Raw genomic sequence first — 54972 nt, 5'->3', positions numbered from 1 at the left:
TTGTGTAAGGCCTGGTAGTCGTTCGTCTGCGGGCCCGTGGGGGCCGGTCGCGCCCACGCGGCGGCAGCCGCAGATCCAACACAACCCCGCGCCCCATAGCTCTGCCGCACACACCCGGAGGTCACACGTCATGAGCGTCAGCGTTCGCATCCCCACCATCCTTCGCACCTACACCGGCGGTCAGGCCGAGGTGCAGGCCGAAGGTGCCACCCTCGCCGAGGTCATCGCGGACCTGGAGAAGAACCACACCGGGATCGCCGCGCGCGTCCTCGACGACCAGGGGAAGCTGCGGCGGTTCGTGAACGTGTACGTGAACGACGACGACGTGCGGTTCGAGCAGGGCCTCGAGACCGCAACGCCGGACGGGGCGGGCGTGTCGATCATCCCGGCCGTCGCCGGCGGCTGAACCCGTTCCGTACCCGTCGGTAGTAACCGTCGGTAACAGTGATTACGGACTGTTCATCGAATTGCCCCCACCGCGAGAGAAGCGGAGGGGGCAATTCTCTATGGTTGAGCACGGTACAGTTGGGGAACCCGGTCCGATCGTCATTGTGATTTCATGCCGGGTGCATATCCAATCGCGCCGCACGCCCTATATGAAGTAGCCAAAGTCTGTAGGGCATTTGCGTGTTTCGCTCCTTTTATGGGGCCCGACTTGCCCTGAATTCAGGGGAATTGTTCGTACATTCCCGACCGGGCCTGTCCAGATTTTCTCGTCCGATTGACCTGTTGCAGACGGCAGTTGGGCAGATACATTCAGCCGCGGTCGACGCGTTCCGGCGCACACCCCCAACCGTTGGGGGGTGAGGTCTGACCCGGGTCCGCGAAGTGCGGATCTGTGCAAGGGCCAGTAATAGGGGAGTTAGGCATGGCTCAGGGCACCGTCAAGTGGTTCAACGCGGAGAAGGGGTACGGCTTCATCGCGGTCGACGGTGGTGCGGATGTATTCGTCCACTACAGCGCGATCCAGATGGACGGTTACCGCACCCTGGAAGAGGGCCAGCGGGTCGAGTTCGAGATCTCGCAGGGTCAGAAGGGTCCGCAGGCGGACATGGTCCGTCTCGCAGGCTGAAGCAACGCGCCGGTTAGCAGCGACGTTCTTCGTTCTTCTCGGAGGGTCCGCGCCCCGTACTCGGGGTGCGGACCCTTCCGCGTGTCCGCACCCCGCCGAAGCGTCCGCCGACGGCCGCGCGGGCGGGGCGCGGACCGGGCGCGCAGGGGCGCGTTCACCTGCGGATCACCCGGAGGCGCTTGCACTCGACCATGCCGAGTGCTAATCATTGGCGTTAGCACTCTGAAGGTGAGAGTGACAACGAAGGACCGGGTCGGTGAGGCCCGCAGGCCAGGTGGGGCAAGGAACCACGAGGCAGGCGAGCCGTCCGTCGCGGGCGCGGGCGCGGTCCGAAGGAATCACCCCCAGTCCTGGAGGGACCACTTCACATGGCCAAGATCATCGCGTTCGACGAGGAGGCGCGGCGCGGCCTCGAGCGCGGCATGAACCAGCTCGCGGACGCCGTCAAGGTGACGCTCGGCCCCAAGGGCCGGAACGTCGTCCTCGAGAAGAAGTGGGGCGCCCCCACGATCACCAACGATGGTGTGTCCATCGCCAAGGAGATCGAGCTCGAGGACCCGTACGAGAAGATCGGCGCCGAGCTGGTCAAGGAAGTCGCCAAGAAGACGGACGACGTCGCCGGTGACGGTACGACCACCGCGACCGTCCTCGCCCAGGCGCTCGTACGCGAGGGCCTGCGCAACGTCGCCGCCGGCGCCAACCCGATGGCCCTGAAGCGCGGTATCGAGAAGGCCGTCGAGGCCGTCTCCGGTGCGCTGCTCGACCAGGCCAAGGAGGTCGAGACCAAGGAGCAGATCGCCTCCACGGCCTCCATCTCCGCCGCCGACACCCAGATCGGCGAGCTGATCGCCGAGGCCATGGACAAGGTCGGCAAGGAAGGCGTCATCACCGTCGAGGAGTCGCAGACCTTCGGTCTGGAGCTCGAGCTCACCGAGGGCATGCGCTTCGACAAGGGCTACATCTCGGCGTACTTCGCCACCGACATGGAGCGCATGGAGGCGGTGCTCGAGGACCCCTACATCCTCATCGCCAACTCCAAGGTCTCCAACGTCAAGGACCTGCTCCCGCTCCTGGAGAAGGTCATGCAGTCGGGCAAGCCGCTGCTGATCATCGCCGAGGACGTCGAGGGCGAGGCCCTGTCGACCCTGGTCGTCAACAAGATCCGCGGCACCTTCAAGTCCGTCGCCGTCAAGGCCCCGGGCTTCGGTGACCGCCGCAAGGCCATGCTCGGCGACATCGCCATCCTCACGGGCGGCGAGGTCATCTCCGAGGAGGTCGGCCTCAAGCTGGAGAACGCGACCCTGGACCTCCTGGGCCGCGCCCGCAAGGTCGTCATCACCAAGGACGAGACCACGATCGTCGACGGTGCCGGCTCCGCCGACCAGGTCGCCGGCCGCGTGAACCAGATCCGCGCCGAGATCGAGAACAGCGACTCCGACTACGACCGCGAGAAGCTCCAGGAGCGCCTGGCGAAGCTCGCGGGCGGCGTGGCCGTCATCAAGGCCGGTGCCGCGACCGAGGTCGAGCTCAAGGAGCGCAAGCACCGCATCGAGGACGCCGTTCGCAACGCGAAGGCTGCCGTCGAGGAGGGCATCGTCGCCGGTGGTGGCGTGGCCCTGCTCCAGGCCTCCCAGGTCTTCGAGAAGCTGGAGCTGGAGGGTGACGAGGCGACCGGCGCCAACGCCGTGAAGCTCGCGCTGGAGGCCCCGCTCAAGCAGATCGCCGTCAACGGTGGTCTCGAGGGTGGCGTCGTCGTGGAGAAGGTCCGCAACCTCCAGGTCGGCCACGGCCTGAACGCCGCGACCGGTGAGTACGTCGACATGATCGCCTCCGGCATCATCGACCCGGCGAAGGTGACCCGTTCCGCCCTGCAGAACGCCGCCTCCATCGCCGCGCTCTTCCTCACCACCGAGGCCGTCATCGCCGACAAGCCGGAGAAGGCCGCCGCGCCCGCCGGCGGCGGCATGCCGGGCGGTGACATGGACTTCTGAGCCTCCTCGTAGCGAGAAGGTTCGGACCCGGTCCGTCAGTACCGAGGGCGGCACTCCCTGTTCCGGCAGGGGGTGCCGCCCTCGGGCGTGTCCGGGGTCACACGGATCGCCGCCCGTCGGCGGAATGCCGTGGCGGGCGGGGCGGTTGACGAGTACAGCGATCCATGCATGTGCATATAGTGCGTGCGGGGCGCCGAAGTGACCGACCGAACCACTCGATGTCTCACCGACCTCTCCGAGGAGTCCCACGTGACCACCGCGTCCACCTCCCGTGCCGCTGATGTACTGTCCCGGCCCGCTGTCATCAATGGGCTGACCGTGCCGAACCGGATCGTGATGGCCCCGATGACCAGGAACTTCTCACCGAACGGGGTACCCGGGGCGGATGTGGCCTCGTACTACGGGAGGCGGGCGGCAGCGGGCGTCGGGCTGATCGTGACCGAGGGAACGTATGTGGGGCACGAGTCGGCGGGGGAGAGCGACGGGGTGCCCCGGTTCCACGGGGAGGAGCAGCTCGCGGGGTGGGCGAAGGTCGTCGAGGCGGTGCATGCCGGGGGCGGGACGATCGTGCCGCAGCTCTGGCACATCGGGACCGTCCGGGAGCAGGGGAAGCCCCCGTTCCCCGAGGCGCCGGTGCTCGGTCCGTCCGGCTTGCGCGGTGACGGCAGTGTCGCGGAGGGCGGCCGGGCCATGACGCAGACCGACATCGACGAGGTCGTGGCGGCGTTCGCCAAGGCCGCCGCCGACGCCGAGCGCATCGGCATGGACGGCGTCGAACTCCACGGCGCCCACGGCTACCTGATCGACCAGTTCCTGTGGGAGCACACCAACCGCCGCACCGACGCCTACGGCGGTGACCTCGTCGCCCGTACGAAGTTCGCGGCGGAGGTCGTGGCCGCCGTGCGCGCGGCGGTTTCGCCGACGTTCCCGGTCATCTTCCGGTTCTCGCAGTGGAAGCTCGGCGCCTACGACGCGCGGCTCGTCGACAGCCCCGAGGAGCTTCAGACGCTGCTGGCCCCGCTCGCGGAAGCCGGCGTCGACGCTTTCCACGCCTCCACCCGCCGCTACTGGCAGCCCGAGTTCGAGGGTTCCGACCTCAACCTCGCCGCCTGGACCAGGAAGCTCACCGGCAAGCCCGTGATCACCGTCGGCTCCGTCGGCCTCCACGGTGATGTCACCACGGCCTACCAGGGTGAGAGTTCCGAGGTCCGGGGCATCGATGACCTGCTCGACGGCCTGGAGGACGAGCAGTTCGACCTTGTCGCCGTCGGTCGTGCGCTGCTCCAGGACCCCGAGTGGGCGGCGAAGGTGCTGGGCGACCGCTTCGACGAGCTGAAGGCGTTCGAGCCCGCCTCCATGGCGTCGCTGAGCTGAGCATGCCACTGGTCCCGGACTTTTCGCCAAGTCTCCCCAGTACCCGGCGGTAGTGATCCAATTCCGCCGAATGTGCCGCTGTAGTGTCGTGAGCGCAGCGTCGCCCGGCACCTCAACTGCCAGCTTATGAGCGGCAGTTGAGGTGCCTTCTTGTTGTGCGACGGCTCCCCTTCACCCCCCACGAACGGGACTGGACAAGCTCATGGCACGACACAAGCTCACCCTGAAGCGCAAGCGGCTCATCGCGGCCGTCGCCGCCGTCGGCGCGGTCGCCGGCGGCCTCGGCATCGCGGCCGGCGCGAACGCCAGCGAGACCACCTCCGCGACCAACCCCGCGCCTTCGCCCGAGGCGGCGGCCGACACGCCGTCGAAGACGCCCGTGGTCAAGGTCGTCGTGAAGTCGGTCCTCGCTCCGGCGGCCACCGCGGACGTGGCACCGGCGGTCACCTACGACACCGGGCTCGCGCCGCTCGGCGCCCGCGTCCAGGTCAAGGAGGAACTGCGGCGCGACGGCGGTACGCGCATCGAACTGCGGCTGCGGGACCTGGTCGCGAACCGCGCGTACGGCGCCCACGTCCACACCAAGCCGTGCGGCAAGCTGCCCGCCGATGCCGGGCCGCACTACCAGGACCAGGCCGACCCGGTGCAGCCGTCCGTCGACCCGAAGTTCGCCAACCCCGACAACGAGGTGTGGCTGGACGTGAACACGAACAAGAACGGCTCGGCGCGTTCGATCGCCACGGTTGACTGGCGGTTCCGGGCGGGCGGGGCGCGTTCGGTGGTGCTGCACGAGAAGAGCACGGCCACGCACGAGGGGCACGCGGGGACGGCGGGTGCCCGGCTGGCCTGCGTGAACGTGCCGTTCAAGTAGGCGGCTGAGCGGCCGGGCCGGTCAGTCCGCGTAGTCCTTGAGCTTCTCGGTGTCCAGTGTGATGCCCACGGGAGCGGGGATCTCCACGGTCGCGCCCCACGGGTGGGAGTCGGTCTGCTGGTACCGGCCGTCCTTCGGTTCGCTGAACACGATGACCGTGTGGTGGTCGCGGTCGATGAGGAGGTAGACGGGGATCTCGGCCGCCGCGTAGCCGACGGGCTTGTCGACGCGGTCGCGGCGGTCGGTGTCACGGTCGTGGGAGGTGATCTCCACGGCCATGAGGGCGCCGTCGGGGTCGGACCAGTTTCCATGGCCCCTGAAGTGGCCCTCCGGCGCCAGGAAGCCGTCCGTGAGGGCGCGGCCCTTGCGGTACGCCTCGGCCTTGACGCCCCGCTTGGGCATGAGGTTCAGCTCGGGGCGCTGCTGCATGCACTGGCGCAGCAGCCACATGAAGATCTCGCCGTGGTTGCCGTCCGGCATGGCCTTGACTACTACCTTTCCGCTGAAGTACTCGAGCCGTACGGTTTCCGGGGCCGCGGCGGCCAGTTCCTCGAACTCGTCGACGTCGAGCGGGCCGTGCCGGACGCACAGCCTCCCGCCGAGGAACTCCAGCCGGTTCCGCAGCTCCCTGGGGGCCCTGCGGACGAGTTCCTCGAAGTCCTCGACGGACATCTGCGGGTGCTCAGCGGTGTCAGGGGTCATGGTGTCGCCTCCTTCCTCCCATCGTGCCCCGGCAGGGTGGCGGCGGAGCGTAGGAGCGGTCATACGGGTGTCCTCTCTCGTGGCGGTAGGGACATCGCCGCACGGATCTCCGCCGCGCGGGCGTGGACCGAGGCCGCCGGGAGGGGCGCCTTGTGGTGGGTGGGGGCGCGTTCGCCCCGGCAGGCGCCGCAGGTGCCGCCCGGCAGAGCCTCGGGGCGGCCCGGGGTGCGGCAGGTGGCGCACTCCAGCATGCGGAGCGGTGGCCGTACGGGTTCCGGCTCCCGTTCCCGCTCCCGTTCCGGTTCCGGTTCCGGTTCCGGCGGGAGCTTGCTGGTGAGGCGGGTGCGGAGGAGGGCCGCCGGGCTGTGGACCGGGGTGGGGAGCCCCGTGGTGAGCGCCTGGCGGATCGCCTCGTCCGTGGCGCCGCGCTCGAACCAGGGCAGGAGGAGCGGTGCCAGGGCCGCGCAGTCCGCCTGGGAGAGGGACAGGGACGGGGTCGTACGGCCGAGGGCCGCGAGCAGGATGTGAGCCCGGGACCGGGTCGGGCGGCCACGCTCGGGGTTCTCCCCCTGTGCCTCCCGCCGCGCCTCCGGCACGTCGCCGCGCGTGAAGCTCGCCCACCAGTCGTCGTCCCGCGCGGTCCGGGAGAACCACGATCGGGTGATCCACCGGGCACTGCCCGACTCGGCGGTCAGATGTTCGCGCCCCCGGCGCAAGTGACCTGCCTGCTGGAGCCTGTTGAGGGCCGTACGCAGTGCGCACTGGCCGTACGGGAGCGTCTTGGCCAGCGTCTTCACGGAGATGTCGGCGCCGTCGGGGAGGCGGTCGATGTACGCGGCGATCGCTGCTTCGCGGGGTGGGAGGTGCGCGAAGTCGTGTGCGGAGTAGGGGCGTTGGCCGGGGGCGGCGCGTTTGCCGTAGCCCGGGTTGGCCATGGGGTGGGGCGACCCGGGCGGGGACGCGTGCGCGGGCAGGGGAGCGCTACTAAGCTTGGCATCAGCCATGGGATCGAAATTCCTCTTCGATCTTGTAGGTCAAGCCCCCGCAGGTGTTGGTAGCACCTGGCGGGGGCTGTTTCGTCTGCGCGCACGCTATCAGCACGATCACCGTGCGTGGCAACTTGAACGCGGGACGTCAACATGCCGGGTGGGAGGGTGGGTTGGGGCCCACCTCCCATTCCATGAAAAGAGGGCTCGGAGCTCGGGGCTTGAGCCTCGGGGCGGCTCGGCGGCCTGTTAATTCGCTCGCCGGGTGGGGCGGCTCCCGCGTACGGTGGGGCGCACTCTGACGAACACGCTCTCCAGAAGTACGCCGCAGAACGGGAGCAACCGCGCGAGACGGCGCGGGCCATGGAGGGGCGGCAGTGACTCTGCCCTGCCCTTCTACCGCTCAGGAGTGTTCCGCCATGAGCCCCGTTCCCGTACCCGTGCCCGCCGCTGCGCCCGCGTCCGTCCCTGCGTCCGTGCCCGTAGGGCTCGGCCTGCCCGTCGACGACCCCGCCGGCCTGCTGACCTGGGCCCGGCTCGCCGACGAGTCGCCCTTCTCGACGCTCGGAATCCTTGACCGCCTCGTCTACGACAACCCCGACCCGCTGGTCGCCCTGTCTGCCCTCGCCGGGGCGACGAGCCGTGTCCGCGTCCAGACCGAGGTGCTCCTCGCCCCGCACTACAACACCGCGATCCTCGCCAAGCAGACGGCCACGCTCGACCGGATGTCCGGCGGGCGCTTCACGCTCGGCATCGGGATCGGCGGGCGCGAGGACGACTGCCGGGTCGCGGGCATCGACATCCGGCGGCGCGGACGCCGACTCGACGAGCAGATGGAGCAGTTGAGGTGGACGTGGGCCGGCCGACCGTACGCCGAGGGCGTCGGCGCGGTCGGGCCCCTGCCCGCCACCCCCGGCGGCCCCGAGGTCCTCTTCGGCGGCTTCGCCCCCGCCGCGCTCGAACGCGTGGCCCGCTGGGGCGACGGCTTCCTCGGGGCGGCGCTGCCCCCGGCGTACATGGACCGGATGTTCCGCGACGTCGAGAGGGCCTGGGAGAAGCACGGCAGGGAAGGGCGCCCGAAGCTCGTGGCTCAGGCGAGCGTCGCGCTGGGGGCGCCGTCCGTGGTGGCCGACGCCCGCGCGAACCTGCTGCGCTACTACGAGTTCACGGGTCGCGCCGAGTACATGGCGGAGGGGCTCCTCACCACACCGGACGCGATCCGCGCGGCGGTCGCCGGGTACGCCGGGATCGGGGCGGACGAGGTGATCCTCTACTGCTGGGCGGCCGACCCCGACCAGGTGACACGCCTGGCGGAGGCCGTCTTTGCCTAGTCCCGCCGCCGCTTGACGTCTTCGACGAACGAGGACCACGCCTCGGCCCGGAACACGAGCTTCGGGCCGAGGGGGGTCTTGCTGTCGCGGACGGGCACGAGGGTGGTGACGCCGTCGGCGACCTCCAGGCAGTTGCCGCCGCTGCCTTCGCTGTAGCTGGACTTGTGCCAGGTGGCTGCGTTCAGGTCGCGCTCAGGGATGTGCCTCATGCTCGTAATCCTGAGCCATGGCTTCGAGCATGGCCAGGGACTTCTCAGGCGAGAGCGCGGCGGCGGCGAGGAACTCGTGGGTGCGCCGCTGGTACCGAACGGTCGCGGGGTCGTCCTCCAGTCGTCCGGAGCCAACTCCCTCGAAGTAGAGCAGCGTGGGGGCGTCCACGAAGTCCATCAACTTGATGGAGCCCTCCATCGACGCGTGGGCTCCCGCTTCGAATGGCAGCACCTGCAGGATGATCCGGTTCTCCTGAACCAGGGCGATGATGTGCCGCAGGGCCTCCGCCATCACAGCGCGCCCGCCCGTCACTCGCCGCACCACCGCCTCATCCATCACGGTCCAAAACAACGGACCTGTTGCACCCTCCAGGATGTGGGCACGTTCCATCCGGTGTGCCACCTTCCTCTCGATCACCTCCTCTGGAGCGGTGGGCTGGTAGGCGCGGAACACGGCCCGTGCGTACGCGGGTGTCTGGATCAGCCCGGGGATCAGGAGGGGCTCGTACTGCCGGATCTCCGTGGCTGACGACTCCGCCTCCACCGCCTCCACGAAGTGCTCCGTGTAAGTGGACTTGGCGGCGGCCTTGCAGTTACGCAGGAAGAAGTCCCCCGTGTCCAGGGCAACATCGATGAGGCGGGCGATCTCTGGATTCATCCGCCGTGTGGCCGCTTCCTGCTGGCCCACGAACGAGCCGCTCACGAACAGTCGTTGGCCCAGGTCCTCCTGGCTGAGGCCCGCCTTCTCCCTGGCGTGGCGCAGCTCCGCGCCCAGGAGCGCGCGGGGTGATGACGACGGGTCGAGGTCCTTCGGTCCGGGCATGGTCGTGCTCCCCTGTCCAGCAGTCCCCCTGTTGGGGCGTCGTATCTGGCCAGGCTAGACACCCCTCGGACACGCTGTGTGGTGAATCTGCAACCCAGCGTGGAGGAAGTGGCCGTGAAGAACAGAACAGCCGCGGCGAACGGACGGCGGCGCCCCGAGCGGCTTCTCGCCCTGACGACCGAGGAGGCCGTCGAGCAGCTCGACCAGGCGTTGCGTGCCGTCGGGATCATCCTGCCGTCGCTGGGCATCGACCCGGTGACCGGGGCGAGCGACCAGCCGTTCCCCCTCGTGCGGCTGGGGTGCTGCAACATGACCGTCGCCGCCCGGCTCGCCGCCGTCCTGCGCAAGGCGGCGGAGACGTGACCGCGCGGCGGTCGTACGCCGTGGACGTACGGGACGGGCGGCTCGGCGAGGTGATGGGGGAGGAGGGCGGCTACGTCCAGCTGAGACCCGTCGGGGGCGGCCGGGAGCGGGACTGCCCTCCCGGCTCGCTGCGGGAGGCGGCGCCGGGAGACGTGCTGCGCGCTCGGGTGCGACAGGTCAACGCGCAGGGGCGGCTACCGTGTTGAGCGCTTGGTGACACTTGGCGTAAGGGTGCCCCGTTGCGGGTTCTTCGTGCCACGATGGGCGGTCATGAAGCGTCGGGGGATGGGGGGACGGGATGGCGTTGCGCAGGGTGCTCGGGGTGGCGTGTCTGGTCGCGCTGGTGTGCGGGTGCGGTGGGTCGGGTGACTCCGGTGACTCGGACCGGCCTCGGTCGGGGAAGCCGGGGAAGTCGGCGTCTGGGTCCGCGTCCGGGTCGGCCTCCGGGGAGGCCGGGGGCGACGGGGAGTCCGGCGGAGGGCGGGCCGACGTGACGTTCATGCCGCAGGAACCCGTGAGCCCGCAGACGTTGGAGCGGACCGCCGAGCTGATCCGGGACCGGGCGGCGAAGGCCGGGCTGGGTGGCGTGAAGGTGACCGTCGAGGACAAGAGCCAGATCACGGTGTCCGGTCCGGCCGCCCGGCAGGAGACGTTGGAGGCGCTCGGGCAGCCGGCGGAGCTGGCGTTCCGGCCGGTGCTGAGCACGGCCGCCGAGCCGGGTGTGGAGAAGTGCCCGGCCGCGGTGGAGGGGTCCCCGTCGGAGCCGCTCACCGCGTGCGGGGAGTACCAGGGCACCGTCTCCACGTACCAGCTCGGGCCGGTCGCCGTAGCCGGTACGGACGTGTCCGAGGCGGAGGCTGCGTACGACGCGGAGCGGGGCAGCGGCTGGTTCGTGAAGCTGGACTTCACCGCTGCGGGCGGGGCGAAGTTCGCCGACATCACGGGGCAGTTGTCGACGCAGCAGGCGCCCCAGAACCAGTTCGCCATCGTCCTCGACGGTGTCGTGGTGTCCGCACCTCAGGTGAACGGCCCGATCACCGGCGGCAAGGCCGAGATCTCCGGCGACTTCACCAAGCAGCGGGCCCAGCAACTGGCCGCCCAGGTGAACACGGGCGCCCTGCCGGTCCACCTGTCGGTGTCGAGCGTGACGAAGCTGCGCGTCGACTAGGACTTGTCCGGCCGATCGTGTTGCTGCGCCCCGCCCTCCCGAGCGCGCCCCGACCCCTGCTTGGGGATCCGGGGCGCGTCGGTCTGTGCGGGTCAGTGCCCTTGGCAGCAGGAACCGCCCGATGTCCGGCCGGCGCCCTGCGCGCCGATGCGCCGCGCCGCCTCGACGCGGGCCCGTCCCGTCTGGGACTCCGCGTCGTGGACCACCCGTCCGGAGATCAAGGTGTACTGGACCTTGGTGGCGCGGATCTCCTTCACGGGAACCTTGGTGATGTCCCGGTCGAGGACGATCAGATCCGCCCGCTTGCCCGGACAGACGGTTCCCGAGTTCCCGTCGTGCAACTGGTGCGCCGCGCCCCCGGTGTGCATGACCAGCGACTGGGTGCGGGTCAGCCCCTCGCGTGCGTTGAGCGGCGGCTGGTTCTCCTCGGGGTTGCTGCGGTCGATCGCGGTGGCGATCTGGGTGAAGGGAGCCAGCGGGTCGACCGGCCAGTCCGAGCCACCGGCCAGCACGGCGCCCGCCTTGGCCAGGCTGCGGGCCGGGTACAGGCGGGCGTACCGCTCGGGCCCGATGTAGGGCTTGAGCGCGTCGTTGGTGAACGAGGAGGGCAGTGCCCACTGCAACTGCATGCTGGCCACCACTCCGGCGCGGGCGAAGCGCCGGTAGTCGTCGGGGTGCACCAGCTGGAGGTGGGTGATGGTGTGCCGTCGGCTGTGGCGGCCGGGGCGGGCGACGGCCTCGTAGGCGTTCAGGGCCGTGCGGACGGCGCGGTCGCCGATGGCGTGGGCGTGCATCTGCCAGCCGTCCGCGTCCAGGGCCCGGACGAGGGCCCGGTAGTCGCGGTCGCTGACGTGGAGGGGGCCGCGGTTGTCGGTCGGCCTGCCCTGGGCGTCCAGGTACGGGTCCAGCAGGGCGGCGGTCTGCGCCGGGAACTCCATCACTCCGTCGAGGAACACCTTGGCCGTGGTCAGCCGCAGCCCGTCCGGTCCGGCGAACCGCTGCCGCACGCCGCGCAGGTACTCGGCCGCCTCCTTGGGCTTCTTGGCGAGTTCCGCGTCGATCACCAGGGCGGGGGTGATGCGCTGCGGCAGCACGCCCGTGGTCATGAGCTCGGCGTAGGTCGTGACGAACCCCTCACCGCTGGCGGCGTCGAGGAAGGACGTGATGCCCGCGGCCAGGAGCGCGCCGGCCATCTTCTTCTGGGCGGCGAGGACCAGGTCGGGACTGTGCGGAGGGATCACCCGGGTGACGAGCCCTTGGGCGTCGTCCGCCAGCAGCCCGGTCGGTTCGCCGTCGGCGCCGCGGACGATCTTTCCGCCGGCGGGATCGGGGGTGGTGCGGTCCACTCCCGCGAGAGCGAGCGCCCGGCTGTTGGCGAGGCTGTTGTGGAAGTCGGAGCCCTGCAGGAAGATCGGGCGTCTGGTGTTCAGCGAGTCGAGCAGCGACTTGTCGGCCACGGTGCCCGCGGGCAGCAGGCCGACGGGGTTCCAGTCGGTCACCTGGAGCCAGCCGTCCGGTTCCCGCGCCGCCGAGGCGTCCAGCATCTCCTGGATCCTCGCGCGGAACTGATCGACCGTCATGCTCGCATTGCCCAAGGACGGGTTCAGGGACTGCGCGGCCGCCCCGAGCGGGTGCATGTGCCCGTCCTGGATGCCCGGCATGACCGTACCGCCGTCTGCGTCGACGACAACGGTACGGGGGCCGATGCGCCGGCGTATGTCCGCGTTGCTACCGACCGCGAGCACCTTTCCGTCGGTGCCGACGGCCACCGCCTGCGCCCGCGCGCTACCGGTGATTCCGGTGAACACCCGCCCGTTCAGGACCACGGTGGCCACCCGCGCCGGGGGCCGGCCGGTCGCGGCCCGGGCCGCCGTACCGGTACCGGCCGCCGCGAGAGCGCCTGTCGCGAGAGCGCCCGCCCCGGCCGCGGCCAGGAACGTCCGCCGCCGCAGCGGGCCGCCCGCGGACCCCGCGGAGGGGCCGTCGAGAACGTCTGACATCTGATCACTCCTCACCCGGCGGCCGCACCGGCCGCCGACGCCCGGTACCGTGTGTGCTTAATGCCGTAACCACAAGGCGCCGCAGGGCTGTTGGGGTACAGATGACGAGCTCGCGTGTCTGGCGGCGGCCCACACTCGGCGCGGTCGCCGCACGGGCCGGGGTGTCCACGGCCACGGTCTCCAACGCGCTCAACGGCACGGGACGGCTGTCCGACGCGACCAGGCAGCGTGTGCTCACCGCCGCACGGGAACTCGGTTACGCCCAGGCCAGCACGGCCCGGGCCCTGGCCCGTGGCGGCACCGGAGTGCTCGGCCTGACCATGACGACGTACGGCGACCTTCCCATCCCGTACACCGAGATCCCGTACTACGCGCAGCTGACGCTGAGCGCCATGGCGGCGGCGCACGAGCGCGGCTACCTGCTCACGGTGATGCCGAGTTCCCTGTCACCGCTGATGTGGCTCAACACGCCGATGGACGGCGTCATCCACGTCGATCCGCGCGCCGACGACCCGGTGCGTTCCCTCCTGCGGGAGCGTGGCATCCCCATGGTCTGCGACGGCCGGCCGCCCCAGCCGCACTGGTACGACGCGTGGATCGACACCGACTACGAAGCGGGCCTGCACCTCCTGCTCGACCACCTGGCGGAGGCCGGCGCCCGGCGGATCGCGCTCTCCCAGCCGCTTCACGACGACGCGTACCCGCACCTGATCGCACGCGCATACCAGTCGTGGTGCGACGGACGCCACCTGCCGGCCCTCGTCGAAGAGTACGACGCGCTGCCCGACTACTTCACGGCCGAACAGGACGCGGTCGGCCGGCTCCTCAAAGGCGATCCACGACCGGACGCCGTCATCGGTGTCTACTCCGACTCCGGCCACAACATCCTCGCCGCCGCACGCCACCACGGTCTTCGGGTGCCACAGGATCTGTTGGTGGCGTGCATCAGTGAAGACCCGGAGTACGCGATGACGACCCCGCCCGTCACCACGCTCAGCCTCCGCGCGGACCTGGTGGGCGCCGAAGCGGTCGACCTGCTGATCGCTCTCATCAACGCCCGCAGCAGCGTGGACCGGCGACGACTCGTGCAGCCGGCGCTGGCCCCTCGCCGGTCCACACGGCGCCCGGTGCGGCGGAGGAACGGCACACCGTGACCGCAGGGTCCCGGCCCAGGCCGAAGAACTACCGGCAGCGGGCCGAATAGGCCGGTCACGCTCGGGCCGTCCGTAGGCACCCGTCCCAGCGGCTACGCCCACGCGGAGTCGTCTGGATTCCAGGTTCCCTGGGCAGTCTGGTTGAGCAGGGGGTTGATGAAGGCGGCTGCGGCTTGTGCGGCTTCGGCGTAGGTGCCGCAACCGCGGAGGCCGACGACCAGCGCTGCTTGCTTGGGGTATCCGTCGTGCCAGTCAGGTCCCGGCGCTTCGAAGGCCGTGGGGAGTTCGAGGGTGGTGCCGTTCTGCCGCCGGCGTTCGGCTTCCCGGTGCAGCGCCTGGGTGACAGGCCGGCCGGGAACGACCTCCTGCTGGCTGATCAGGAGGAGGTCGGCCAGGTCGCGGTATCGGCTGGAGCCGAACTGGGCGTTGTCGCCGTGGCGCTCGTACATGGCGCAGATCTTGTCGGCGACGTGGTCGATGACGGGGTAGAGACGCACGTCGGGCCAGTCGACGGGCCACTCGATGTCAACGGCGGACCGCAAGGTGCGGGTTTCCGGGGTGCCGGAGAGGGTTCGGCCCACGACGAGGTCGACCTTGATGTCGGCCACCGGGGCTGTGCCGCAGAAGACCTTGAAGTGCTGCGCGCCACCGCGGCCTTCGTCGCTGTGGTTTTCGAACTTGCTCGGGGTGTAGCGCAGGAAGTCGCCCAGGTCCAGCGAGGCGGCCTCGATGATCAGCTGCCGTGCTTCGTCGGCAGTGCGATCGGGGTGTGCGCTTTGCAGGTCGATATCCTGACTGAGGCGTGCGTTGCCGCGGTAGCGGATCAACAGGGCCTGCCCACCCTTGATGAGCCAGCCGTCGGGCTCCTTGGTGAAGGCGCGGGCGGCGAGCCGGTTGAAGTAGAAGATCTTCATGAGGTCGGAGACGCTCATGCCGGTCTTCTTGGACATGTTCAGTGCGGCCTGCTTCAGGGCCGCCCGGAACGCCGCCGGGCTCGCGTAGGTCTTGCCCATGGTTCTTTCGCCCCCCGGCGTTCTGGTTCAAGTCAGACAACTCTATGCCCGGATTGATCACCCTTCCCCTTTCTTCGTGGGGTCAGTCGGTGTCCTCTCTGTCTGGGCGGTGGTCGCCGGGATCGTCGTCCTGCGTGCTCATCGAGGCTGCGGGCGGGGGCGGTTGCCGACTGCTGCTCGGGGTCGCCGCGCGCTTCAGGGCCTTGCGGGTGGCAGGCGACAGGGCACCGGCCTGCTGGAGGGAACGAAGCGTGGCAGGGTCGAGTTGCTTCAGCGTGCGCAGCGCTTCGGCCAGGGCCGGGTTGGGCTGCCGCAGCGTTCGCAGCGCCTCGGCCAGGGCCAGGCTGGGTTTGTTCAGTCGTTGCTCGATGTCCTGGAGGGCTTTGAGTACCGCGGCCTTTCCCGTGGTCCTGGGGTTGAGGCGTGGGAGACGGTCCAGGTCAGCCAGCCGCATGCCGAGGAGTGCGGCGGTTTCGTCGCGCACTTCATTGATGTCGCGGGGTCGGCTGTGGGCAAGGGCGGTGGCAAGGTCGGGGTGTTCGGCCAGGAGATGGACGGCGGCGTTGAACCCTTCCTGGCTGGCCCGGTCGACCTCCTGGCGGCGCAGGCTCTCGCCGGCCTGGGTGACGAGATGGTCGATGAGGTCGCTTCCGGTGGCGGTGGCCTTGAGACCGTACCTGCGGGCGTAGGGCTGCACATGTTCGGCGAGATCGTCCACAGTGATCACGCCTCGGCGTTCGGCTTCGGCGATGACACCGCCGATGTGGCCGCCGTCTGCTTTGGCTTTCAGCAGGTCGGTGATGGTACGGGTGGCGGTGGTGACGGGCAGCCCGTCGACGACTGTGATCTCCCCGGGATCCAGCGGTGCGGTGCGTAGGCGGACGAACGGCTCGTTCGTCGCGCGCCGACGAGGCACGGTGATCTCCACATCAGGGGCGGGGATGTCGCCCAGTTCATGGAGCTGGCACGCGGAGGCGTGAGAGACGACGCCGGACTTGGGATGCCCGGGAGGACGGTTCCAGGCGAACTCGCCCGGCTGCAGGCGCAGCCAGGCTGCCTTGATGTCCAGGTGCTGGGGCATGCCACTGGCGGACAGGAGGTACACGCCCCGGCTGACGTTCTCCAGTAGGCCGGCCTCCGTCAGGCGCAGCAGCTGGACCGCGTTAAGGCCGAGCTCCTTGGCCTGCGCGGTGGTGACCATGCCCCACTGATCGGCCGCGGCCGACGAGAGCACGGCAAGCTGTTCAGCGCGGTTCATGCAGAAATGATTACATAGCTTGGCAGAGATAGTTACATCTGGGTGTAACTATCTCTGCATGGATCAAGGAAGGGTGTGTAATTAACTTTGCATCCTTATCGCTGAGGACGCGCTTGCTGGATCGGTCACGGACCGCACTGGAGTGCTGGAGGCGATCCGGGTGGCATGGCGTCACAGGTTTCCCATCGGCTCGATGTCCCGGCGGACCGGCTCGCCCCAGATGCGCAGGACGTCGTAGTCGGTGAACTCGTGGACCAGGCGGTACGCGATGGCGGGGCGCGGGCCCCGGCGTTGGGCGGTGAGATACAGCTCGGCCTCGCGGCGGTCGCGGCGCGGTGTGCCGCACAGCTGCCAGACCTGGCCGTTCCACGCCTCCGGGAGCCAACGCTGCTGGGGTTCGGGGCGGTCGTCCCGGACGCCGTAGCGGGAGGGGGACGGGGTGGTGGGGGCCGTGGGGCGGGGCCCGCCGTAGCTGTCGTTGAGCTCGGTGCGGCGGGCGGTGCGGCGGCGGGTCTCGCAGAGGAGGCAGCGGTCGGGGGCCTCCTCGTCCACCGGGCCGTTCGGGTGCTCGGGGCAGCGGGTGGTGGGGGCGGCCGTCGTGACCGTCTCGTCCAACAGCTCCAGGGCGCGCTTGAGGTCCGCCTTCACCTCGTGCAGGCGGGCGTCGGGGGTGTCGGCGGTCAGGGTGTCGCCGTGTTCACCGAGGAGGCGTAGGGCTCGGCCGAGGGCGGTGAGCTGGGCGTGGTTCACGGGGGCTCGGGCCTTTCCTGCGGGGGCGGCTGCGGGCGGACCTCACCACGGTGCCACACCACACCGACAACGGGGTCGGCGTGCCCGGCGGCGGGCCGGGCACCAACCTCCCGGCACGCCGGGATCCCCGTGCCGGATCTGTCCGCCCTTCGCCCTCGTGAGACCTCGTGCGGGCGGTTCGCCGCGGCCTACTGTGGCGCCGTGAACGAGGAGATGGAGGGGTGTACCGGGCGGGTGCTGGTCCTGGTGCTCCCCGAGGTGAACCTGCTGGACCTCGGTGGTCCCGTACAGGTCTTCGACGCTGCCGCGTATCTCGGCGGGGGCTACCGGCTGGAGTACGTGGCCGAGACGGACGGATTGAGGTCCGCCCAGGGACTGCGCCTGGCCGGGCTCGCGGCGCTCGCGACAAGCCGGGCGGCAGCCGGTGATCTGGTGCTCGTGCCCGGCCCCCGGCTGACTGGATCCGACCGGCTGGTGGCACCCGCCGTGGTGCGCTGGGTGCGCGAGGCCCATGACGCGGGTGCCCGGGTGGCGTCCGTGTGCACCGGCGCGGTCGTGCTGGGTGAGGCGGGGCTGCTGGACGGCAGGGCGTGTACGACGCACTGGTCGCTCACCTCCGCGATGCGCGACCGGTACCCGCGGGCCCGGGTGCGCGAGGCCGCGCTCTACGTGCACGACGGCCGGATCAGCACCAGCGCGGGCATCTCCGCGGGCATCGATCTCGCGCTGTCCCTGGTCGAGCGGGAGCGCGGCCCGGAACTCGCTGCGGCGGTCGCGCGCGAACTGGTGCTGTATCTGCGGCGCGACGGGGACGCGGCCCAGATCAGCCCGTTCCTGCGGCACCGTGACCATGTCCAGCCTGCGGTGCACCGGGTGCAGGACCACCTGGCGCAGCATCTGGACGCCTCCTTCACCCTGCCTGAACTCGCCGGCGTCGCCGGGCTGTCCCCGCGCGGTCTCACGCGAGCCTTCACCACGGCCACCGGCATCACCCCGTTCGCCTACCAGAGGCAACTGCGGCTGGAGCGGGCACGCACCCTGCTGTCCGGGACCGACCTGACGGTGGAGGCGGTCGCGCTCCGCTGCGGGTTCCGTGACGCCCGGCAGCTGCGCCGAGTGGTCGCCGACGCCTTCGGTGTTCCGCCCTCGCTGCTGCGCGCACCGCTGCGGCCGACTGCCTGACGGAGCCGGCCTCCTCGGCGCAGGGCTCTAGCCGACGGCTTCCCGCGCTCCTTCCGCTTTTCCCGTCACCGCGAGGGCCGACGGCACCGCGCTGCCGACATGCGCCCGGATTGTTGAGGTATGTCTTGTCCGAGATGAGTTCAGGGGCGCGCAAGGGGCGCCGGGTGCTGCGTCGTGTCGGCTGGGTGCTGTTGGGCGTCGTGCTGGCGGCCGTGTCCTTCGCGGGGATCGCCCTCGCGGGGGTGAGCGTGTCGATGGCAGGCAGTTTCGCCGCCGTCCCCCGCGGCACCGACGCTCGGGCGTGGCCTGCCGCCCGGCCGGTGCCGGACGGCCGGATCACGGTGGCGGTCGCCGTCAGCAACGAGGGCTCCGTGGCCACTGACGTACTCGCGCCCTACCAGGTGTTCGCCGAGTCGCGGCACATGTTCGTCTACACGGTGGCTGCCGAACGCCGTGTCTCCCCGCTGTCCGGCGGTGCCCACGTGCTGCCCGACCACACGCTGGCCGAGGTGGCGGACGGTTCGCTGCCGGAACCCGATGTGGTGGTCGTGCCCGCCGTGACCGACCCCACCGGCGCGGGCGAGGAGCGCCTGCGCCGGTGGATCGTCGAACGGCACCGCGAGGGCGCCCGGATCCTCGGGGTGTGCGCGGGCTCCGAGCTGCTGGCCGCCTCCGGGCTGCTCGACCATCGCGACGCCACGTCGTTCTGGTCCAACATCGACTCCCTGGAGCGCGGTTATCCGGAGGTCGACTGGAAGCGCGGGCGGCGCTACGTCGAGGACGGGCGGGTGACCACCACCGCCGGCGTGACCTCCGGCACCGTCGGCGCGCTGCGGTTGGTCGAGGAACTGGCGGGCAGGGCCGAGGCGACCCGTATCGGCACCGGACTGTCCTACCCCGGATGGTCCCCGGACGGTCGGACCACGATCCCGGCCAACCATCTCGCTCTCGGAGATCTCCCCTACGCTCTCAACGCCGCGTTCCCGTGGCTGCGCCCCACCACGGCCATCGGTCTGGTCGACGGCGTCGAGGAGATCGACGCGGCTGCCGCGTTCGAGGGATACGGCGGAGTCTCCTTCGCCGCACGGACTGTGATGATCGGTGCGGGTGACACCGTCACCACGCGCCACGGCCTGGTCCTCGTCACCCGGCCGGCGGGGGGTGGTGCCCATGGTGCGGACCGTTTCGTGGTGCCCGGCGTCAGGAACGCCTCCGGTGTCGGGCGTGTGCTGGGCGCCTGGGCCCGCCGCAACGGGCTCGCCGTCGAACTGCCCGGCGGGGGAAGGCGGTCCGGGGAGTTCGGCTTCGATCCGGTGCTGCGGGACCTCGCCGAGCACGGCGACCGTCGCACGGCTCTGGCCACCGCGAAGTTCTCCGAGTACCCCTCCGCCCATCTGGAGCTGACCGGCGCGTCCTGGCCCTGGCGGTCGACCCTGCTGGCCGCGGCGGCGTTCCTGGTCAGCGTGGGGGTGGGACTGTCGCCGACGGCGGTCCGGCACATGGTGCGACGAGGCCGGGACGGCGGACGGCCGCCGGCTCGTGCGGGACGACGGCGCCCGGCGACGCCGTAGCTTCCCGTCCGCTCAGGTCGTCGCCGCTGCCAGGGCCGCTCGGAGGTGGCCCTGGTTTTGTTGGAGCAGGCGGGTCGCCGTGGGGGCGTCGGTGTTGCTCAGGAGGGTGAGGATGGCTGTTTTGACCTCGCCGTTCGAGGCGGTCAGGGCCTTGTCGATCTCCTCGTCCGTCGCGCCCGTCGCGAGCGCGACGATGCGGTGGGAGCGGGCCCGGAGTTTGTCGTTGGTGGCGCGGACGTCGACCATCAGGTTCCCGTAGGTCTTCCCCAGGCGGATCATCGTGATCGTCGAGAGCATGTTGAGGACCAGTTTCTGGGCCGTGCCCGCCTTCAGGCGGGTGGAGCCCGTCACCAGCTCAGGGCCCACGACGACCTCGATGCCGTGGTCGGCGGCCGCGGCGAGCGCGCTGGACGCGTTGCAGGCGAGGCCCACCGTCAGGGCGCCCCGGCCGCGGGCGTACTCGACCGCGCCGATCGCGTACGGCGTGCGGCCGGAGGCCGAGACGCCCACCACCGTGTCGTCGGGGGTCAGCGCCAGCGCGCCGAGGTCCGCGCGGGCCAGGTCCGCCGAGTCCTCCGCGCCCTCGATCGACGTGATCACCGCCTCCCGGCCGCCGGCGATCAGACCCAGCACCTGGGAGGGGGCCGTGTTGAAGGTCGGCGGGCACTCGGACGCGTCGAGGACGCCGAGCCGTCCGGCCGTGCCCGCCCCCGCGTAGATCAGACGGCCGCCCCGCGCCATCCGCTCCGCGATCGCGTCGATCGCCGCCGCGATCAGCGGCAACCGTGCGGCCACCGCCGTCGGCACGGTCGCGTCCTCGCCGTTCATCAGCTTCGCGATGTCCAGGGTCGGCAGCTGGTCGATGTCCGCCAGGTCGGGGCGGAACGCCTCGGTCGTCAGCGACTCCAGCTCCGCGCGTACGGCGAGGTCGTTCGGGGTGGAGCTGTAGGGGAGGGAAGGCAGGGAAGGCATGCGGTGACTCATTTCGTGCGTGCGATCGGCGTCCCCGGAGGGCGGGGCGGGAGGATGCGACGACTGCGGTGCGTCCTCGCCTACCGCGAAGGCCCTCCGCTCCTGTGGCGGTGCGCCAGCGCCTCGTACGACGCCGACAGCGCGGGCGCCGCGGACTCGTACGTCCGCTGGGCCACCCCGATGAACAGGCAGTCCACCACCAGCAGCTGACTCGTCCGGGACGACATCGCGGCCGGCCGCAGCTCGCTCTCCCGCGCCGTCGACGTCGTCAGGACGTGGTCGGCGTACTGGGAGACCGGTCCGTCCGGCCGCCCGGTGATCGCGATCGTCGTCGCGCCGTGGTCGAAGGCGACCCGCAGCGGCTCGATGACATCGCCCGTCGAACCGGAGTGGGTGATCGCTATCGCCACGTCCTTCGCGCGGAGCTGCACCGCGTTGGTGACGGCGAGGTGCGGGTCGCTGTGCGCCTGGGCTATCAGCCCGATGCGGAGCAGCTTCTGCGCGAGGTCCTGCGCGACCAGCCCCGACGCCCCGACCCCGTAGATGTCCGTCCGGCGGGCCCCGGCCAGCGCTCCGACCGCCGCGCCCAGCTGGACCATGTCGAGGCCGGCCGCCGTGTCCGCGAGGGTCTGCTGCTCGTCGTACGCGAGCTTGGCGACGACATCGGGGAGCGGGTCGTCCACCGCGATGTCGGCCGTGACCGAGGGCGCACGCCCCGACTGCTGGTGGGCGGCGAGACCGGCCAGGGCGAGACGCAGGTCGCGGTAGCCGGGGTAGCCGAGGAGGCGGGCCGTGCGGACGACCGTCGCCTCGCTGGTGCCGGTGAGTTCGGCGAGGCCGGTGACCGTGAGCGCGGCGCACGCGGCCGGGTCGTTCGCGACCGCCTCCGCGACCCGCTGCATGGACCGGGTCATGGACGGCGCGAGCATCCGTACTTTCGCGGCGAGCGCGGCGGGGGCCGGGGGAGCGGCCCCACCGCCACCGTCACGGCCTTCGGTGGTCGGCGTCCTGCCCTCCGGCTGGGTCCGTCCTTCCCTTCGCGCGAAAATTTCCTTCACCTCATCGCTCACACATTGAAAGATATTTTCCGCTCGGGGGTGCGGTCAAGGGTGCGCACAATGGAGGCATGAGTCCCGGCAGTGAATCCGTGAGCCCCCTTGAGCAGGCGTTGCACGCGGCCCGTGCGCTCGTGCTCGCCGATCTGGTCGCCCGAGAGGTCGCCGAGGCCGATGTCGTCTCGATGGTCGAGGACTCCGTCGTACAGCGCCGCTGGTGGGTGGAGCAGTGGCCGGACGGCGCGGAGTACGTCGCCGGGCTGATCGCGCAGGACGTCCAGGACGCCCTGCTGGAGCGGTACGGGCGCTGGCCGCTCTGCCCGGTCTGCGGCACCGGTGATCCGCACGCCCTCGACGTCGAGCCGGAGCTCGGCCCCGACCCGCATTGGGTGTGCCACAAGGCGGGGGTCCGGGTCGCGGCGGTCGGGGCGCTGGGGACCGCCACCGGGGGGTCGTCGCCTTCGTGACTCTCTACATCGATCCGCCCACCTGGCCGGGGCACGGACGTATGTGGTCCCACCTGGTCAGCGACGTCTCCTTCGACGAGCTGCACGACTTCGCCCGCCGGGTGGGCGTCCCCGAGCGTGCCTTCGAGCGCGACCACTACGACATTCCGTCCCACCGCTACGAGGAGGTCGTGGCCGCGGGCGCGGTGGAGGTCGGCTCCAAGGAACTCCTCCGCAGGCTCACGGGGGCGGGGCTGCGGCGGCCCAAGGGGCGGGGGACGCTCCCGGAGGCGCCGGGCGCCGGTCGCTGAGGAACCGGGCGCCGGTCGCCGGTCGCTGAGGAACCGGGCGCCGGTCGCCGGTCGCTGGGGAGCCGGGCGCCCGTCGTTGAGGAACCGGGTGCCGGTCGCCGAGCAGCGGGGCGAAGGTCAGTCCGTGAAGACCGGGTCCAGGCCGTGCCACCACAGGGTGAGCGCCGCGGAGTCGGGGCCCGTGACGGCGAACAGGGCGGGCCGGTCGTAGTACGTACAGGCGATCACGTACTGGAACGTGGTGTCCATGTAGCAGGCCGCGTCCCCGGCCGGGGTGTCGGAACCGTTCTCCGACCAGACGCTGCGGACGTTCTGCTGCTGGTCGCAGTTGCCCTCGGGGAGGCCGGCCGTGTAGTCCCGGAACACCCTCTGCGCCTCGCTCCTGGAGCCGTACACCGCGATGCTCGCCTTGGTGGTGAGGGCGCCGTAGGCGGGGTCCCGCGTGGTCACCGTGCAGCGCAGCGCCGCCTCGACGCCGGGTGCCGTGTCCGGTTCGCAGCTCTCGCGGCGCCACTGCTCCGGGTTCAGCGAGTCACGTAGCTCCCGCTGGGCGGCGGTGAGCCCGTCGTCCTCGTTCCCGGCGTTCTCGGTGTTCTCGGTGTTCTCGGGATCGTCGGGCGGGGGCGTGGTGGTTTCCGGGGGCGGGGACGGGCTCGATGTGCTGTTCCCGGGTTCGGGGGTCGTGTCGTCCGGGGCCGGGGTGGTGGGGTCGTCCTGCAGCGGGTGCGAGGTCGGCCGGTCGCCCCGGCCGACGTCGGACGAGTCGTCCCTGTCGGCCACCAGCACGCTCACCACGATGCCGATGATGGTGAGCACGCTGGTGACGACCAGACTGATGATCGCGATACGGGCGTTCCGGTGGTCGGGGCCCGGGTCCGGCCGGGGGGAGCCCGGCGGCTGCGGCTGCGGCTGCGGCGTGGGCGTAGGACCGTACTGACTCATCACGCGCTCCCCCGTTTCCCCCTACGTGCCCACGCAGCCGTACACGCCCTGCGCGCCCGCACGTCACCGAATTATCGGAACGGCGCGGGGGCCCGGGCAGGGGAAAGCGGAAGGAAACCGGAACGGTTGGGCCCGGCGTACGTCAGGCGCGCAGACGGAGTTCGTACGCGAACTGCTCGCCGTCCTCCCCGTCGCCCCAGTCGTCGCTCACCTGCTCGAAGCCGGCGCGGGTGACCACGCCCTGGGAGGGGGTGTTGACCTTGTCGACGACGGCGAAGAGGGACCGGACGTCGCCCTGTTCGGCCGCCCGCTCGCGCGCCCAGTCGGCCAGTGCGCGCAGCGCCTCCGTGGCGTAACCGCGCCCGCGCGCGCCCTCGACCAGGTCGTAGCCGATCTCGACGCGGCCCTCCTCGTCGGGGGCGCCGTGGTAGCCGAGCGCGCCGACGGCAAGCCCGTCCTCCTTGCGGACGAGGACGAACATGCCCCACTCGGGGCGGTGCACACCGGCCTCGTACGCCTGGAACACCATGCCGGCGCCGACGCGCGTGCCCTCGACGGGGCCGCCCACGATCCAGTCGAAGCCGCCGGTGCCGCCCTCGGCGAGGTCCGCGGCGGCGGCCGGGTGGACGCCCTTGAGGACGATGCGGTCGGCGTCGATGTGAAGCGGGTTGTTCCACTTCCACGAGGTGACCGGGGCGCGGCCCGGCAGGTCGGCGCGGCCGGTGGCCCACAGCAGGGTCGTCCAGGGGTCGTCCCCGGGCCTGACGTGCGGGAACAGTCGGGCGAGCACGGACTCGCACAGGTCCCTCGGCGCCTCGTACGGGGTGAGTCCGAGGCCCTCGACGATGTCGTGCGTGTGGAGGAGCACCTCGGTGACGCCCATCGCCGCGAAGCCCTCGCGGTCGGCGAAGCGGAAGGGGTAGGGGTGGAAGGCGCGCACGTCGGCGGGGGTGGTGGTCACGGTGGCGGCGAGGAGGGCGCCCGTCGTCTCGATGACGTACAGCAGGTCGGCGTTGTCCTCGCACTCCGTGGTGTCGATGAAGAACGGTACGTACGCGCTCTGGGCGCGTCCCGCGAGCTGGCCCGCGTAGGCGATCAGGTCCGAGGAGATGTGGTCGGCGGTCTTACGGCAGTTCCAGTCCAGCCGCCCCGCCTTGGTCCCCACCCAGTCCCGGTCGACGGCCTCCCGCAGCACGGCCACGCTGTGCCCGACGGCTTCCAGTACCTGTTCCCCACCCATAGGTCGCATGGGCGTGAGGATAGGCGGGGCGGCGCGGGAGGACGAACGGATTTACGTCCCAGGGGCCCGCGTTGGAGCCGGCGGCGGGGCTCACCGGTGGTGCAGCGGGGCGAGTGGCGCGGCACGTCGGGCACGGCCGCGGCCGTGCCCGCTCAGCCCTTCGCCGCGTCGTACTCCTCGCGGGCCTTCTCGATCGCGGTCATGCGCTCGGCGGTCCAGGTGGCGAGGGCGCGGACCTGTTCGGCGGCCTCGCGGCCGAGCGGGGTGAGGGAGTAGTCGACGTGGGGCGGGATGACGGGCTTGGCGTCGCGGTGGACGATGCCGTCGCGCTCCAGCGTCTGGAGGGTCTGCGTGAGCATCTTCTCGCTGACCCTGCCGATCTCCCGGCGCAGCTCCCCGAAGCGGTAGGAGCGGTCGAGCAGCGCGATCAGGACGAGGGTGCCCCAGCGGCTGGTGATGTGCTCCAGGGCGACGCGCTGCGGGCACATCGTGACGCCGTCGGCCGTCGTGCGGGCCCGTTCGACGAGGCTGACCTCACTCACTGCCATGTCCGCACCCTACTTCGAGGTCGGCACTTTCGCCGAGTTAGTGCCCATTTCCACGATCCGTGACGGCCCCGTACGCCGGTGCATCCGCAGCGACACCGCCGTGATGCCGATGGCGGTCGCCGTGAGCGCGCCGCCCGCCCAGGCCGTCGACGTGAACCCGAACCCCGCGTCGATGACCGCGCCGCCCAGCCAGGGCCCGCCGGTGTTGCCGAGGTTGAACGCGGCGGTCGTGGTGGCACCGGCGAGGGTGGGGGCTGCCCCGGCGACGTTGAACATCCGGGCGTTGAGCGCGGGCGCCGTGTAGAAGCAGGAGACGCCGAGGAGGAAGGAGAGCAGGACGGCGGCGACGGCGTACGAGGCGAGGAGCGCCAGCGCGACGAGGAGGACGGTGGAGGCGGCGATGCCGGTGAGCAGCACCCCGAAGAGGTGCGCGTCGGCGATGCGCCCGCCGACCGCCGTACCGATCAGCGCCCCGACCCCGAACAGCGCGAGGACCGTCGGCACCCATCCGTCGTCGAGTCCGGCGACATCGGTGAGCAGCGGCGCGAGATAGCTGAACGCGCAGAACACACCGCCGGCGGCGAGCGCCACGACGGCGATGGAGAGCCAGACCTGCGGCTCGCGGTAGATACGGGCCTCGGCGCCGAGCCGGGGCCGCTCGGCGGGCAGCGGGATGGCGGGGACGAGCGCGGCGACCCCGGCCAGGGCTATCGCCGACGCCACGGCGACCGCCCAGAACGCCGACCGCCACCCGAAGTTCTCCCCGAGGAACGCGCCTGCCGGAACGCCCAGCACGTTGGCGATCGACAACCCGCCGATCATGATCGCGAGGGCGCGGGCCCGCGCGGTGACGGGCACCATGGCGACGGCGACGGCCGCGCCCACCGCCCAGAACCCGGCGCACGCGAGCGCGCTCACGACGCGCGAGGCGAACAGCACGGCGTAGTTCGGGGCGAGCGCGCCCGCGACCTGCCCCACCCCGAAGACCGTGAGCAGCGTGATGAGCGTCGTCCGGCGCGGCAGCCGCAGCGTCGCCACGGCCAGCAGCGGCGCTCCCACGACCATGCCGATCGCGAACGCCGAGATCAGCAGCCCCGCCCGGGGGATCGACACGTCCATGTCCTCGGCGATCGGCGGCAGCAGCCCCGACAGCATGAACTCACTCGTGCCGAGCGCGAAGACGGCGAGCCCGAGGACGTAGACCGAGAGCGGGACGCGGTTACCGGGCTGAGGTGCGGGACGGTGGCGGGAACGGTCCGCGGCGGCGTCGGAAGACATATACAAGGGCAACCGAAGGCGTGGCCGTGGCATTCCCCCGGGGCGACCAGGATCGATTGTCAGAGGGGCCTGGCACAGTGCGCGGTCATGGACAACGACACGTTCTGGGGCCTCGTGGAAACCGCGCGGGGCGAGGCCGCCGAGGCGGGCGAGCCGCTCGACGAAGTGCTCGTCGAGCGGCTCGCGGGCAGACCGCGGCGGGAGATCCTTGAGTACGCGGAACGCTTCGACGAGCTGCACGACGCCCTGTACCGCTGGGACGCGTGGGCCGCGGCTTACCTCATCGGCGGTGGGTGCTCCGACGACGGTTTCATGGACTTCCGCGCGGGGGTGATCGCCCTGGGGCGCGCGTGGTACGAGCGCGTGGCCGCCTACCCCGACAGCCTCGCCGCACATCCTGTTGTGCGGGAGGCGGCGGCCGATCTCCAGGACCGTCCCGAGGTGCTGTTCTACGAGGACATGAACTACGTCGCCGCTGGGGCGTTCGAGCGGATCACGGGTGATGCGGATGCCTTCTACGAAGCCTGGAAGAGTTTCCGTGGCGCCGACGAGACGAACAGCGGTGACGAGGCCGACATGGGCGAGGACTTCGACTTCGACGACGACGAGGAGATGAGCCGACGGCTTCCGCGTCTGGCCGCCCTGTTCCTGGGTGCGGACGGCTGAGCCCTCGCGGGCGGCCGGGGCTCACTCCCCCTGTCCGGTCAGCCCGGTCAGCTCCTCCCGCAGGTTGTCGCGTGCCCGTTCCTCCCACTCCCGCTGCCCGTACGGCGTCCTGAAGAGCCGGGGCAGGGCGAGAAGCTGGCGCAGGACGGCCGCCCGGCCCTCGCGGAAGGCGTCGTCCGGGACGAAGCCGTACTCCTCGCGGACGGCGGCGGCGTACGCGGCGTACGCGTCGGGGGGCGAGGCGAGGATCGCGAGGTCGGCGTCGCAGAGGACCTGGCCGTTGGGGTCGTCGTCCGCCGGGTCATGGGTGACGGTGAGCCGGACCAGCCGGGCCACCTCCGCGACCTTCACCGCCGGCACCCCGGCCTCGGGCAGCGCCCGCTCGGCGAGCCGCGCGGACCGTTCCTCGTTCGTCGACCGCTCCGGCAGATACACCGCGTCATGGAACCACGCGGCCAGCCGCACGAGGGCCGGGTCCGCCGCATACTCCTCCAGCACGTCGACACGGTCCAGCACCGCCGTGAGGTGATCGAGGGTGTGGTACTTCCGCTGGGGCTCGGACCACCGCTTGATCAGGTTCGCCGCGTACGGGAGCGGGCTCGGATGGCACGCGCCGTCACGGGCCGAGACCAGGGCCCGGAGCCAGCGGGCTTCCAGCGGATCGAGGGACATGGGGGCATTGTGCCGTGGGAGTGGGACATCCGGCTGCCCTCCTCCTAGCGTGGGTGCCATGACTGTCGCTGATGTGCACGAGGTGCGGGATCCCGGGCTGCCGGGGCGGTTGCTGGTGGCCGAGCGGGATGTGCTGGTGCCGGTGTTGCGGGGGAGGGCCGAGGAGGACTTCGGGGCCGGGACGTGTTGTCCGGGGTGGACCGTGCGCGACGTGCTGGCGCACTGCTCCGCCGCGCTGTCGCGCGTCGTGGAGGGGCGCTTCGAGAAGGGCGTGTTCAGCCCCGAGTCGAACGACCGGGACATCGCCGAGCGCGGGGACTGGTCCGTCGCGCAGATCGTGGACGAGCTGGAGCGCGGCATGACCGACGTCGGCCCCGTCATCGCCGAGGCCGGCGGGGTCCTGGACGGCGTCGCCCTCGGGGAGTGGGTGCACGCCGGGGACGTACGGGACGCCTGGGGCCTGCCCGGCGCCTACGGCGGCTCACAACTGCCGCTCGCGGTGGAGTTGTTGGCCCACCTCACCCGAGTGCGCGGCACCCGCCCCCTCCACGCCGACCTCGACGACGCCGACGAGCCCCTCCTGCTCGGCGCCCCCAGCGGCGACGCCCCGCCCGCGCGCTACATCGGCGATGCCACCACCCTCGTACGGCTCTACTCCGGCCGCCCACTCACCGCCGCGACGTACGAGCTGGCCGGGGCGACGCCGGCCGAGCTGAACCTCTTCGACTGACCGGCCGCTCTCAGCGAAGCTCCCGGCCCGCCGCCGCGACGAAGGCCGACCAGGCGGCGGCGCCGAGGAGCAGCACAGCGCCGGTGGGGTTCTTGCTGTCGCGGACGGGGACGACGCCGGGGAGGTCGTCGGAGACTTCGACGCACTCCGCGCTGTTACCGCCGCTGTGGCTCGACTTGCGCCAGGAGAGGGCGGCGCCGGTGAAGTCGCCGGCGATCTCCACGCATTCGTCACCGGCTCCATCGCTGTAGCTGCTCTTACGCCAAGTCGCGGTCCTGAGGTCGGGCGCGGTCCGCATCCTCGTACTCCTCGGCCGCCTGCTCGATCAGATCGAGGGACGCGTCAGGCGACAAAGACGCTGCCCCAAGCAGATCGTAGGTGAGTGTGGAGCGGTCGACTACGGCCCGATCGTCCATCAAGCGCCCGTTTTCGGACGCTTGGGCGTAGACCACAGGCGGAGCATCGCTGAAGGTCATCAGCTTGATGATGCCCGCGCTGCCGGCGTGGACCCCCGCAGCGATGGGCAGCACCTGGACGATGATTCGGTGGCGGCGTACCAAGCCCGCGATGTGCCGGAGTTGCTGAGCCATCACCGCTGGCGTACCGGCTTGGCGCCGTACGACCACCTCGTCGATGACCGCCCAGTATCGAGGCGTCGCCGGATCGTCGAAGATGCGCGCGCGGGCCTTTCGGAAGGCGATGCGCTCCTCCACCACCGCCTCGGGTGCGACGGGGTCGTACGCTCGGATCACCGCGCGGTTGTAGTCCGCTGTCTGGAGCACGCCGGGCACGGAGGTGGGTGCCCAGTCCTTGATCGTGTCGGCCAGGCCTTCGAGCTCCACCACATCCGCGAAGTGAGCGCGGTACGGCGACTTGCGGGCTGCTTCCAGGTTCCGTGTGAAGAAGCCGTCGGCGCCGAGAATCTCGTCCGCCGCCTTCGCGAACTCCGGCTGCATCCGCCGTACCCCCACCTCCAGCATCCCCACGTACGCCCCGCTGATGAACATCGCCGCCCCCAGCTCCTCCTGGGTCATGCCCGCCCGCTCGCGGCGGTGGCGGAGTTCCGCGCCGTACAGGGCGCGGGTGGACTGCGACGGGTCGAGGGTCTTCGTGTTGCTCATGGGGCGACGTGCTCCTCTGACAGCCGGTTCTGTTGGGTCTGCGCCGCTCCCGAGCGTAGATGCGGAGCGTGGTCGGTCGTATGCGAATCGTGAGGGGCCGGTCCAACGGGCGGGTTTGTTGGTAAATTGGACTAGACCTGTTGTCGCCCGTTGTCGTCCGCTGTCGTCGTACGACGTGCCCGAACCGGAAGGGGCCCCATGGCCACGCCCGTCCTCCTCGAGGTCATCGCCCTGGACACCAGGGACGCCGTCGCCGCGCAGACCGGCGGAGCCGACCGGCTGGAACTGGTCGCCGACATGCGCGCCGACGGGCTGTCGCCGACCGTGCGGACGTTCGTCGAGGTGCGGGCCGCCGCGGACATCCCGGCACGGGTGATGTTGCGGCTCGCCGACGGGTTCGCGGCGGGGGACGCGGACGCGCTCGTCCGGGTCGCGTGCGACATGCGGGCGGCCGGGGCGGAGGAGTTCGTGCTCGGGTTCCTCGACCCGTTCGGTGAGCCCGACCTGCCCGTCCTCGAACGGCTGGTCGCCGAACTCGACGGCTGCCGCTGGACCTTCCACCGCGCCATCGACCGCGCCGCCGACCGTGACGCCCTGCGCAAGCGGCTCGCGGACCTGCCGGGGCTGGACACGTATCTCACGGCGGGCTCGGCGGACGGCGTCGACGACGGACTGCCGACCCTCCTCGCGGAGGCGGCCCGGCGCGGCGAGCCCGGCTACGCCCCGCGACTCATGGTGGGCGGCGGTCTCCGCCTCGACCACCTGCCCGGCCTGCGCGCCGCCGGCCTCGACGCCTTCCACATCGGCGGCGCCGCCCGCCCCGGCGGCTGGGACGCGCCGGTCGACGCCGACGCCGTACGGGAGTGGCGGACCGCGCTCGACGCGGGCGTCGGCAGCGCCGTGGCCCACTGAGAGCGAGACCGGGAGAGGGCGTGCGCTGATGACGCCCATCGTGGCGGCGCAGGCGGCAGGGCGGGCCTTGGGATCGCTCCGCTCGCGCGTACGCGGCACCTCCGACGCCCGCACCCGCGCGGTCCCCGGTGCCCGGTGGCCCGGCGGAAAGTTGTCCGCTTCCTGGTGGCTCCCTGGTCTTAGGCTAACCGGTCTTTAGCCCGCCTGTTCCTAGGGTCGTTGACGTTCACCAGGCCGGGGCCGCGCAACCTCACCGACTGCGGCCCGAGCCATGGAGTCCCCGATCCCCGGAGTTGTCGATGAACGTCAAGACCCGTGCCCTGACCGCCCTGTCCACCGGCCTTCTCCTGTTCGGCCTTGCCGCTTGCGGCGGTTCCGACTCCGGTGACTCCGCCGCCGGTGGGAGCGACAAGCAGGCGGCGCAGGACGCCGGCGCCGCTGCCGGGGGCGGGTCCGGGAGCGAGGGGGCAGAAGGCGGCGATCCGGTGGAGAAGCCGCTGACCGGCGAGGCGAAGCAGAAGGCCGAGTCGGCGGCGCTGGCGGCCTTCCCCGGAACGGTGATCAAGTCCGAGGAGGACGCGGAGAACCCCGGAACGTACGCGGTGGAGATCAAGAAGAAGGACGGCAGCGAGATCGAGGTCTACCTCGACCCCAAGACGTACAAGGTCCTCAAGACCAAGAACGAGGAAGGCGACGACGACGGCAGCTGATCACCGGGTCCCCGGGCGCCGCCGGTCCCCCGTCCCACGGGTGGCCGGGGGTGCCCGGTCGGCGCGGTGGGCGGCCGGTGACGGCGGGACGGGGCGGGACGGTTCGGATGACAGCGGCACGGGTGACGGTCGGGCTGTGTGAGTCTGACGGTATGCAGGTACTACTCGTCGAGGACGACGAACGGATCGCCGGACCGCTGGCCGAGGGCCTCGGCCGGTACGGGTTCAGCGTCGAGCGGGTCCGGACCGGGGCAGCCGCGCTGGCCGCGGACGAGCCGGACATGGTGCTCCTCGACCTGGGGCTGCCCGACATGGACGGCATCGACGTCTGCCGGGCCCTGCGGCAGCGTTCCGAGGTGCCCATCATCATGATCACCGCGAGGGGCGAGGAGATCGACCGCGTCCTCGGCCTGGAGCTGGGCGCCGACGACTACATGGCCAAGCCCTTCGGCGTGCGGGAACTGGTCGCCCGGATAAGGGCGGTGACCCGCCGCACCCGTCCTGTCGCGATCACCGCCACCAGCAGCCCCGAGGGTGCCGCACCGTCCGCGGCAGCACCCGTCGGCGCGGACACCGCGCAGCAGGTGGGGCCGCTCGTCATCGACCGCCGCACCCGCCAGGTCCACCTCGCCGGGCGGCCCGTCGCGCTGGCACCGAAGGAGTTCGACCTGCTCGCCCACCTCGCCCAGGATCCCGGAGCCGTCTGCTCGCGCCAGCAGATCGTGGACCAGGTCTGGGATCCCCACTTCTTCGGCCCCACCAAGACCCTGGACGTGCACGTGGCCGCGCTGCGCCGCAAACTCGGCGACCCGGCCTGGATCGAGACCATCCGCCGGGTCGGCTTCCGCCTGCGCGTCCCCGATACCGCCGAGGCCACCGAGACCGCCGACCCCGCCGAGGCCACCGAGACCGCCGACCCCACCGAGGCCACCGTGCGGTCCGGCTCCGAGCATGGGCGGAACGCCTGGTGACCCGGCGACTGCTGGTCAGCTACCTCGGGTTGGTGCTCGTGGTCCTGCTCGGTCTGGAGATCCCCTTCGGCCTCGTCTATGCCCACGACGAGCTGTCCCGTCTCTCCAACACCATCGAACGCGACGCCGGGATGCTCGCCGAACTCGCCGAGGAACGCATCGAAGAGGGCGAAGGCGCTCAACTGCCCCGGCTGGCCGCCGACTACGCGGCCGACACCGGTGCCCACGTCGTCATCGTCGACAGGACCGGCACCGTCCTCACCGACACCGACGGCCCGTCCGGCGCGGACCTGTCCGCCGAACCGGACATCGCGGCCGCCCTCCGCAACCGGCCGACCGTCGGCACCGCCCGCGACACGGCCACCGGCCACGAGACGCGGTACGCCACCGTGCCCGGCGCCTCCGGCACCACCATCCGCGGCGCACTGCGCCTGAGCCAGCCCACCACCGCGCTCGACAGCCGGGTCCACGACATCTGGCTCACCCTCGCCGCCGTCGGACTGGGCGTGCTGGCCGTCGTCGCCGTGATCGCCGTCGGGCTGGCCCGCTGGATCATCCGCCCCGTCCACGACCTGGAACGCGCCACCGCCCAGCTCGCCGACGGCAACCTCACCACCCCGCCCGCCACCGATGCCGGCCCGCCCGAACTGCGGCACCTCGCGGCCTCCTTCACCCACACCGCCGGCCGCCTGCAGCACCTGCTGCGCTCCCAGCGCGCGTTCGCCGCCGAGGCATCCCACCAGCTGAAGACCCCGCTCACCGCGCTGCGGATCCGCCTGGAGAACTTCGAGCCCCACCTCGACCCCCGCGCCCACGACAGCCTCGACGAAGCCATCGACGAGACCGAACGCCTCGGCCGCATGATCCAAGGGCTGCTCTCCCTGGCCCGCCTGGAGAACAGCGCCACCACCCCCGAGCCGGCCGACCTCGACATGGTGATCGCCGATCGCGCCGCCACCTGGGAACCGTTCGCGGCCGAACAGCACGTCCGCATCGCCGTCACCGGGCACTCCGCCGGCCGTGTGTGGGCCATCCCCGGTGCCCTTGAGCAGATCATCGACAACCTGCTCGCCAACGCGCTGCGCGTCTCACCCCCCGCCACCACCATCACCCTCGCCACCACGCACACGCCCCAGGCCGTCGAGCTCCACGTCATCGACCAAGGTCCCGGCATGAGCGACGCCGAGCGCCGACGCGCCTTCGACCGCTTCTGGCGCGCCTCCGACGCCCACCACGACGGCACCGGTCTCGGCCTGCCCATCGTCGAACAACTCACCCGCGCGAGCGGCGGCCACATCACCCTCGACCCCGCCCCCGGCAGCGGCCTGGACGCCGTCGTCCGCCTCCGACCCGCCACCACGAGCACCGACGTCCGCTGAGACGGGCTCAGTGGGGGTCCGCCGGCAACACCGCCGTCCGGCCGTGGCTGCCCGGTGTCCCGTGCAGGTCCTCGTGCAACCGGGCCAACAGCGGGCCCAGTCGGTGCGGGTCAGCTTGCGGACGCGGCCCTCGTGCGTCCATGCCGTGACGGCAGTGGGGTCCAGGTGCACGATCTCGGGCGTCCAGTCGGAGCGGAAGCGGATGACGGCCCGCAGCAGCGGCGTCCACTTCAGACGGTCCGGGTCCTCGAAGTCGGGCAGCGGCGGGAAGCGCGGCGGCTGCGCGCCGGGGCCGTGCACCTCGCGCAGCTCGTCGGCCCGCGCGGTCAGCACCTCCTCCGCCGCGGCCCGGAAGTCCTCGTACGCCTCCCACACGTCGTACAGGTCCGGGCCCCGTTCGGCGTACAGCATGACCGGCACGGACTCCGGGCGGCGCAGACGCATCACCTCGGTCGGGCCAGCCACCCCCGGGCGGGCCCTGGGCACTTCCCGTCGGCGGGGCCGCGGCATACGATCCGCGGATTCCTTCTGGCCGAGCTAGCCGAGTGGGTGGGGGCTCTTGATCGCCATCGCGGTGACCGGGCACATGGACCTGACCGAGGCGAGCGTTCCCCTCGTACGGCGGGCCCTGCGGGAGTTCCTCGGGCCGTACGCGCAGGAGGGGATCACCGGGCTCTCCTGTCTCGCCGACGGTGCCGACTCGCTCTTCGCCGAGGCGGTCCTCGCGCTCGGCGGCCGACTGGTCGCGGTGATCCCGGCGCGGGACTACCGGGAGCGCCAGGTGGGCGCCGAGCAGGCCGCGACGTTCGACCGGCTGGTCGGGGCCGCGGCCGAGGTGCTCGTCCTCGGCCACGACAGCGCGGGCGGACAGGCGTACGAGGACGCCAACCGTGAACTGGTACGGCGCGCCCACCGGTTGGTCGCCGTCTGGGACGGCGAGACGTCCACCGCCCAGGGGGGCACCGCCACGGCCGTGGCCGACGCCCGCCGTGCCGGCCTCCCCGTGGACATCGTCTGGCCACCGGGCGCGAGCCGAGAGACCAAGGGATGCGCCTCGGAGGCGTGAGCCGGGCGCGCGCCCCCGACGGGCAGCGTCCGCCGCATGTGCGGCGGGTTCGTGACGGGGGCGCGCGCCCCCGGCGGCGGTCTCGTTACGCGTACGGGTCGAACGCGATCCCCGACGGCTTCGCCTTCGCCAGGTTCGACTCGAAGCTGCCGTCCTTCAGGCCGAAGTTGGCGCTGCCGAAGTCGTAGGCGACCAGCTTCTCGCGAATGCCGGAGGGGTAGCCGTTCCAGCCGACGAGCGGCGGGTACTGCCATGTGCCCTTGTGGTTCTCCGGGGGTTCGTCGCCCGAGCCCGCCAGGCGGAAGCAGTGCGTGCGGATGCCGTCCTTGTGGTAGACGATCTTGGCGTGGGTGCCGTCCCAGCGGACCGCCGACGCCGGGTGGACACTGAAACCGCCGTGCGCGGACGTCGACACGTACTGGGCAGTGCCGTTCTGCACCCAGACCGCCACGTGCTCCCAGTCGTGGCGGTGGCCGCCGATGCTGGAGCCGGCAACCGCCTGGTCCTTCTCGAAGTAGAGGTCGTACAGGATCGCGCACCAGCCGTTGTTGCACTTGGAGCGCGCGTAGCCGTTGGTGTTGTCCAGGTCCGACGCGTCCCGGCAGCCGCCGTTGAGCGCGCCGGTGGGCTTCAGGCCGCCGTTGACCGTGCCGTCCGGGCCGATCGCCGGGGTCGAGTAGCAGCCGTCGGTGTCGTAGTCGTAGGCCGGCTGCCAAGTCGACTCCAGGGCCTCCGCGTTGGCGGGCAGCGCTCTGGGCGGGGCCGCGTACGCGCTGCCCGCCACACCGATGACCAGGGCGAAGGCACCGCCCACGGTGAGCACGGATCTGCGGAGCCGACGGGACCTGCCTGAGCGCGGACTTGTCTTCACTGCGACCTCCTGATGGACCGCGGCGCGGGGAACGCCCGGGGGGCCGGGGTGGGGCACGCCGAGCGGCGTATGGCATGCGTATGGCATGCGCAGGTCAGACTCGCCCTACTGGTGGGTAGTGCGCAAGAGCCGGGAGGTGTCCAAGTGATGACGAATCAAACGTTGTGAAGGGCCTGTGAGATGTTCCGCCCGGCGCCCGCGGAGTGCCGCGGGACGGGTCGTGACGCCACATCACGGATCGATATCCGCCGCGTAGTTGTTGTGTGCGAAGTCGTCACGGGAGCCGCCTCGACGATCATTCGGCCCCGTTCCCCGTGCATAGTGGTGTCCGCCCCAGCCAAGCCGGGGCATGACAAGTTTCAGTCACAGGGGGAACGGCTCCATGCCATTCATACGTCGCCGGGGTCTCACGGCCGCGGCCGCCGTGATCGCCGCGGTCATGGTCACCACCACCGCATGCAGCAAGTCCGACGAGGGCGGCGCGAAGGCCTCGGGCGAGACGACCGCCCAGGCGGGCGCCGGTTCGGACGTCGACACCGGAGAGAACGAGGGCGGCGGCGACACCACCATCGGCGGCTTCAAGCTGCCCGAGGGCGTGCCCACCGAGCTGTCCGGTGACGCGCTGCAGAAGTGGAAGAACGGCGGCTGGCAGGACTTCGACAACTGGGCCTCCAAGGCGGAGGACTTCGCCAACCCCTACATCGCGGACTTCTGGACCCCCGAGCGCATCGCCGAGGCCAAGGCGCAGATGCCCACGCAGCTGCCGGAGATCGCCGACGCGGGCAATGTCTCGAAGGGGTCGAACAAGACCACCAGGGTCTGGCTGCCCGACGGCTCGGTGAAGCGGCAGAACGCCTCCAAGGTCAAGGCGACCTACCACAGGAACGCCGCCCCGGTCGGCAAGCTCTTCTTCACCACCCCCCAGGGGTCCAGCGTCTGCTCGGCGGCCGTGGTCAAGGACCCGGCCCACCCCGGCAAGTCCAACCTCGTGTGGACCGCGGGCCACTGCGTGCACGCGGGCAAGGGCGGCGGCTGGTACCGCAACATCGCCTTCGTGCCGTCCTTCAACAACACCGCCAGGCTGAACATGAGCCAGGCGTCCGGCAACTACCGCGCGAGCAACGTCTCCCCGTACGGCCTCTTCTGGGCCGACTGGGCCACCACCTCGGGCACCTGGATCAAGGGCGGCAACGCCAGCCAGGGCACCGTGGCCGCCGCGTACGACTACGCCGTCCTCCACGTGAAGCCGGAGAAGGGCGCCAAGTCGCTGGAGGAGCGAGTCGGTTCGGCGCTCCCGGTGTGGTTCAACGCCCCGGCCGCCAACAAGGTCAAGAACATGAAGGTGCGCGGCTACCCGGCCGAGGCGCCGTACGACGGCTCGAAGATGTACCACTGCCAGGGCGCCACCAAGCGCTTCGTCCTCGGCTACAGCTACCCGAGCGACTACCCGGCCCAGTACATGGTCGGCTGCACGATGAACGGCGGTGCCTCCGGCGGCCCCTGGTTCATGAGCCACAAGGGCCGTACCTACCTGGTCTCCAACAACTCGCTCAGCGACCGCTCCTCGTTCATCACCGGCCCGCGGCTCGGGAAGAACGCCAAGCAGGTCTACCTGGTCACGAGCAACAAGTTCAAGTAAGCCGCCCCGCGCGTGAAGCGGCCTCCGGTGACCTCGGTCGCCGGGGGCCGTTCCGCGTCTCAGGGGCTCTGCGTCTCAGGGTTCGGGGGCTCAGGGGCTCGGGGGTTCAGGCCAGCTGCGGCGGCAGCGGGGCCGCGTGCGTCACGACCAGACCGGACACCGCACGGGTGAGCGCCACGTACAGGCGGCGCAGACCCGTCCGCTCGTCCGGCTCCCCGTCGACGACCGCCCGCGGCTCGTCCAGCACCACGTAGTCGTACTCCAGACCCTTCGCGAGCGACGCCGGCACGAGGGTGAGGCGGGTCTCGTACGTCGTCTCCTCGCCCGGTGCGAGGCAGCCGATGCCGGCCGCCGTGAGGGCCTCGGCCAGCGCCGGGACGCGGGCGTCGGCGGCGATCAGCCCGATCGACCCCTCGTTGCGCAGCAGTTCCTCGCAGGCGGCGACCACCTGGGAGTCGTCCTCGATGGCCCGCACGTCGAAGAACCCCGGGTTCTCACGGACGGAGGCCACCGGGGTCAGGCCGGGCGCGATGTGGGGGAGCAGGCGGGAGGCGTAGGTGATGACGTCGGTCGGCACACGGAAACCGGCGGTCAGCTCCTCGATGTGCGCCTCGCCCTTGCCCAGGTGGCCGAGGGCCTCCTGCCAGCTCCGGGTCGCCCAGGGGGTGGTGCCCTGCGCGAGGTCGCCGAGGACGGTCGCCGAGCCGGTGGTGCAGCGGCGGCCGACCGCCCGGTACTGCATGGGGGAGAGGTCCTGCGCCTCGTCGAGGACGACATGGCCGAGGGAGTGCGTGCGCTGCACGAGGTCGGTCGCCTCGTCGATCAGCACGGCGTCGGCGGCGGACCACTTGGCGGTCTTCACGCTCCGCGCGGGCTTCGCCCAGAGGATCGTCTTCTGCTCGTCGTCGGTCAGGAGGCCCTGCGCGTGCTCGGCGAGGAAGTCCGCGTCGGTGAGCAGCCGCAGCACCAGCTTGGCGGGGTCCACGGGCGGCCAGATCGCCTTGACGGCCGCTTTCACGGCGGTGTTGCGGGCCACGGCGTCCTGCACCCGGTCGTCGGGCGCCTCCCCGGATCGCTCCATCTGCACCAGCACGGCGTGCGCGATCCGCTGCGGCAGGGCGTCGCGGGCGGCGCCGTAGCGGATGTCCCGGTCGAGCAACTCCTTGACGATGTCCTCCAGTTCGTACGCCGGGACGCGCCAGCGACGCGACCCCCGTACGACCACGACGGGCTCGGTGGGCAGGGTGACATGCGAGCGGACGGCGCGGCGGAGCACCTCGGCCATGCGGGCGTCGCCCTTGACGACGGCGGCGGCAGCCTCGTCCGTCCCCTTCACCTCCACATGGGCCACCAGGTCGTCGACGGTGGCCTGCTTCACCTCCAGCTCGCCCAGCGCCGGGAGCACCTGCTCGATGTAGTGCAGGAAGGAGCGGTTCGGGCCGATGACGAGGGTGCCGGTGCGGGACAGGCGCTCGCGGTGGGCGTAGAGGAGGTAGGCGACACGGTGGAGGCCGACGGCGGTCTTTCCGGTGCCGGGGCCGCCCTGGACGCAGAGGCTGCCGGACAGGTCCGAGCGGACGATCTCGTCCTGTTCGGGCTGGATCGTGGCGACGATGTCCCGCATGGGGCCGACGCGGGGGCGCTCGATCTCCTGCTGGAGCAGCTTGCTGGTGGCCGCCGCCTCGGCCGGGTCGGAGAGGTGCTCGTCCTCGTACGCGGTGAGGTCGCCGCCGGTGTAGCCGAAGCGGCGGCGCAGCCCGACGTCCATCGGGTCCTTCTTGGACGCCCGGTAGAAGGGCTGCGAGACGGGGGCGCGCCAGTCGATCACCATCGGGTCGCCGTCCGCGTCGTGCACATGCCGGCGCCCGATGTAGAACCTCTCCCCCTCGGCGCCCTCCGCCCGGTCGGCGCCGGGGGCGTGCAGATAGTCGAGGCGGCCGAAGAACAGCGGGGTGTCGCTCAGGTCGGCGAGCGCCTTGATCCGCTCGTCGATCTGCCGGGCGAGCACCTCCGCGTTCACCCAGTTCGCGGTCACGTCCCGGATGTCCAGCGCCTCCACGTCCTCACGCATGGCCCGCAGCGCGGAACGGGAGGCGGCGAGATGGTCACGTTCGCGGGTGAGGGGGTTGAGCTCTTCGTCGGCGGGCGCGGACAAGGGAGTGCCTCCGAGGGCCTACGGGATCCACGGGATCCGGTGGGTGGGGGTGGGGTGAGCCGACCGGTTTCCGTCCGGGCGGCGGCGCTCCACGTGCGGGAGGCGGGCAAGGGCGGAGAGTTTAGGGGAGACGAGGGGGCGAGGGCCAATGGGTTTTCCGCGGCGGGCGGCGGCCCCGCGCGGTCCGTGTTCACCGGTCCCCTAGGGGGTGGGTAGGTCGGGGGTACTAGGGGGTGGCACGACCTGAGGGTGAGCGGAGGGCTCAGCCAGTTCACTCCGCGGACTGACGTGAAACACAGGCGCACGTTCCACCATGGATACATGAGTGCAGCGACCTTCATCCCAGCCTCGGCCGCCGGCCGACCCGGTCCGCCGTCCGGTGCGACCGGGCTCGACGACCGCCACCACCGACACCGCCTCGCCGACGCCCTCCGGGCCGTCAAGGTCTTCGCGGGAGCAGCCTTCGGCGTGATCGTGCTCGGGGAGTACGCGGAGGAAGCGGGCGTACGCCGCCCCTCCTGACGGACCCCCGCCCACGGGAACAGGCCCCGACGTCCGCGTCGGAGCAGGAGCCGTCCCGCGCCTCCTCAGGGCTCCGCACCAGCACCGCGCCCGGCACCCCGTCCGCACATCACGTCATCGCCCGGCCCGACGACCCGGCACCCGCTGTCCGCACTCAAGGTGGCGGCCTCCGTCGTCGGCCACGGCGCTCCGCGCGCCTTCGAAACCATCCCTCCCACCCCCCCCCGCGTGGCCGGGGCCGGTCCCCCCTCGGCTCCGGCCACGCACCCCCCTCGTCCACCGGGCGTCGGGGCGTGGGGGCGTCGGGTGCTTCCGCTCAGGCGCCGTCCGCCAGGAGTTCGTCCGCGTCCATGATCCGGTAGGCGTACCCCTGTTCGGCGAGGAAGCGCTGGCGGTGGGCGGCGAAGTCCTGGTCGATGGTGTCGCGGGCGACCACGGAGTAGAAGTGCGCCTGGTGGCCGTCGGCCTTGGGGCGCAGGACCCGGCCCAGCCGCTGGGCCTCCTCCTGGCGGGAGCCGAAGGTACCGGAGACCTGGATGGCGACGGTCGCCTCCGGCAGGTCGATGGAGAAGTTGGCGACCTTCGAGACGACCAGGACGTTGATCTCGCCCTCGCGGAAGGCGTCGAAGAGCTTCTCGCGCTGCGCGTTCGACGTCTCGCCCTTGATCACCGGCGCGTCCAGGTGGGCGCCCAGCTCGTCGAGCTGGTCGATGTACTGGCCGATGACGAGGATCTGCTGCCCCGCGAAGCGGCGGACGATCGCCTCGGCCACCCGGCGCTTCGTCGCCGTCGTCGAACAGAAGCGGTACTTCTCCTCCTGCTCGGCGGTGGCATAGGCGAGCCGCTCGGAGTCCGTGAGATTCACCCGGACCTCGACACAGTCGGCGGGCGCGATGTAGCCCTGCGCCTCGATCTCCTTCCAGGGCGCGTCGAACCGCTTGGGCCCGATCAGGGAGAACACGTCCGACTCCCGGCCGTCCTCGCGGACCAGCGTCGCCGTCAGGCCGAGCCGCCGCCGCGCCTGGAGGTCCGCGGTGAACTTGAAGACCGGCGCGGGCAGCAGATGCACCTCGTCGTAGACGATGAGACCCCAGTCACGGGAGTCGAACAGCTCCAGGTGCGGGTAGACGCCCTTCCGCTTCGTCGTCAGCACCTGGTACGTGGCGATGGTGACCGGCCGGATCTCCTTGCGCGTACCGCTGTACTCGCCGATCTCGTCCTCGGTCAGCGAGGTCCGCTTCACCAGCTCGTGCTTCCACTGCCGCGCGGAGACGGTGTTGGTGACGAGGATCAGGGTGGTCGACTTCGCCTGGGCCATGGAGCCGGCCCCGACCAGCGTCTTCCCGGCGCCGCAGGGGAGGACGACGACACCGCTGCCGCCGTGCCAGAAGTTCTCCACCGCCTGCTTCTGGTAGGGCCGCAGCGCCCAGCCGTCCTCGTGCAGTTCGATCGGGTGCGCCTCACCGTCGACGTACCCGGCGAGGTCCTCGGCCGGCCAGCCCAGCTTCAGCAGCGTCTGCTTGATCTGCCCCCGCTCCGAGGGGTGCACGACCACGGTGTCCGGGTCGATCCGGGCACCGACCAGCGGGGTGATCCGCTTCGACCGAAGGATCTCCTCCAGGACCGGGCGGTCGGTGGTGGTGAGGACGAGGCCGTGCGCCGGGTGCTTGCTCAGGGTGAGACGGCCGTAGCGGTCCATGGTCTCGGCGACGTCGACGAGCAGCGCGTGCGGAACCGGGTATCTGCTGAACTCGACCAGCGCGTCCACGACCTGCTCCGCGTCGTGCCCGGCGGCCCGCGCGTTCCACAGCCCGAGCGGCGTCACCCGGTAGGTGTGGATGTGCTCCGGCGCCCGCTCCAGCTCCGCGAACGGCGCGATGGCCCGACGACAGTCGTCCGCCCGCTCGTGGTCGACCTCCAGGAGCAGGGTCTTGTCGGACTGGACGATGAGTGGACCATTCACGCGCGACACCCTTTCGTTTCGGTCAAACGTCCAGTGTGCCTGATCGTTCTGCCTTTTCGCCGGGCCTGTTCTCCCCGGCCCGCCCCCCCCGTATCAGTCTTATTGGATGTCTTTTCATTCCGATGAGTGGAGGGAATTCAGATATGGGGCAATGGCTCCCCAAGAATGTCGAACCGTGCAGCCATCCTCCCCGGCCGACCCGGTCACCCCGTCCGCCTCCCCGCAGGGCACCACGCTCGGCTACGCCCTGTTCGCCACCCGCTGGCTCCAGGCGCCGCTGTACTTCGGTCTGGTCGCCGCCCAAGGGGTGTACGTCTACAAGTTCTTCAACGAGCTGTGGACATTGATCGTCAGCTGCGTCAGCGGAAGCGCCACCGAGACCTACGTCATGCTCGCGGTGCTGAAACTGGTCGATGTCGTCATGATCGCCAACCTGCTGATCATGACCATCGTGGGCGGCTACGAGACCTTCGTCTCGCGCATCGGCCTCCAGGGCCACCGCGACCAGCCCGAATGGCTCTCCCACGTCAACTCCAACGTCCTGAAGGTCAAGCTCGCCACCGCCATCGTGGGCATCTCCTCCGTCCATCTGCTCCAGATGTTCGTGGACGTCCACCACACCTCGCGCCACGCGCTGCTGTGGGGCACCGTGATCCACATGGCGTTCATCGCCTCGGCGGTGCTCCTGGCCTACATGTCGGGACCCATGCTGCGGGAGGCGAAGGGCCACGGCCCGCACCACGCCCCTCACGGCGACCCGGGCGGCCCCGTCGACCCGGCCCCGCCCGCGCACAGGGCACCGACGGAGCCGACGGTCACCGGCGAACCGGCCGACCCGCCGGAGGAGCAGGAACACCGGACCGCCGGGCCGCCCCTCCCCCCGGCACCGGTCCTGCGCCCCGACCCCCTGCCGATCCCGGCGCAGGCCACGCCGTACGCGAAGCACGGGGCCGGCGAGCACGGGACGGGCTTCGCACAGGGCGGGGCGCACGTCGTGCCGTACGAGACGGGAAGCGAGAGCCGGGTGCGGGCCGCCGGGTTCCCCGCCCGCAAGCTGCTGGAGGAGTTCGACCCGGACCATCCCCGCACCTTCGACCGGCACCTCCTGGCCCGCCTCGGAACGCTGGACTTCATGGCCGACCGGCGCAATGTGGTCTTCGTCGGTGCCCCCGGCACCGGCAAGACCCACCTCGCGATCGGCCTCGGCGTACGGGCCTGCCAGGCGGGGCACCGGGTGCTGTTCGCCACCGCCGAGGAGTGGGCCGCGCGGCTCGCCGGGGCACGGGCCGAGGGCAGGCTCATCGAAGAACTGTCCGCGCTCGACGCCTGCCCCCTGCTGATCGTCGACGAGGCCGGCTATCTGCCCTTCGACCCCGACAGCGCCCGGCTCCTCTTCCACCTGGTCGCCCACCGCTACGAGCGGGCCTCGGTGATCGTCACCAGCGACCGCCCCCTCGGCCGCTGGGACGAGATCTTCGGCGGGGCAGCCCCGGCCATGGTGGACCGGCTCGCGCACCACGCCGACGTCGTCCGCCTCGAAGGGAACAGCTACCGGCTGCGCCGGGTCCCTTCGGCGAGCTGACTCACTTCAACAGGCCGACGTTCTGGATGAGCGGCCCTTCCAGGGTGAGGCCCTCGCCGACGACGGTGCCGAGTTCGGGGACGGGCAGGGGATTGGCCGCCGCGGCGGGAGAGGCGAGCACACCGACCAGGGCGACGGCGGCGAGGGCGCGGAGCAGTGTGGTGATGGGGCGCATGCGGACCTGTGAACCCTTCGAGCGTGGGAGTCGATCTCGATCGGACCCAGGGTGGCTGCCCGCCGGCCCCCACCCCGATGCGCGCGCCCCCTCACGGCCCCTCATCGGAGGGAAAAACGGGGATGGCCTGCATGAACGGCCGCGTACGCCTGAATGAGTGATGCCCGAGAGGCGGTTTGATCACCGCGCCGGAGGGTGGCAGCCCCGGGGGTCAGATCGAGTCGTCCTCCAGTTCCGCGACACCGGTGATGCGGTGCAGCGGGAACGTCCGGACCTCGTCCGCCGTGTGGTCGTACGCCGTCACGAAGCCGCCCTCGACACGCACCGGCGCGATGACGCGCTGGCTCGCGGAGCCCTCGGCGTTGACGTAGCCGATCCACAGGGCCTCACCGGTCAGGACGGCGGCCTGCATGGTGGCGAGGGTCTCGGCGGAACCGGTGCGCGGCAGCGCGCCGGACGGGACCGGGGCGCCGCTCGTCCTCCGGGGCGCCGTCGAGGCCAGATCACCGGCGCGGATGGCACGGATCGCGGCGGCCAGCAGCGTGTCGTCGGGCGGCGGCGGACCGTCCGGGACGGGCTCCGGAGCCGTACGGGGCGGAGTGCGGCGGGCGAGAGCCCGGGTGATCAGGACATCACCCTCCGCGGACTCGGCGGCCGGCGCGTAGCCCATCGCGCGCAGCCCCTCCAGCAACGCCGCCGGATCGGCCTGGGCGGCGAGCACCGTCGGCGCGAGACGGCGCAGCCCGAGCCCCTGCGACCGCTTGTCGGCGAGGATCTCGCTGAGCATCGCGTCGTCGTCGCACCGCACATACGCCGATGCCGAGCCGATCCGCAGATGCCCGTGGCGCCGGGCCACGTCGTCGATCAGATACGCCAACGGCTGCGGGACCGGCGTACGGGAATGGGCCGTCAGGAAGTCATGCAGGTCGGATGCGGTCTGACCGGCGTCCAGGGCCCGCCGCACGGAACCCGGCGTGAACCTGTAGACCGTCGCGCCACCCTTCGACTCCACGTCCGCCGCCACGCCCAGCATGTCGGCGAGCGGACGCCGCAACGGACCCGGCGCGACCGCCGTCAGGTCCGCCTGCAGCAGCACATGGTCGAGCGGCTCCGGCAGCAGCGGCGCGAGAAGCGCGGCGGCACGGGCCGCCACCGCGCTCTGCTCCGGCACCGGATCGGGGGAGGGGAAGGGGGCCGCCGGGACGGGGACGTGATGGGCGGGGAGCTTGTCGCCAGGCGTCTCCGGCAGATCGGCGGCGGCATGGGTCTCCGGCGACAGACCGAGGAGGGCCCGCCCATGGGAGGACAGCGCCCCACGCCCGGTCACACCGAGCGACTCGGCCTCGGAAAGAGTCCAACGCGCCAGCCGGGCCCGCAGATCGTCCGGCTGCCCGGCCTGCCGGGCCGGGGCCTGCGACCTCTGCGCCGACGAGTCCTGATCACCCCTGCCCTGCGGCGGCTGCCCGGTCTGCTGGGGCCGCGCGGCTCTGGTGGGCCGCTCCCAGCGCAGGCGCGCCAGAACGGACTCCACCGTGGGCGAGGTGCCCTCGGGGAGCCCCGCGAGCAGGGTGAGCACCCGGTGCCGGACCTCCGGCGCGGACGAGCGGTCCAGGCCGGGCCCCAGCGCCGACAACGTCCGCTCCTTGGCGTCCCGTTCACCGACCACACCCGGCGTGCGGGTCGCCGTCAGCCAGGCCGACGCGAGCCGCGCCCAGCGCTCCGCCGGGGGCAGTTCCAGCCACTCGTCGTACGCGGGCGTCGCCGCGTACCGTTCGTCGGCCTCACCGTCCGAGGCCAGCAGACCGGCGGCATAGGCGAGTTCCACCCAGAAGGCGGCGACCGGCTCGGGGACGTCCAGGGCGACGGCCGTCCGCTTCAGATCGCGGACGCTGAGGCCACCGGCCCGCAGTACCGCCGGGCCGCCCTCGTCCCAGTCCTTCAGCAACTCCTCCACGGTCGCGAGGGCGGTGTACGCCTGCCCGGCCGCGGTCGCGTCCACCACCTGGGGGCGGTGCGCGCCCGCCGCCTCGACGGCCGGCGGAACCGGCTCGACCCGCCGGTGCGCCCGACCCGCCCGCAGATGCAGGGCGACCTCACGGGGAATGACGACCGTGCCCGGGGCGGTGGGCAGCAGCAGACCCCGGTCGAGCAGCCAGCGCAGGTGAGGCGCCGGGTCGGCGGTGACCTGGCCGTACGGCGGCCCCCACACCAGACGGGTGAGCACGTCGAGGGCCTCGGCGGGCGCGCTGCCGAGCAGGGCCGCCATACGGCGCCGGTCGGTGAACAGGCCGGTGAGGGAGGCGACGGCGGACACCGAGTCGTGGGTGCTGGGCAGCCCCGCCGCCGCGACGATCTCCTGCACCCGCCCCGGCGACATGCCTGCCGTCGCCTCGGCGACGGTCGGGCCGAGGCCGGTGGGGGACGGGTGCTGCGGCGACGGCGCGAGCAGCTCACGGGCCGTGCGGACGAGGCGCATCCGGCTGTCGGGGCCCCAGACGAGGGCCTGTTCGCGCAGCGTGCGGACGGCGCGGGGGAGGGCGGCGGTGACGGCCGGGTCGGGCTCGTCGCCCGCCATGAGGCCGAGCAGTTCGTCGTACCGGGCCGGGTCCGTGGCCACGGCCAGGGCCTGCGCGGTCTGGAGGGCGAACCGGTCCAGGCGTTCCAGGGCGCGGACCACCGAGGCGCGGGTGCCGGCGCGGGTCGCCAGCTGCGTCAGGTCCGTCGGCACCGGGGTGATCAGGTCCGGGCGGGCCCGGAGCAGCCCGGCGAGCGAACGGTCGTCCCGGCCGCGGAGCGCTTCCGCGAGAGAGCGGGGGGCTCCGCCGGGTTCGGCGGGTTCGGGTTGGCCGGGGGCCGTGTCAGCTCCGCCGGGGGGTGCCGGCTGCGTGGGGCTGTGCTCCTCGGTGCTCATCCGGTCAACGGTAGCGGAGGGGGGTGTCGGATCGGGGGGCCCGACGGCTCGGGGGCGCGCCTCGCCTCGTCGGGTGCGGGCGGGGTGTGGCTGGTCGCGCAGTTCCCCGTGCCCCTGGGGGCTGGGTGCGTCGGTCGGCGCGTCCTTGAACGGTCGGGGGTGTGGCCCTGCTTTCCGTGGGGTGGTGGTCGTGGGGTGGAGGTGCGGTCTTGGCTCGGTCGGAAGCGATACCGTCGGGGGAGCACGCGTCAACCCCGGAGGGGCTTCGTGGGGATTGAGAGCGACAAGGTCGTCTACGAGTACCTGAGCCGGGTCGGTGACCTGGCCCAGCAGCGACAGTTGCCGTCCGCGACCCGGATGCGCCTGGTGTCGGAGCTGCGGGACGAGATCGACCGGCGCCGGGCGAAGGCGCCGGTGGACAGTCCGGCCGCCGTCCGCCGCATCATCGCCCGCCTCGGCACCCCCGACGACGTCGTGACCGCTGCGGGCGGACCCGGCGACGCGCCCGATGAGCGGGCCGCCGTGCCCGTGCAGCGGGTCACCGGCGCCGACGCCGACGAGCGCGGCGAGCGGGCCAAGCGTCTGGCCGGCGGCCTCCGCAAGGTCGTGCCCCGGCCCCGTCCCGCCGAACCGGCGCCCCGGACGTCCCTGGACGGCGCCGCCCCACCGCACCTCGCCCCGCTGCACGAACTGGGCGACGGCGACGCACAGCCCGACTGGTGGCGGGTCGGCGGCGGTGGCCCCGGCGGCGTGGACACCGGGTTCGGGATCGGGGACGCGGTGCCCGGGTTCGTCGGCGGCGTGGAGATCCCCGAGCTGCTGAAACCGCCGCCCGCGAAGGAGGACGGGAAGACGCCGGGGGCGACCGCGCCGTCCGTGGAGAAGGCGGCGGGGGCGGGCGCCGCCGGCGCGGGCGCGGCGACGGCGGCCGAAGACGCCCCGGAGGGCCGCCGCCGGCCTCGGCTGCCGCGGCTGCGGCCGGCCGGGGGCGGGTGGAGCAACCCGCTGTTGCTGCTGGCCGCCGCGCTGTTGGTCGCGGGAGCGGTCATGGGGAGTCTCGTACCGCTGGGCCTCGGCTGGCTGATCGCCTATCTGTCGCGGAGGTTGACGCCCGCGGAGTCCAAGTGGGCGGTGCTGGGCGTGCCGGGAGTGGTGGCCGCCGGGGGCATCGTGTGGTTGTGGGGGCGCAGCGACGGGCGGTGGGGGGACCCCATCGCCCGCGGCGAGATGAACCTCGCCCTCGCGGACACGTGGCCGTGGGTACTGCGCATCGCGGCGGTCTCCTCCGCGCTGTACCTGCTCTGGCGCTCCCAACGGCCTCGGGGCACCTGATCGCTCGGGGGTGCGAGGTCCGCCCGCCGGGGCGGGTGGATGCATGAAGGGCGGGCCGCGGGCCCGTCCCTTCAGGGGCGCGGGGAACTGCGCGACCAGCCCCCACCGGCCCGCACCCGCCGACGCACCCCCGCACCCCCCTCCCGAGCCCCAAGGCGGCGTCCGGCCAGGCGGCGCAGCCACCCGCCACAATGGGGGACATGACTTCGCGCCCCCTCACCATCGGCTTCGACCTCGACATGACGTTGATCGACTCGCGGCCCGGCATCCACGCCTGCTACGAGGCCCTGGCGGCGCGTACCGGGACGTACATCGACGCGGATCTGGCGATCACCCGGCTGGGCCCGCCGCTGGTGGAGGAACTGGCGCACTGGTTCCCCGCGGAGGACGTCCCGGCGGTGGCGACGCTCTACCGGGAGATGTACCGGGCGACAGGCATCGCCGCGGTGTCCGCGATGCCGGGCGCGCGGGAGGCGATCGCGGCGGTCAGGGCGGCCGGCGGACGGGCGATCGTGGTCACCGCGAAGTACGAGCCGAACGCCAGACTGCACATCGAGCACCTCGGCATGGAACCGGACGCGGTCATCGGTGACCTGTGGGCGGAGGCCAAGGCGGGGGCGCTGCGCGAGCACGGCGCGAGCGTGTACGTCGGCGACCACGTCGGAGACATACGCGGCGCGCGCACCGCCGAGGCGTACTCCGTCGCCGTGGCCACCGGCCCGTGCGACGAGCGGGAGCTGCGCGAGGCGGGCGCGGACGTCGTCCTCACGGATCTGACGGCCTTCCCCGAGTGGCTGGCGAGCCACTTTGCGACCCGGCAACGCTAGTAACGCGCTTCCCTGGCCCTCCTGCGACCGGCCGCCACCGACTGGAGCACGCCCACACCGGCGATGAGAAAACCGACGCCCATGAGCATGCTCAAACCGAACATGTAGGTGGGAAATGGGGTCGTGCCGAGGAACAGCGGGGCGATGGTGACCAGTGTGGCCACGGCGCCGACGAAGAACACGATGACGCCGGCACGGATCATCCGGTCACCGGGCTCGGCGGAATTCGGTTGGGTTTTGTCACGCACCGGACCAGGGTAGTTCCCAGCGCGAGGGAACAGTCGGGTGACGTCTTGTCACCCGCTCCCAGACCATTAGCCTGGTACCGGCGGGTCCCGACGGCCCGCTGTAGTGCTATCCAGAGCAGTTTCCGCACACCGAGAACACATTTCAGACGCAGTTCCCGACGAGTACGAGGACGAGGACAGACGTGCCTACCGGCAAAGTCAAATGGTTCAACAGCGAGAAGGGCTTCGGCTTTCTCTCCCGTGATGACGGCGGTGACGTCTTCGTCCACTCCTCCGTACTGCCGACCGGTGTGGACAGCCTGAAGCCGGGCCAGCGTGTCGAGTTCGGAGTTGTCGCCGGTCAGCGCGGCGATCAGGCGCTCTCCGTGACGCTTCTGGAGCCGGCCCCCTCGGTCGCCGCCGCCCAGCGCAAGAAGCCGGACGAACTGGCCTCGATCGTGCAGGACCTGACGACCCTCCTGGAGAACATCACGCCGATGCTGGAGCGGGGCCGCTACCCCGACCGCGCGGCCGGCAAGAAGATCGCCGGCCTGCTGCGGGCGGTGGCCGACCAGCTGGACGTGTAGTCCCGTCGGCCGCGGGCCGGTTACGGGAAGTCGAGTGCGTGCGGGCCGAGGGGCGGTACCAGTCCCTCGGCCGCCGCGCGTGTGAGCAGGCCCCGGACCGCCGCGTAGCCTTCCTCGCCCAGTTCCGCCGTGAACTCGTTGACGTACAGGCCGATGTGCTGGTCGGCGACCGCGGGGTCCATCTCCTGGGCGTGTTCGAGGACATACGGGCGGGACGCCTCGGGGTCGTCCCAGGCGGCGCGGACGGACGCGCGGATCGTGTCCGCCAGCCCGCGCAGCGTCTCCTCGCCCAGCGAGCGCTTCGCGATGATCGCGCCGAGGGGGATGGGCAGGCCCGTCGTCGACTCCCAGTGCTCGCCCATGTCGGCGAGCTTGTGCAGACCGTAGTTCCGGTAGGTGAAACGGGCCTCGTGGATGACGAGTCCGGCGTCGACCTTCCCGTCCCGCACGGCCGGCATGATCTCGTGGAACGGCATGACGACGATCTCGCCGACCCCGCCGGGCAGCGTGTCCGCCGCCCAGAGGCGGAAGAGGAGATACGCCGTCGACCGCTCGCTCGGCACGGCCACCGTACGGCCGGTCAGTCCCCCACTGCCGAAAGCGTGGGAGGTGCCCCCAGTGCCCGGCTCCCGCGTCAGCACCAGCGGACCGCAGCCCCGGCCCAGCGCGCCGCCGCACGGCAGCAGGGCGTAGTCGTCGAGGACGTAGGGCAGGACCGCGTACGACACCTTCAGTACGTCCAGGCCGTCGCCGCGCTCGGCCATGCCGTTGGTGATGTCGATGTCCGCGAACGTCACGTCCGCCGCCGGGGCGCCCGGGATCCGGCCGTGGGCCCAGGCGTCGAAGACGAACGTGTCGTTGGGGCAGGGGGAGTAGGCGATCCGCACGGTGTCGGCCGCCCGCTCAGCGCTCATGCCGCTCGTGCTGTTCCTGTGGCTCATCCGGCTCATGTGGGTCCCAACTCTCCAGTACGGGCGTCAGCTTCCCGAAGGCCTCGGTGAGGGCGGTCAGCGCGTCGCCGATGCGCCAGGCCGCGCGGTCACGGGGGCCGACGGGGTTGGAGACGGCGCGCAGTTCCAGTACGGGGGTCGCGTGCGCGGCGGCCGCCTCGGCGACCCCGAAGCCCTCCATCGCCTCCGCCAGCGCGTCCGGGTGCCGCGTGCGCAGGTCCGCGGCGCGCTCGGCGCTGCCGGTGACCGTGGAGACGGTGAGCACGGTGCCGGTACGGGCCCCGGTCGCCTCGGCGGCCCGGAGCACCAGTGCCTTCGGGGGGTGATGGGTGACCGTGCCGAACCCGAGACCGGTGACCGGGACGAAGCCGGCGGGGGTCTCGGCGCCCAGGTCGGCCGCCGTGATCTGCGCGGCCAGCACCACGGAGCCGAGGGGGGCCTCCGGCTGGAAGCCGCCCGCGATCCCGGCCGACACCACCAGGTCGTACGGCGCCCCGCCGAGCACCCCGGCGGTCAGCGCGGCGGCGGTGCAGGCGGCGGCGAGCGCGGGTCCCACACCGGCGGCGAGGACGTCGAGGACGGCGTCGGCGGTGCGGTGGCGGTGGAGGGACGCCGCCGGCAGCGGGATCTCCGTGAACGGGCCCGGAAACGCGCGCGCCACCGCGTCCCGTTCTGCGGGGACCGCGGTGGCTACGAGGATGCGCATGGGCGGCGTACGCGGATCAGGCGTCCGGGTTCTCGAACTTGAAGTTCCAGACGCCCTTGTACTCCATGGAGCCCTTCTTCTGCTCGACGACGCTGATCGTCAGCGACTTCTGGGCGGTCTGACCGGGCTGCGTGGCGAAGAGGTCGGCGTTCTGGAAGGCCCAGTAGGTCTTCTTGAACGTGTCCGTGGCGGGCTCCCCGTTGATCCACAGGGCCCAGCCGGTCTCCGCGACCTCCGGGTCGACGCCGATGCGCAGGGTCTCGCCCTGGGGCACGTCGATCGACTTCGAGGGCTTCTCCTTGGCGCACTTCGTGGCCTGCTCGGCGCTGAGGGTCTCGTAGCACTCGGCCTCGGTGCTCACCGAGTCGGTGCCGAACGTGACGGTGGCCATCGGCGTCGGCTTGTCGCAGGCAGACAGCACGAGGAGTCCGGCGGAAACAGCGCCGAGAGTGGCTGCGGCGCGACGGGAACGCTGGGAGGTCATGGGCGAAGGCTATCTGGCATGTCCAGGGGTGCCCCTACGTGGGGTACGGCGTGCCGGGCCGGGCGGCGTCACCGGGCCTGCGTTCCGCCCCGGATCACACCACCTCGGCCCGGGGCGCGCCACCGCGCCGGGCCGAGGAGAGCAGGCCGCGGACCGTGGTGAGCCAGCCGAGCGCGACGATCCCGGCGGCCACGGCCATGCCGAGCGTGCCGAGGAGGGGCAGCGCGATACCGATCCCGCCGCCGACCACCCACGCCATCTGCAGCAGCGTCTCGGAGCGGGCGAAGGCGGAGGCCCGGACGGCCTCGGGGACGTCCCGCTGGATCAGTGCGTCCAGGGCCAGCTTCGACAGGGCCTGCGACAGGCCGGCGAACGCGGCGAGGCAGGCGATGAAGAACGCGCTGAAGAACACGACCGCCAGCACGGCGACGGCCAGCTCCACGGCCACGACGGTCACGATGATCAGCTCCGGCGCCCGCGACTTCAACCAGGCCCCCACCGCGGTACCGAGCGCGTTGCCCACGCCCGCCGCGACGGCCACCATGCCGAGGGAGACGGCCGCGCTCTGCCCGGGGAGCGGGTGCTCACGCAGCAGGAACGCCAGGAAGAAGATCAGGAAGCCGGAGAGACAGCGCAGCGACGCGTTGGCCGCGAGGGCGTGGGTGACGGCGGGGCCGACCGTCCGCAGGTTCGGCCGCTTCAGCGTCTTCGCGCGGTGCGGGCCGTGCAGATGCTCCGGGTCGGCGGCGAGCAGCGCGATGCCCTCGCCCTTCGCGGAGTCGACCTTGGGCGGCAGCGTGAAGGAGAGGAACGTCCCCGCGATGAAGATCGCGCAGGCGCCGTACAGCGGGAAGCGCGGGCCGAGGGCCTGGAGCCCGGCCCCGATCGGCGCGGCGACGCCGGTGGCGAGGAGACCGCTGAGGGTGACCCGCGAGTTCGCCTTGACCAGGGAGAACGCTGGTGGGAGGAGACGGGGGACGACCGCGCTTCTGACCACCCCGTACGCCTTCGACGCGACGAGGACGCCCAGTGCGGCGGGGTAGAGCTCGACGCCCCCGGTCTCCACGGCGCCGACCAGGACGAGCGCGAGGAACGCCCGCGCCAGCATCGCGCCGGCCATCGCGGCGCGGCGGCCGTGCGGGAGGCGGTCCAGGAGGGGGCCGACGACAGGGGCGAGGAGGGCGAAGGGGGCGAGGGTGATGGCGAGGTAGAGGGCCACCCGGCCGCGGGCCTCGTCGGTGGGGACGGAGAAGAAGACGGTGGAGGCGAGGGAGACGGTGATCATCACATCGCCCGCGCCGTTCACCCCGTGCAGCTCGATGAGTTTGCCGAGGCCGGACTCGCCGGCGCCGTGGGCGTGGGTGGCCTTGCGGATACCGCGGGCCGGGGCCGTCACCGGCCGGTGGAGGGCGCGGGTCAGCGAGCGGACGGCTCCGGTCAGTCGACCTGAACCGCCGCGGGTTCCGCTCCGCTCGGCGCCGGTCACCTCGTCATAGTGCCCCGAGATCGGGGGCGGTAGTGCGGTTACCGCTCGGATGGCGGTGAACGGGGTGGGGGTGGGGGTCGGGTGCGCCTGGTGGCTCGGGGGTTCGGGTGCGTCGGCGGGTGCGGGTGGGTCGTGGTTGCTCGCGCAGTTCCCCGCGCCCCTGAAGAGCGACCGGGGCTGCGCCCGTGCTTTTCAGGCTGAAGGCAGGGCCGCGGGCCCATGCCCTCTGGGGGCCGCGGGCCCATGCCTTCAGGGGGCGCAGGCCCATGCCTTCAGGGGGCGTAGGCCCATGCCTTCAGGGGGCGCGGGCCCATGCCTTCAGGGGCGCGGGGAACTGCGCGACCAGCCCCCACGCACCGCACGTACTCGGTTCACGCCAACCCCGAGCCCTCTGATCCAACCCCCGAAACCCACCCCGGCCCGAGCCGAGCGCAGCGGAACCGTAACGTCGGTGTGGGCGCCGGGCGCTGGAGAAGGTAGCGTGCATAGCGCGCCCGCGGCGGTTGTTCTCGGCCGCGCGCCTGAAGTTCATCCCGCAGAATGGATGACATAGGTGCGCCCGAGTGCGATCGGGCGCGGACGTCGACGCGGCCCTCTGGTCCGCTCCGTCCGCACCCCCGCCGAGGGAGGCGCACTCGTGAGACGGCGTAGGAGAGAAGCGATACCTGTGAGCGCAGCGACAACGCGAAGCCGCACCCCCGACCGCTTGTGCGCCGAGGCCGTCGACCTCGCCCGCGCCGCCGCCGAGGAGGCGGCCGCGCCCGGAGTGGTGGGGGAACACGCGGGGCTCGTTTCCGAGGGCGACCGTGTTGTCACGCACTTCTTCGAGTGCAAGGAGATGGGCTACCGAGGCTGGCGCTGGGCCGTCACGGTCGCCCGGGCCTCCCGCGCGAAGACCGTCACGCTGGACGAGGTCGTCCTGCTGCCCGGCCCCGACGCACTGCTCGCGCCGGAGTGGGTGCCGTGGAGCGAGCGGCTCCGGCCCGGCGACATGGGTCCCGGCGATCTGCTGCCCACCGACGCGGAGGACCTGCGGCTGGAGCCCGGGTTTTCCGGTGAGGACGAGCCGCCGCCGAACTCCCCGGTCTCCGAGGACATGGCGGAGCTGGTGGAGGCGGAGGACGCGGAGGTAGCGGGCGGTGTCCCGGCGAACCTGCCGATCGCGCCGAGCCGGGGGTCCATCGCGGCCGTCGCCGAGGAGCTGGGTCTGCGGCGGGCCCGGGTGCTGTCCCGGTACGGGCTGCACACCGCCGCGGACCGCTGGGAGGAAGGGTTCGGGGCGAAGACCGCGATGGCCCAGGCCGCGCCCGCGTCCTGTGTCAGCTGCGGGTTCCTCGTGCCGATCGGGGGGTCGCTCGGGCAGGCCTTCGGGGTGTGCGCGAACGAGTTCGCCCCGGCGGACGGGCGGGTCGTGTCGCTGACGTACGGATGCGGGGGGCACTCCGAGGCGGCGGTCATGCCGAAGCCGCCGCAGCCGGCTCCGCCGCGGCTCGACGAGACGAGGGTCGATCCCTTCCCGCTGCGGCCGTCGCCCGACTCCGGGTCGGTGCCTTTGGGTCCGGAGGACGCCGAGGCCGAGGCGGACCTGGGTCACTCCTGACCAGAGCTGTGGTGTGAGGGACCTACCCAGCTCGGGGGTGCGGGTTCGTTGGCGGGTACGGATGCCTCGTGGTTTCTCGCGCAGTTCCCCGTGCCCCTGAAGCTCTGGCCTGCGGCCT

56 protein-coding genes (1 of these 56 cut by a window edge) are annotated in these 54972 nt (G+C 71.8%); 29 read left to right on the top strand and 27 right to left on the bottom strand.

All coding sequences use genetic code 11. The annotated features are described in order from the left end of the window. The 6 genes from thrC to ACZ43N_RS30075 form a co-directional block, all read left to right on the top strand. On the top strand, positions 1-8 hold the end of the coding sequence (thrC, locus tag ACZ43N_RS30100; protein WP_468102029.1) for a threonine synthase. Its footprint begins 1294 nt before the window's first position; 8 of the gene's 1302 nt are visible here — the last part of the coding sequence; its start codon lies off the left edge, out of view; its stop codon occupies positions 6-8. A gap of 122 nt (positions 9-130) precedes the next feature. Next, positions 131-406, top strand: a complete 276-nt coding sequence (locus ACZ43N_RS30095) for a MoaD/ThiS family protein (RefSeq protein ID WP_055518759.1) — start codon at positions 131-133, stop codon at positions 404-406. Positions 407-868: 462 nt separating this feature from the next. Continuing rightward, positions 869-1072 (top strand): cold-shock protein, encoded by a 204-nt coding sequence (locus ACZ43N_RS30090; RefSeq protein WP_009339379.1) that lies wholly within the window; start codon positions 869-871, stop codon positions 1070-1072. Between the two features lie 368 nt (positions 1073-1440). Then, positions 1441-3063, top strand: coding sequence for a chaperonin GroEL (groL, locus tag ACZ43N_RS30085; protein ID WP_468102026.1), 1623 nt, complete (start codon positions 1441-1443; stop codon positions 3061-3063). A gap of 249 nt (positions 3064-3312) precedes the next feature. Continuing rightward, positions 3313-4437, top strand: a complete 1125-nt coding sequence (locus ACZ43N_RS30080) for an NADH:flavin oxidoreductase (RefSeq protein ID WP_468102024.1) — start codon at positions 3313-3315, stop codon at positions 4435-4437. A 202-nt stretch (positions 4438-4639) separates the two neighbouring features. Next, complete coding sequence (locus ACZ43N_RS30075) at positions 4640-5308, top strand: superoxide dismutase family protein (RefSeq protein ID WP_468102021.1); 669 nt, start codon at positions 4640-4642, stop codon at positions 5306-5308. 21 nt (positions 5309-5329) lie between these two features. Here the strand turns inward: ACZ43N_RS30075 and ACZ43N_RS30070 are convergent, their stop codons facing one another. Both ACZ43N_RS30070 and ACZ43N_RS30065 read right to left on the bottom strand, forming a co-directional pair. Continuing rightward, entirely contained in the window at positions 5330-6010 is a 681-nt protein-coding gene (locus tag ACZ43N_RS30070; RefSeq protein WP_468102018.1) for a Uma2 family endonuclease, read from the bottom strand. A gap of 59 nt (positions 6011-6069) precedes the next feature. Further along, positions 6070-7014, bottom strand: a complete 945-nt coding sequence (locus ACZ43N_RS30065; protein WP_468102016.1) for a hypothetical protein — start codon at positions 7012-7014, stop codon at positions 6070-6072. A 458-nt stretch (positions 7015-7472) separates the two neighbouring features. Between ACZ43N_RS30065 and ACZ43N_RS30060 the strand changes: the two genes are divergently transcribed. After that, positions 7473-8327: an LLM class flavin-dependent oxidoreductase gene (locus ACZ43N_RS30060; protein ID WP_468102078.1), complete on the top strand. Its 855-nt coding sequence runs from the start codon at positions 7473-7475 to the stop codon at positions 8325-8327. On the opposite strand, the gene ACZ43N_RS30055 is transcribed toward ACZ43N_RS30060, so the two are convergent. Both ACZ43N_RS30055 and ACZ43N_RS30050 read right to left on the bottom strand, forming a co-directional pair. Beyond that, positions 8324-8536 carry a DUF397 domain-containing protein gene (locus ACZ43N_RS30055; protein WP_468102014.1) on the bottom strand — a complete coding sequence of 71 codons (213 nt, stop codon included), beginning with the start codon at positions 8534-8536 and terminating at the stop codon, positions 8324-8326. The genes ACZ43N_RS30060 and ACZ43N_RS30055 overlap by 4 nt on opposite strands. Further along, on the bottom strand, positions 8520-9359 hold the full coding sequence (locus ACZ43N_RS30050; protein ID WP_468102011.1) for a helix-turn-helix domain-containing protein: 840 nt from the start codon (positions 9357-9359) through the stop codon (positions 8520-8522). The genes ACZ43N_RS30055 and ACZ43N_RS30050 overlap by 17 nt, the downstream gene beginning before the upstream one ends. Before the next feature lie 114 nt (positions 9360-9473). Between ACZ43N_RS30050 and ACZ43N_RS30045 the strand changes: the two genes are divergently transcribed. The 3 genes from ACZ43N_RS30045 (at position 9474) to ACZ43N_RS30035 (ending at position 10890) form a co-directional block, all read left to right on the top strand. Then, positions 9474-9722, top strand: a complete 249-nt coding sequence (locus ACZ43N_RS30045) for a hypothetical protein (protein WP_468102009.1) — start codon at positions 9474-9476, stop codon at positions 9720-9722. After that, a complete protein-coding gene (locus ACZ43N_RS30040; RefSeq protein ID WP_468102007.1) occupies positions 9719-9928 on the top strand; it encodes a hypothetical protein in 210 nt (69 codons plus the stop codon). Before ACZ43N_RS30045 ends, ACZ43N_RS30040 begins: the two co-directional genes overlap by 4 nt. 308 nt (positions 9929-10236) lie before the next feature. Then, positions 10237-10890, top strand: coding sequence for a SecDF P1 head subdomain-containing protein (locus ACZ43N_RS30035; protein ID WP_468102005.1), 654 nt, complete (start codon positions 10237-10239; stop codon positions 10888-10890). A 92-nt stretch (positions 10891-10982) separates the two neighbouring features. Here ACZ43N_RS30035 and ACZ43N_RS30030 read toward each other — a convergent pair whose 3' ends face one another. Continuing rightward, complete coding sequence (locus tag ACZ43N_RS30030) at positions 10983-12890, bottom strand: amidohydrolase (protein WP_468102003.1); 1908 nt, start codon at positions 12888-12890, stop codon at positions 10983-10985. Between the two features lie 101 nt (positions 12891-12991). On the opposite strand from ACZ43N_RS30030, the gene ACZ43N_RS30025 reads away from it, so the two are divergent. After that, positions 12992-14044: a LacI family DNA-binding transcriptional regulator gene (locus ACZ43N_RS30025; RefSeq protein WP_468102002.1), complete on the top strand. Its 1053-nt coding sequence runs from the start codon at positions 12992-12994 to the stop codon at positions 14042-14044. A 92-nt stretch (positions 14045-14136) separates the two neighbouring features. Here the strand turns inward: ACZ43N_RS30025 and ACZ43N_RS30020 are convergent, their stop codons facing one another. The 3 genes from ACZ43N_RS30020 to ACZ43N_RS30010 all read right to left on the bottom strand — a co-directional run bounded on the left by ACZ43N_RS30020 (position 14137) and on the right by ACZ43N_RS30010 (position 17065). Beyond that, positions 14137-15057 carry a nucleotidyl transferase AbiEii/AbiGii toxin family protein gene (locus ACZ43N_RS30020; RefSeq protein WP_468102000.1) on the bottom strand — a complete coding sequence of 307 codons (921 nt, stop codon included), beginning with the start codon at positions 15055-15057 and terminating at the stop codon, positions 14137-14139. 82 nt (positions 15058-15139) lie between these two features. Beyond that, positions 15140-16315: a type IV toxin-antitoxin system AbiEi family antitoxin domain-containing protein gene (locus ACZ43N_RS30015; RefSeq protein WP_468101997.1), complete on the bottom strand. Its 1176-nt coding sequence runs from the start codon at positions 16313-16315 to the stop codon at positions 15140-15142. A gap of 171 nt (positions 16316-16486) precedes the next feature. Continuing rightward, positions 16487-17065, bottom strand: coding sequence for a hypothetical protein (locus tag ACZ43N_RS30010; RefSeq protein WP_468101995.1), 579 nt, complete (start codon positions 17063-17065; stop codon positions 16487-16489). 201 nt (positions 17066-17266) lie between these two features. Here ACZ43N_RS30010 and ACZ43N_RS30005 point away from each other — a divergent pair, with 201 nt between their 5' ends. Together ACZ43N_RS30005 and ACZ43N_RS30000 are read left to right on the top strand one after the other, a co-directional pair. Beyond that, positions 17267-18247: a GlxA family transcriptional regulator gene (locus tag ACZ43N_RS30005; RefSeq protein WP_468101993.1), complete on the top strand. Its 981-nt coding sequence runs from the start codon at positions 17267-17269 to the stop codon at positions 18245-18247. Between the two features lie 134 nt (positions 18248-18381). Continuing rightward, complete coding sequence (locus ACZ43N_RS30000; protein ID WP_468101990.1) at positions 18382-19818, top strand: DJ-1/PfpI family protein; 1437 nt, start codon at positions 18382-18384, stop codon at positions 19816-19818. Between the two features lie 12 nt (positions 19819-19830). Here ACZ43N_RS30000 and murQ read toward each other — a convergent pair whose 3' ends face one another. Together murQ and ACZ43N_RS29990 are read right to left on the bottom strand one after the other, a co-directional pair. After that, a complete protein-coding gene (gene murQ / locus ACZ43N_RS29995; protein WP_468101988.1) occupies positions 19831-20790 on the bottom strand; it encodes an N-acetylmuramic acid 6-phosphate etherase in 960 nt (319 codons plus the stop codon). A gap of 80 nt (positions 20791-20870) precedes the next feature. Beyond that, the gene (locus ACZ43N_RS29990; protein ID WP_468101986.1) at positions 20871-21860 is read right to left on the bottom strand and encodes a MurR/RpiR family transcriptional regulator; all 990 of its coding nucleotides are present in this window, start codon (positions 21858-21860) and stop codon (positions 20871-20873) included. 56 nt (positions 21861-21916) lie between these two features. On the opposite strand from ACZ43N_RS29990, the gene ACZ43N_RS29985 reads away from it, so the two are divergent. Beyond that, entirely contained in the window at positions 21917-22312 is a 396-nt protein-coding gene (locus ACZ43N_RS29985) for a hypothetical protein (protein ID WP_468101984.1), read from the top strand. Continuing rightward, a complete protein-coding gene (locus ACZ43N_RS29980) occupies positions 22309-22602 on the top strand; it encodes a DUF4031 domain-containing protein (RefSeq protein ID WP_468101982.1) in 294 nt (97 codons plus the stop codon). The genes ACZ43N_RS29985 and ACZ43N_RS29980 overlap by 4 nt, the downstream gene beginning before the upstream one ends. A gap of 117 nt (positions 22603-22719) precedes the next feature. Here ACZ43N_RS29980 and ACZ43N_RS29975 read toward each other — a convergent pair whose 3' ends face one another. The 4 genes from ACZ43N_RS29975 to ACZ43N_RS29960 all read right to left on the bottom strand — a co-directional run bounded on the left by ACZ43N_RS29975 (position 22720) and on the right by ACZ43N_RS29960 (position 26610). Continuing rightward, entirely contained in the window at positions 22720-23544 is an 825-nt protein-coding gene (locus ACZ43N_RS29975) for a hypothetical protein (RefSeq protein ID WP_468101980.1), read from the bottom strand. Positions 23545-23686: 142 nt separating this feature from the next. Next, entirely contained in the window at positions 23687-24784 is a 1098-nt protein-coding gene (locus ACZ43N_RS29970) for a GNAT family N-acetyltransferase (protein WP_468102076.1), read from the bottom strand. Positions 24785-24936: 152 nt separating this feature from the next. After that, positions 24937-25332: a winged helix-turn-helix transcriptional regulator gene (locus ACZ43N_RS29965; protein ID WP_468101978.1), complete on the bottom strand. Its 396-nt coding sequence runs from the start codon at positions 25330-25332 to the stop codon at positions 24937-24939. 9 nt (positions 25333-25341) lie between these two features. Continuing rightward, positions 25342-26610, bottom strand: coding sequence for a Cmx/CmrA family chloramphenicol efflux MFS transporter (locus ACZ43N_RS29960; RefSeq protein WP_468101976.1), 1269 nt, complete (start codon positions 26608-26610; stop codon positions 25342-25344). An 87-nt stretch (positions 26611-26697) separates the two neighbouring features. Here ACZ43N_RS29960 and ACZ43N_RS29955 point away from each other — a divergent pair, with 87 nt between their 5' ends. Further along, a complete protein-coding gene (locus ACZ43N_RS29955; protein ID WP_468101974.1) occupies positions 26698-27276 on the top strand; it encodes a DUF4240 domain-containing protein in 579 nt (192 codons plus the stop codon). Positions 27277-27297: 21 nt separating this feature from the next. Here the strand turns inward: ACZ43N_RS29955 and ACZ43N_RS29950 are convergent, their stop codons facing one another. Continuing rightward, positions 27298-27948 carry an HD domain-containing protein gene (locus ACZ43N_RS29950; RefSeq protein WP_468101973.1) on the bottom strand — a complete coding sequence of 217 codons (651 nt, stop codon included), beginning with the start codon at positions 27946-27948 and terminating at the stop codon, positions 27298-27300. A 58-nt stretch (positions 27949-28006) separates the two neighbouring features. Here ACZ43N_RS29950 and ACZ43N_RS29945 point away from each other — a divergent pair, with 58 nt between their 5' ends. Continuing rightward, a complete protein-coding gene (locus ACZ43N_RS29945; RefSeq protein WP_468101971.1) occupies positions 28007-28678 on the top strand; it encodes a maleylpyruvate isomerase family mycothiol-dependent enzyme in 672 nt (223 codons plus the stop codon). Positions 28679-28688: 10 nt separating this feature from the next. Here ACZ43N_RS29945 and ACZ43N_RS29940 read toward each other — a convergent pair whose 3' ends face one another. After that, the gene (locus ACZ43N_RS29940) at positions 28689-28976 is read right to left on the bottom strand and encodes a DUF397 domain-containing protein (protein ID WP_468101969.1); all 288 of its coding nucleotides are present in this window, start codon (positions 28974-28976) and stop codon (positions 28689-28691) included. Continuing rightward, entirely contained in the window at positions 28936-29799 is an 864-nt protein-coding gene (locus tag ACZ43N_RS29935; RefSeq protein ID WP_468101967.1) for a helix-turn-helix domain-containing protein, read from the bottom strand. Before ACZ43N_RS29935 ends, ACZ43N_RS29940 begins: the two co-directional genes overlap by 41 nt. A gap of 198 nt (positions 29800-29997) precedes the next feature. Here ACZ43N_RS29935 and ACZ43N_RS29930 point away from each other — a divergent pair, with 198 nt between their 5' ends. The 5 genes from ACZ43N_RS29930 (at position 29998) to ACZ43N_RS29910 (ending at position 34837) form a co-directional block, all read left to right on the top strand. Beyond that, on the top strand, positions 29998-30711 hold the full coding sequence (locus ACZ43N_RS29930) for a copper homeostasis protein CutC (protein ID WP_468101965.1): 714 nt from the start codon (positions 29998-30000) through the stop codon (positions 30709-30711). A 299-nt stretch (positions 30712-31010) separates the two neighbouring features. Beyond that, complete coding sequence (locus ACZ43N_RS29925; protein WP_468101963.1) at positions 31011-31421, top strand: PepSY domain-containing protein; 411 nt, start codon at positions 31011-31013, stop codon at positions 31419-31421. 152 nt (positions 31422-31573) lie between these two features. After that, on the top strand, positions 31574-32392 hold the full coding sequence (locus ACZ43N_RS29920) for a response regulator transcription factor (RefSeq protein WP_468101961.1): 819 nt from the start codon (positions 31574-31576) through the stop codon (positions 32390-32392). Next, entirely contained in the window at positions 32389-33771 is a 1383-nt protein-coding gene (locus tag ACZ43N_RS29915; protein WP_468101958.1) for a sensor histidine kinase, read from the top strand. The genes ACZ43N_RS29920 and ACZ43N_RS29915 overlap by 4 nt, the downstream gene beginning before the upstream one ends. 559 nt (positions 33772-34330) lie before the next feature. Next, positions 34331-34837 carry a hypothetical protein gene (locus tag ACZ43N_RS29910; RefSeq protein WP_468101956.1) on the top strand — a complete coding sequence of 169 codons (507 nt, stop codon included), beginning with the start codon at positions 34331-34333 and terminating at the stop codon, positions 34835-34837. A gap of 85 nt (positions 34838-34922) precedes the next feature. Here ACZ43N_RS29910 and ACZ43N_RS29905 read toward each other — a convergent pair whose 3' ends face one another. After that, on the bottom strand, positions 34923-35708 hold the full coding sequence (locus ACZ43N_RS29905) for an NPP1 family protein (protein WP_468101954.1): 786 nt from the start codon (positions 35706-35708) through the stop codon (positions 34923-34925). A gap of 382 nt (positions 35709-36090) precedes the next feature. Here ACZ43N_RS29905 and ACZ43N_RS29900 point away from each other — a divergent pair, with 382 nt between their 5' ends. After that, the gene (locus tag ACZ43N_RS29900; RefSeq protein ID WP_468101951.1) at positions 36091-37347 is read left to right on the top strand and encodes a trypsin-like serine peptidase; all 1257 of its coding nucleotides are present in this window, start codon (positions 36091-36093) and stop codon (positions 37345-37347) included. Positions 37348-37453: 106 nt separating this feature from the next. On the opposite strand, the gene ACZ43N_RS29895 is transcribed toward ACZ43N_RS29900, so the two are convergent. Further along, complete coding sequence (locus ACZ43N_RS29895) at positions 37454-39418, bottom strand: HelD family protein (protein ID WP_468102074.1); 1965 nt, start codon at positions 39416-39418, stop codon at positions 37454-37456. Positions 39419-39823: 405 nt separating this feature from the next. Here ACZ43N_RS29895 and ACZ43N_RS29890 point away from each other — a divergent pair, with 405 nt between their 5' ends. After that, positions 39824-40024, top strand: coding sequence for a hypothetical protein (locus ACZ43N_RS29890; protein WP_468101949.1), 201 nt, complete (start codon positions 39824-39826; stop codon positions 40022-40024). A 316-nt stretch (positions 40025-40340) separates the two neighbouring features. Here ACZ43N_RS29890 and ACZ43N_RS29885 read toward each other — a convergent pair whose 3' ends face one another. Beyond that, a complete protein-coding gene (locus ACZ43N_RS29885; protein ID WP_468101946.1) occupies positions 40341-41987 on the bottom strand; it encodes a DNA repair helicase XPB in 1647 nt (548 codons plus the stop codon). Between the two features lie 175 nt (positions 41988-42162). On the opposite strand from ACZ43N_RS29885, the gene istB reads away from it, so the two are divergent. Further along, positions 42163-43569 (top strand): IS21-like element helper ATPase IstB, encoded by a 1407-nt coding sequence (gene istB / locus ACZ43N_RS29880; protein ID WP_468101944.1) that lies wholly within the window; start codon positions 42163-42165, stop codon positions 43567-43569. A gap of 1 nt (position 43570) precedes the next feature. Here the strand turns inward: istB and ACZ43N_RS29875 are convergent, their stop codons facing one another. Beyond that, positions 43571-43744: a hypothetical protein gene (locus ACZ43N_RS29875; RefSeq protein ID WP_468101942.1), complete on the bottom strand. Its 174-nt coding sequence runs from the start codon at positions 43742-43744 to the stop codon at positions 43571-43573. 211 nt (positions 43745-43955) lie between these two features. Then, entirely contained in the window at positions 43956-46655 is a 2700-nt protein-coding gene (locus tag ACZ43N_RS29870; protein WP_468101940.1) for a helicase-associated domain-containing protein, read from the bottom strand. Positions 46656-46922: 267 nt separating this feature from the next. Here ACZ43N_RS29870 and ACZ43N_RS29865 point away from each other — a divergent pair, with 267 nt between their 5' ends. Together ACZ43N_RS29865 and ACZ43N_RS29860 are read left to right on the top strand one after the other, a co-directional pair. After that, positions 46923-47987: a hypothetical protein gene (locus tag ACZ43N_RS29865; RefSeq protein ID WP_468101938.1), complete on the top strand. Its 1065-nt coding sequence runs from the start codon at positions 46923-46925 to the stop codon at positions 47985-47987. Positions 47988-48178: 191 nt separating this feature from the next. After that, positions 48179-48814 (top strand): HAD family hydrolase, encoded by a 636-nt coding sequence (locus ACZ43N_RS29860; protein ID WP_468101936.1) that lies wholly within the window; start codon positions 48179-48181, stop codon positions 48812-48814. Here ACZ43N_RS29860 and ACZ43N_RS29855 read toward each other — a convergent pair. Then, positions 48811-49062, bottom strand: a complete 252-nt coding sequence (locus ACZ43N_RS29855) for a hypothetical protein (protein WP_468101934.1) — start codon at positions 49060-49062, stop codon at positions 48811-48813. The two genes, ACZ43N_RS29860 and ACZ43N_RS29855, sit on opposite strands and share 4 nt — an antisense overlap. A gap of 182 nt (positions 49063-49244) precedes the next feature. On the opposite strand from ACZ43N_RS29855, the gene ACZ43N_RS29850 reads away from it, so the two are divergent. Continuing rightward, complete coding sequence (locus ACZ43N_RS29850) at positions 49245-49628, top strand: cold-shock protein (protein WP_468101932.1); 384 nt, start codon at positions 49245-49247, stop codon at positions 49626-49628. Positions 49629-49648: 20 nt separating this feature from the next. On the opposite strand, the gene ACZ43N_RS29845 is transcribed toward ACZ43N_RS29850, so the two are convergent. From ACZ43N_RS29845 to ACZ43N_RS29830, 4 genes are all read right to left on the bottom strand, one after another. Next, positions 49649-50542, bottom strand: a complete 894-nt coding sequence (locus tag ACZ43N_RS29845; protein ID WP_468101930.1) for a 1,4-dihydroxy-6-naphthoate synthase — start codon at positions 50540-50542, stop codon at positions 49649-49651. Continuing rightward, positions 50532-51284 carry a futalosine hydrolase gene (locus ACZ43N_RS29840; RefSeq protein WP_468101928.1) on the bottom strand — a complete coding sequence of 251 codons (753 nt, stop codon included), beginning with the start codon at positions 51282-51284 and terminating at the stop codon, positions 50532-50534. The genes ACZ43N_RS29845 and ACZ43N_RS29840 overlap by 11 nt, the downstream gene beginning before the upstream one ends. A 16-nt stretch (positions 51285-51300) precedes the next feature. Then, positions 51301-51768 carry a hypothetical protein gene (locus ACZ43N_RS29835; protein WP_468101926.1) on the bottom strand — a complete coding sequence of 156 codons (468 nt, stop codon included), beginning with the start codon at positions 51766-51768 and terminating at the stop codon, positions 51301-51303. A 94-nt stretch (positions 51769-51862) separates the two neighbouring features. Further along, complete coding sequence (locus tag ACZ43N_RS29830) at positions 51863-53254, bottom strand: MFS transporter (protein WP_468101924.1); 1392 nt, start codon at positions 53252-53254, stop codon at positions 51863-51865. A gap of 667 nt (positions 53255-53921) precedes the next feature. Between ACZ43N_RS29830 and ACZ43N_RS29825 the strand changes: the two genes are divergently transcribed. After that, positions 53922-54854, top strand: coding sequence for a DUF3027 domain-containing protein (locus tag ACZ43N_RS29825; protein WP_468101922.1), 933 nt, complete (start codon positions 53922-53924; stop codon positions 54852-54854). Positions 54855-54972 lie beyond the last annotated feature (118 nt).

Source organism: Streptomyces sp. NPDC030814 (assembly GCF_055572155.1).
The sequence above is the reverse complement of the archived record's forward strand: the minus strand, read 5'-3'. Positions and strand labels throughout refer to the sequence as shown.

What these genes read in the sequence shown, in the direction of transcription:
- ACZ43N_RS29935 (WP_468101967.1), bottom strand. Translation starts at nt 29,799, where the DNA reads ATGAGCAACACGAAGACCCTCGACCCGTCGCAGTCCACCCGCGCCCTG.
- ACZ43N_RS30000 (WP_468101990.1), top strand. Translation starts at nt 18,382, where the DNA reads ATGAGTTCAGGGGCGCGCAAGGGGCGCCGGGTGCTGCGTCGTGTCGGC.
- ACZ43N_RS30065 (WP_468102016.1), bottom strand. Translation starts at nt 7,014, where the DNA reads ATGGCTGATGCCAAGCTTAGTAGCGCTCCCCTGCCCGCGCACGCGTCC.
- ACZ43N_RS29920 (WP_468101961.1), top strand. Translation starts at nt 31,574, where the DNA reads ATGCAGGTACTACTCGTCGAGGACGACGAACGGATCGCCGGACCGCTG.
- groL (WP_468102026.1), top strand. Translation starts at nt 1,441, where the DNA reads ATGGCCAAGATCATCGCGTTCGACGAGGAGGCGCGGCGCGGCCTCGAG.
- ACZ43N_RS29870 (WP_468101940.1), bottom strand. Translation starts at nt 46,655, where the DNA reads ATGAGCACCGAGGAGCACAGCCCCACGCAGCCGGCACCCCCCGGCGGA.
- ACZ43N_RS29930 (WP_468101965.1), top strand. Translation starts at nt 29,998, where the DNA reads ATGGCCACGCCCGTCCTCCTCGAGGTCATCGCCCTGGACACCAGGGAC.
- ACZ43N_RS29985 (WP_468101984.1), top strand. Translation starts at nt 21,917, where the DNA reads ATGAGTCCCGGCAGTGAATCCGTGAGCCCCCTTGAGCAGGCGTTGCAC.
- ACZ43N_RS30090 (WP_009339379.1), top strand. Translation starts at nt 869, where the DNA reads ATGGCTCAGGGCACCGTCAAGTGGTTCAACGCGGAGAAGGGGTACGGC.
- murQ (WP_468101988.1), bottom strand. Translation starts at nt 20,790, where the DNA reads ATGCCTTCCCTGCCTTCCCTCCCCTACAGCTCCACCCCGAACGACCTC.
- ACZ43N_RS30070 (WP_468102018.1), bottom strand. Translation starts at nt 6,010, where the DNA reads ATGACCCCTGACACCGCTGAGCACCCGCAGATGTCCGTCGAGGACTTC.
- ACZ43N_RS29875 (WP_468101942.1), bottom strand. Translation starts at nt 43,744, where the DNA reads ATGCGCCCCATCACCACACTGCTCCGCGCCCTCGCCGCCGTCGCCCTG.
- ACZ43N_RS29965 (WP_468101978.1), bottom strand. Translation starts at nt 25,332, where the DNA reads ATGGCAGTGAGTGAGGTCAGCCTCGTCGAACGGGCCCGCACGACGGCC.
- ACZ43N_RS30020 (WP_468102000.1), bottom strand. Translation starts at nt 15,057, where the DNA reads ATGGGCAAGACCTACGCGAGCCCGGCGGCGTTCCGGGCGGCCCTGAAG.
- ACZ43N_RS29975 (WP_468101980.1), bottom strand. Translation starts at nt 23,544, where the DNA reads ATGAGTCAGTACGGTCCTACGCCCACGCCGCAGCCGCAGCCGCAGCCG.
- ACZ43N_RS30055 (WP_468102014.1), bottom strand. Translation starts at nt 8,536, where the DNA reads ATGAGGCACATCCCTGAGCGCGACCTGAACGCAGCCACCTGGCACAAG.
- ACZ43N_RS29840 (WP_468101928.1), bottom strand. Translation starts at nt 51,284, where the DNA reads ATGCGCATCCTCGTAGCCACCGCGGTCCCCGCAGAACGGGACGCGGTG.
- ACZ43N_RS29860 (WP_468101936.1), top strand. Translation starts at nt 48,179, where the DNA reads ATGGGGGACATGACTTCGCGCCCCCTCACCATCGGCTTCGACCTCGAC.
- ACZ43N_RS30030 (WP_468102003.1), bottom strand. Translation starts at nt 12,890, where the DNA reads ATGTCAGACGTTCTCGACGGCCCCTCCGCGGGGTCCGCGGGCGGCCCG.
- ACZ43N_RS29970 (WP_468102076.1), bottom strand. Translation starts at nt 24,784, where the DNA reads ATGGGTGGGGAACAGGTACTGGAAGCCGTCGGGCACAGCGTGGCCGTG.
- ACZ43N_RS29835 (WP_468101926.1), bottom strand. Translation starts at nt 51,768, where the DNA reads ATGACCTCCCAGCGTTCCCGTCGCGCCGCAGCCACTCTCGGCGCTGTT.
- ACZ43N_RS29900 (WP_468101951.1), top strand. Translation starts at nt 36,091, where the DNA reads ATGCCATTCATACGTCGCCGGGGTCTCACGGCCGCGGCCGCCGTGATC.
- ACZ43N_RS29960 (WP_468101976.1), bottom strand. Translation starts at nt 26,610, where the DNA reads ATGTCTTCCGACGCCGCCGCGGACCGTTCCCGCCACCGTCCCGCACCT.
- ACZ43N_RS29890 (WP_468101949.1), top strand. Translation starts at nt 39,824, where the DNA reads ATGAGTGCAGCGACCTTCATCCCAGCCTCGGCCGCCGGCCGACCCGGT.
- ACZ43N_RS29895 (WP_468102074.1), bottom strand. Translation starts at nt 39,418, where the DNA reads ATGCGTGAGGACGTGGAGGCGCTGGACATCCGGGACGTGACCGCGAAC.
- ACZ43N_RS30025 (WP_468102002.1), top strand. Translation starts at nt 12,992, where the DNA reads ATGACGAGCTCGCGTGTCTGGCGGCGGCCCACACTCGGCGCGGTCGCC.
- ACZ43N_RS30050 (WP_468102011.1), bottom strand. Translation starts at nt 9,359, where the DNA reads ATGCCCGGACCGAAGGACCTCGACCCGTCGTCATCACCCCGCGCGCTC.
- ACZ43N_RS29925 (WP_468101963.1), top strand. Translation starts at nt 31,011, where the DNA reads ATGAACGTCAAGACCCGTGCCCTGACCGCCCTGTCCACCGGCCTTCTC.
- ACZ43N_RS30095 (WP_055518759.1), top strand. Translation starts at nt 131, where the DNA reads ATGAGCGTCAGCGTTCGCATCCCCACCATCCTTCGCACCTACACCGGC.
- ACZ43N_RS30015 (WP_468101997.1), bottom strand. Translation starts at nt 16,315, where the DNA reads ATGAACCGCGCTGAACAGCTTGCCGTGCTCTCGTCGGCCGCGGCCGAT.
- ACZ43N_RS29955 (WP_468101974.1), top strand. Translation starts at nt 26,698, where the DNA reads ATGGACAACGACACGTTCTGGGGCCTCGTGGAAACCGCGCGGGGCGAG.
- ACZ43N_RS29845 (WP_468101930.1), bottom strand. Translation starts at nt 50,542, where the DNA reads ATGAGCGCTGAGCGGGCGGCCGACACCGTGCGGATCGCCTACTCCCCC.
- ACZ43N_RS30075 (WP_468102021.1), top strand. Translation starts at nt 4,640, where the DNA reads ATGGCACGACACAAGCTCACCCTGAAGCGCAAGCGGCTCATCGCGGCC.
- ACZ43N_RS29945 (WP_468101971.1), top strand. Translation starts at nt 28,007, where the DNA reads ATGACTGTCGCTGATGTGCACGAGGTGCGGGATCCCGGGCTGCCGGGG.
- ACZ43N_RS29950 (WP_468101973.1), bottom strand. Translation starts at nt 27,948, where the DNA reads ATGTCCCTCGATCCGCTGGAAGCCCGCTGGCTCCGGGCCCTGGTCTCG.
- ACZ43N_RS29940 (WP_468101969.1), bottom strand. Translation starts at nt 28,976, where the DNA reads ATGCGGACCGCGCCCGACCTCAGGACCGCGACTTGGCGTAAGAGCAGC.